We start from the raw sequence: 57,671 nt of genomic DNA, 5'->3' as shown, positions 1-57,671 counted from the left end.
GACCCTCGTTTTGCAGATAATTATAAAGATTCAGATAAATCTAAAAAAGCACAAGCTTACGCTACTTTAATTGAAGGAATTGACAAATCTCTTGGAGACATCTTACAACACGTAAGAGATTTAGGTTTAGGAGAAAACACACTTGTATTATTTTTGGGAGACAATGGTTCTGATGCACCACTTCCAATTGTAAACGGTTACAGCAGTTCGTCTCCTTTAAAAGGAAAAAAAGGAAACCACTGGGAAGGTGGCATGCGTGTTCCGTTTATCGCTTCTTGGGTTACCCCAAATAAAAACACTCCTCTTCAAGAAAAATTACCAATTGCACAAAATAAGGTGCAAGAACAAATAGGATCTATTTTAGATTTTTTCCAACACTGTCTCAAATAACCAATGTAAAATTACCAGAAGATATCGTTTTAGACGGTTTTAATCTTAAAGAGCAACTTAGTGGAAAGCAAAATGGAACTCGTAATGAAGAGTTTCTAAATCATTTTCCACATGGAATGCATCGTTCTAAATATTTTACAAGTCTCGTAAAAGACAATTGGAAAATTATTTACCATTATCCCATTGTAAATGAAGAACCAAAATACGAACTTTTTAACCTAAAAAAAGATCCTTTTGAAGTTGAAAACTTAGCTGAGAAAAATCCTGAAAAATTAAAAGAATTAATGACAACTTTATCCAAGGGAATGAAAAACATGAATGCAAAGTACCCCGAAAAAGATGGAGAGATTTTAAAATTAATGATTCCTGAATAATTAGCAGATAAAATATTTGTATTAAGAATTTACCCGAAAAATTATAAAAAAGAGACTGCCCGAAAAGACAGTCTCTTTTTTTTTGTAATGAATATTTATATTTAAAACTTAAAGTTACCAACGAATAATTACGCTTCCCCAAGTAAATCCACTTCCAAAAGCCGCTAAAACAACCAAATCGTTGTCTTTAATTTTGCCTTTTTCCCAAGCTTCTGTTAAGGCTATAATTACAGATGCAGCTGTGGTGTTTCCATATTTCATAATGTTGTTATAAACTTGATCGTCTGAAAGCTGAAATTTCTTTTGAATAAATTGTGCAATCCGTAAATTTGCTTGATGCGGAATTAACATATCAATATCTTCCTTTTGTAAATTGTTTGCTTGCAAACCTTCTACAATTGCTTCAGAAAAACGAGTTATGGCATGTTTAAATACAAACTGACCATTCATGTAAGGATAGTAAGAAGTATCATCAGGATCATTATTTTCCATAATTTCTGGTACCCACCTTTGTGTAGAAGGCCCTTCTAAAACCAACTCTTTGGCATGCTTTCCTTCCGAATGTAAATGAGAAGACAAAATTCCTTTTCCTTTTTCTTCAGTTCGAGACAATACTGCTGCTCCTGCTCCATCTCCAAAAATAACGGTAACTCCTCTTCCTCTTGTTGATTTTTCTAAACCTCCAGAATGATTTTCTGCACCAATTACCAAAATGTTTTTATACATGCCTGTTTTTATAAATTGATCTGCAACAGACATTGCATAAATAAATCCAGAACATTGGTTACGAACATCTAAAGCACCAATTGTTGGCATGTCTAATAAATCTTGCACTTGCACGCCACCTCCAGGAAAATACATATCTGGACTTAAAGTCGCAAAAATTATAAAATCGATATCGTCTTTGGTTAAACTTGCTCTTTCGATTGCAATTTTAGCTGCTTTAGATCCCATAACTGCGGTTGTATCCTCCGTTTTTGGGTCTATCCAACGTCTTTCTTTAATTCCTGTTCTTTCTTGAATCCATTCATCTGACGTTTCCATAAATTTCTTTAAGTCGTCGTTTGTTACCACATTTTCTGGAACATAATATCCTAAACCAGTTATTTTTGAATTATACATGTAATATCGAAATTTATAGTTAATGTTGTTAGTAATTAGCTAAAATAATGAATTTTATTCGGATAAAAAACTACCAAAAAAGACACCATCCTGTCATCTTGTCATAAAACACTTTTGGTATTTTTTTTGACTATTGTTATTCAACTTGTCATTTTGAGCGAAATGATAATGGAGTCGAAAAATCTTACATTTTTTTTTTGAGATTTCTCCACAAGATCGAAATGACACTTGAAACAAAATAAATTAAAACAAATAATAATTATGGCAAAAGGAAACATTAATGTAGCAGTAGAAAATATTTTTCCGCTGATTAAAAAATTCTTGTATTCTGATCACGAAATCTTTTTACGTGAATTAATTTCAAACGCAACAGATGCGACTACAAAATTAAAACACCTAATTTCTATCGGTGAAGCAAAAACCGAACTGGGTGATGCTAAAATTGAAATTAGCATCGATAAAGACGCAAAAACTTTAACGATAAAAGACCAAGGTTTAGGAATGACAATGGATGAGGTTGAGAAATACATTAACCAAATTGCATTTTCTGGCGCCGAAGAGTTTTTAGAAAAATACAAAGACGATAAAAACGACACTGGTGTAATTGGGCATTTTGGTCTTGGTTTTTATTCTGCTTTTATGGTGGCAGAAAAGGTAGAAATTTTTACCAAATCTTTTAAAGACGAACCTGCAGCTCATTGGTCTTGCGATGGTTCTCCAGAATACACCTTGGTTGAGCACGACAAAAAAGACAGAGGAACAGAAATTGTTTTACACATTGCAGAAGATTCTACAGAGTTTTTAGAAGAAAGTAAAATTAGAGGATTACTAACTAAGTACAACAGATTTAACCAAGTACCTATTAAATTTGGCACAAAAAAAGTAAACGATCCTACTCACGAGCCAAAAACCACCAAAGATAAAGATGGTAAAGAAGTAACAGAACCTCATAGACAAATTGAGGTTGATGATATCATTAATAACACAAACCCTGCTTGGACGAAAGCACCTGCAGATTTAAATGATGAAGATTATAAAAACTTCTACAGAGAATTGTATCCAATGCAGTTTGAAGAATCTTTATTTCATATTCATTTAAATGTAGATTATCCTTTTAACTTAACAGGAATTTTATTTTTCCCTAAGTTGTCTCAAAACTTAGATATGCAAAAAGATAAAATTCAACTATATCAAAACCAAGTTTTTGTAACTGATAATGTAGAAGGAATTGTACCTGACTTTTTACAAATGTTAAAAGGGGTAATTGATTCTCCAGACATTCCATTAAATGTTTCTCGTTCTTATTTACAGGCAGATGGAGCCGTAAAGAAAATTTCTGGATACATTACCAAAAAAGTTGCGGATAAATTAACGTCGTTATTTAAAAAAGATCGTGCAGATTTCGAGAAAAAATGGAACGACATTAAAGTAATTATCGAATACGGAATGTTGTCTGAAGATAAATTCTTCGACAAGGCGAAAAAATTCGCTTTGTACCCAACAGTAGCAGATACTTATTTTACGTTTGACGAATTGATTGAAAAAACAAAAGACACACAAGTAGATAAAGACGGAAACCACGTTATTTTATATGCCGCAAATAAAGATGCACAACACAGTTACATACAAGCTGCAAAAGATAAAGGATATGAAGTATTAATCTTAGATTCTCCTATTATTTCGCATTTAATGCAAAAATTAGAAGGTGGAGATGCAAAAGTGAAATTTACAAGAGTAGATGCAGATCATATAGATAATTTAATTAAAAAAGACGATAACGTAATTTCTAAATTATCGGACGAAGAAAAAGAAAAATTAAAGCCAATTATAGAAAGTGCTGTTCCTAAAGAAACTTACACTGTTCAATTAGAGGCCATGGATTCTAACGCTTCTCCATTTATGATTACTGTACCAGAATTTATGCGTAGAATGAAAGAAATGCAAGCTACTGGAGGTGGTGGAATGATGGGAATGGGTAACTTCCCAGACATGTACAATTTGGTTGTAAACACCAACAGTCCGTTAGTTTCTGAAATTTTAAACACAAAAACAGAAAAGAAACAACAACGTTTAATTTCGCAAGCTTTTGATTTGGCAAAATTATCTCAAAACCTTTTACATGGCGAAGAGTTAACCAACTTTATTAAACGTTCTTACGACTTGATAAAATAAGCGACACAGTTGCTTTAACTATTGTAAACCTCCTTGTAAAAACTGGGAGGTTTTTTTTATGCATAATTTTAAACAAAATCGGTTAAATTATTTTAATTTGCGAACGAAACATAGAAATGTATTATCATTCGTTTTTTACCACTTCAATCAAATGAAAAAAATACTTACCTCACTTTTAATAATTGCTCAAATTACCATTTTTGCACAAGAACGATTAAATGTTGTACCTGCTGTACAAAATTGGCAATATTCAGGGAAAGATGTTCTATTTAACTCGGTATTTGTAAATTGGAGTGAAGGAACCTCATCCAAAGAAAGCCTCTTTTTAAATCGATTTAAAACCGAACTTAAAAGTTTGAATATAAAAGTTCGCAAATCGAATAATAAGAATGCACTTTCGATTTTCTTTGACACAAAATATACTCCTGTAAACAAACATAAAGATTCGTATAAAATAATTTTCGGTCGAAAAACCATTGTACAAGCAAGTTCTTACAAAGCACTTGTTTATGCTTCGAGAACAATACTACAATTAGTTTGTCAAAATAAATATAAACACGCAATTCCAAAAGGTATTATAGAAGATTTTCCTAATTACGAAAAGCGAATGTTATTGATCGATGTTGCTCGAAAATTTGTCACTTTTAACGAATTAAAAGATTTTATTAGAATAATGGCTTGGGTTAAAATGACGGAACTCCACTTACACTTAAGTGATAATTCTTGGGGTGGTTACAGCGCTTATCGTTTAGAAAGTAAATTGTACCCAGAACTTACAGCTAAAGACGGGCATTATTCGTGGAAAGAAATTAGAGAATTGCAAGATTTTGCACATTCTTACGGAATTACCATTACTCCAGAAATAGATTCTCCAGGACATTCTCTCGCTTTTACAAATGTAAGGCCAGATTTAAAAAGTAAATGGCTAGCTCCTAAATATTTAGATATTACAAACCCAGATGTGTATCCATTTATGGAAAAAATATTAGAAGAAGTTATTCCTCATTTCGATGCGCCAGATTTTCATTTAGGAACCGACGAATACAGAATAAATAGTATTAAAAACGATTCTTTAAAATTGCATATTGGAGAAACTTTTAGAAAGTACATCAATCATTTTAATAAAGTCGTAAAAAAGAATCATAAAACAACTCGAATATGGTCTGGTTTTGAGCACATGCCTGGAGATACAGAAATCGATAAAGATATAATTATAGATATGTGGGAAACAAGCGACGCTCAAAATAAATCGAAACGTGGTTATAAATTTATAAATTCTACTCATTTTTACACTTACATCGTTCCTGGTGCGCCTTATTATGGGGTAAATAATAAATTTATTTATGAAAGATGGACTCCTGAAATTTTTAGTAATAAAGATTCTCAAAATTTATCTAAAAACAGCCCTGGACTTTTAGGAAGCAAACTGCATATTTGGAACGATTATGGTCCAACTGGTTTTTCGATATCTGAAATTGCACGATTAAGTACGCCTTCAATTTTAGTTTTTTCAGAAAAAATGTGGGGAACAAAATCAGATTTATCTTTTGAAGATTATAAAAATAAACTTAAAAAGTTAACCAAAATTCCAATGACAACTATATTGGAAAGAAATTTTACTAAAAAAAAGGAAATTTATTCTAAAAAAAGAAGCATTAATTTAGCCAAAAAACAAAGTGTTTTAATAAATAAAAAGATTAAAAATATCGAATATCCTTGGACATTAGAATTAACGGTTTATAAAACAAAAGAAGGCACAAAAGATAACGTTCTTTTTTCATCTAAATTGGCAACGATATATGCTGACTTAGAGTTTGATTTCAAAAAGAAAAAAGAAGTCATTACCAAACGAGGAATTGCAATCGTAAGAGCAAACCAAACAGAAGGCAAATCGCCAATAACCTCTTATAGACCACAAGTTATTGTTTTCGATTATCAAATTCCATTGAATAAAAATGTAAAAATAAAATTAGTAGGAGAACAAGGAAAAACGAGTTTGTATATAAACGATAAACTTATTGGAAGCGAAAATATACAAATGCTTTGCCCTGTTAATTATATTGGTATTTCTAATGGAAATGTTTTTAATGGAACCATTAAAGAGGTAAGTATTATGCAGAATGCACACAATTATAACTACAAATAAAAAATGGTACTAAACCAAAATTTCACTTCATAAACCACCAAAAAATTATTTTAAAATTTATTTGTTTTGAATATAGGCAGAAACCAATACATACCCTTCTTGGTCTTTAAACTCTGCCTCTGGTACATTAATCTTAAAACTATGTTTTCCTTTTTCTAAAGTTCCCAGTTCAATTACACGAATAGGAACTTTATCTCCAGGGCACCAATTATTCCAGCTTTCCCATTCTTTTTTTTCTCCTGTAGAAGAAATTTCCTTTCCATAAATTCCATTTCTTTGAGTGTTTAATTTTCTGAAAGGTTCGCAAGATTTTCCTCCAGGTTTATACTCCAACACAATTTTATGATCCATAGAAATCATATGATTTCTACGAATATATTCTTCTCCACCTCTATTAGCGCCATGGTTGGAAGTTATTAAATAAAGTTTGGCGTTTTTCATTTTTTCATCTAAAGTAAACTCTACTTTTTTTATTGTTTTTCCAACAACATCTGTTCCTTTATAATTGTTCAAATGAAAAGAAGTTAGTAAGGGTTTAAACTGTAATTTTTGGGTTTTATTTTTAGTCGCATCGTAAGTGCTCGAAAACTGCAAACTACCAATAAAAGTATCTATTCTGCCTTTGCATCCTTTAATTTGTTTTTGAGCTGCATAAGGCACGCCAAAAAGATGAAACTGCAACCAAAAATCGTACTTTTTATTCATGTTTTTATTGGAAAGTAATTTACCAATATTATCTAAATCGTACTTATAAACAGTAAGATTTGGAGCTACATTTTTATCCATAAAAGGTGTTATAAAGCGAGCAATTTCTATATTATAAATGGCTTTTTTTACATCAAAATTTAAATTTTTGGGCAACACAAACAACGCAACATTACCTATTCTATCGTAGTTATCACAAGCAGCGTTTACTCTAATTTCTAGTTGCAAACGATTACTTATTTTCTCTAAATCTTTTGTATTTAATTTTGTAACATAAGTCGAGTTGTTTATTCTTTGTACTCCTTTTTGTGTAGGTTTATTTACCGTTTTTGCATAACCATCATAAAATACTACTTCGTTAAAAGGAGAAAAATTATGTGACTCTGTACTTATATTACTAACTGTTTTACAAGAACATAACGTAAAAACAAATACGCTTAAAAGTAAGGGAAAATATTTCATGGAAAAAGATGTATTAATTACAGAAAACAAATTTAGTTAAAATACTGAATAATCAGATACTTAAACATTAATGTTAAACAAACGAAACTTATAAACTAACTCAAACCTCAATTTAACAATCTAAACAAGCCACTTCAAAAACCTATTGATAAAACTAAAATTCAATTAATAATTTTAAAAAATTCCAAAGAAAAAATAATCACACCAAAAACTGAATTAAAAGAAGAAATACTTAAGCTAAAACATCAATTTGATAAAAAGGATTTTACGATGTGCATTTAATGTACAAAAACAAAATTTTGGCAACTTATACTTTTGATGTGAAAAAATAGTTTTCAAAACAATTCAAAAAAAACATTAAATTTAGCCATTTAAATTTAATAAATATTTTTAGTATGAAATGGAAAGACAGAAGAAGGAGTTCTAATGTAGAAGATCGAAGAGGGCAATCTTCTTCTGGCAGAAGAATTGGTGGTGGGTTAGGCACCATGCTTATACCTTTAATATTGAAGTTAATTACCACAAAAAAAGGACTTATTATTGTGGCAATTGTGGCAGCCTTAATGTATTTTACAGGTACAAATCCTTTACATTTTTTAACAGGTGGAGGAAACTCAAACAACCAAATTGTAAATTCTGGTAGCTACAAAGGCACTCCTAAAGAAAATGAATTAGCAGCATTTAGTGCCACAGTTTTGGCCGATACAGAAGATGTTTGGAATAAAATTCTTTCGAATTATAGAGAACCTGTTTTGGTTCTTTTCTCTAGATCTGTTTCTTCTGCTTGTGGTAATGCATCTAGTGCAACTGGCCCTTTTTACTGTCCTGCAGACAACAAACTGTATATCGATTTAAGTTTCTTTGAAGAAATGGAAGTTAAAATGAATGCACCAGGAGATTTTGCGCAGGCCTACGTAATTGCGCACGAAGTTGGGCATCACATCCAGAATATTACAGGAATTAGCGGTAAAGTACAAAGAATGCGTGGTCAAGTTAGTAAAACCGAATACAATAAATATTCTGTAATGTTAGAATTACAAGCCGATTTTTTAGCGGGTGTTTGGGCACATCACTCTCAAAAAATGAACAGAATGATGGAAAAAGGAGATTTAGAGGAAGCTTTAAATGCCGCTTTTGCCATTGGAGACGATCGTTTGCAAAAACAAGCCACAGGAAGGGTTGTTCCAGATTCTTTTACCCATGGAACCTCTGAACAAAGAATGCGTTGGTTTAAAAAAGGTTTCGATACTGGAGACATCAACCAAGGAGATACTTTTAATGCACCTTTTTTGTAACAGATTTCTTTTTTATGCTCTTAATTAGAAAAGCAACTCCAAAAGACATCACTTCTTTGGCTTTAGTGGGTAAAAAAGCATTTGTGACACCCCACAAAGAGGCCATTCCTAGTGAAATTATGACAAATTATTTAAATCGTAGTTTTAGCAAAAAAACGTTGTTAAAAGAAATTACGAACCCAAATTACCAATACAATTTAATTTTTGTTGATGATAATTTAGCCGGATTTTCGAAAGTTGTTTTTAATGAAAAAAACGAAAATATTAAAGAAACAAATGTAACCAAAATGGAACGTTTGTATCTATTAGAAGAGTTTTATGGTTTGGGTTTGGGGAATAAATTATTTCAGTATAATTTAAATTTATCAAAAAATAATCTGCAAAAAGGAATTTGGTTATATGTTTGGATAAAGAACTTTAGAGCCTTAGAATTTTATAAAAAAGCAGGGTTTAAAAAAATTGCCATGTACGATTTTCCTATTTCCGAAACAGCAACAAGACCCAATAATGTTTTGTATTTAGAATTCTAATATCGTTAAATCTTATTGGATTTGAGTTAATAGGAACTTTACTTATCAATTATTTTTGTAGAGAAGATAAAAATTTATGAAAAAAACAGCATTAATTACAGGAGCAAGCAGTGGTATAGGAAAAGAATTTGCAAAAATTCATGCAAAAACTGGTGGTAATTTGGTAATTGTGGCCAGAAGTAAAGACAAATTACTGCAATTAAAAGAAGAGTTAGAAAAAGAATACGGAATTCATGTGAGCGTTATCGAGAAAGATTTAACCGAAAAAAATGCTGCACAAGAAATCTACAACTTTGTAAAATATAGTAAAATCGAAATCGATTATCTAATAAACAATGCCGGTTTTGGCGGTATTGGAAAATTTCACGAAAGAGAGCTAAAAAAAGACATTAACATGATTCAATTAAATGTGGTTGCCTTAACTGCATTAACTCATGTTTTTCTACCAGATTTTGTATCAAGAAATAGTGGTAGAATATTAAATGTATCTTCTACTGCAAGTTTAATGGCTGGTCCAATGCAAGCTGTATATTTTGCTACAAAAGCTTACGTGACTTCTTTTAGTAATGCAATTGCGGAAGAATTAGCAGACACAAATGTAACTGTAACTACATTAATGCCAGGAGCTACAGAAACCGATTTTGGAAAAACTTCTGGAATGGACAAAACAATTTTATTTAAAAATACTGCAGATGCAAAATCTGTCGCAAAAGACGGTTACGATGCGATGTTAAATGGCGATTTAGACGTTATTTCTGGAGTTACTTTCTCTCAAAAAGTTATGATGAAAGCCATCCCTTTTACACCCAAAAAAGTATTGCTAAAACAAGTTAAGAAAATGCAAAACCCAGATAATAATTAATTATTTAAACTTCAGCAAAATATAAAAAATTAATGCTAAGAAACAACATCTAAACTAAACTGTTTGTCATATAAGTTTTTATAGTAACCATTTTCTTTCTCTAATAATTCGGAATGAGTACCTTCTTCGACAATTAAACCTTTGTCCATTACAATAATCTTATCGGCTTGCTTAATCGTTGCTAATCTGTGCGCGATTACAATGGAAGTTCTATCTTTTGTAATGGTTTCTGTTGCATATTGAATCATTTGTTCTGCATGCGTATCTACAGACGAAGTGGCTTCATCTAAAATTAAAATACTTGGTTTACTAACATAGGCTCTTAAAAAGGCTATTAGTTGCCTTTGTCCAGAAGACAACATTGCTCCACGTTCTTTTACTTTGTAATTGTACCCTCCAGGCAGTGTTAAAATAAATTCGTGAATTCCTATTTGCTTGGCTGCTTTTTCTACTTCTTGCAACGTAATTCTATCGTCTTGCAAGGTAATATTATTTAAAATAGATCCCGAAAACAAGAAAACATCCTGTAAAACAATTGCTACTTGATCTCTTAAGCTTTGCAGCTTGTATTGGTCTATAGACGTTCCATCTACAGAAATTACACCACTATCAATTTCATAAAAACGGTTTATTAAATTTATTATAGTCGATTTTCCTGCGCCTGTAGCTCCTACAATTGCAATTGTTTGTCCGCTTTTTACTTCAAAAGAAATCCCTTTTAAAACTTCTTCGTCTTTAATGTAACTAAACCGTACATTTTTAAAGGAAATATTTCCTTCTAAATTTTTAGCAGTGATGGTTCCGTTTTTAGTAATTGAGCTGTTTGTATCTAAAACCTTAAAAACTCTTTCTCCAGAGACAATTCCCATTTGAAGTTGGTTAAATTTATCTGCAATTTGTCTTAAAGGACGAAATAACATTTGTGCCATTTGTACAAAAGCCATTACAGTTCCGGGGCCAGGCACAGCTCCACCAATAATTTGTTTACTACCAAACCAAACGATTAAGCCAATTCCAATAGAAGATAAAATTTCTGCTATCGGAAAAAAGATTGAAAAATACCAAATTGTTTTTATATATGCTTCTTTATGTTTGTTATTAATGTCTTTAAAATTCTTATACTCGATGTTTTCTCTATTAAAAAGTTGTACGATTTTCATTCCTGTAACTCGCTCTTGTACAAAACCGTTTAAATTGGCTACTTGGTTTCTTACTTCTTGGAATGTTGCTTTTATAGCAACTTGAAAAACTTTTGTAGCATAAACTAAAATAGGAAGTACCGCAATTGCAATAAGTGCCAATTTCCAATTTAAAACAAACATTAAAATGGTAATTGCGAACATTTGTAAAACATCACTAACAATCGTAAAAACGCCACTGCTAAAAAAAGCGGCTATCGTTTCGATATCCGAAACTACTCTTGTTACTAATTTTCCAACAGAATTTGTATCGAAATAAGACATTCTAAATTGTAAAATATGCCGAAATGTTTTTGCTCTAATATCTCTAATAATATGTTGGCCTACCCAATTTGCAAAATATATAAATGTAAATCGCAACAAAACCTCCAATACAAGAATGCCCAGCATTAATAATACATTGTTAACAAGACCTTGTGTGTCTTTATCTACAATATAAAAATCTACTGTTTTCTTTAAAAGATACGGATTTAAAAGTGCAACAATTGCCAACAATATGGTGGAACTTGCTGCTATAAAGAAATTAAGCTTGTATCTTTTTGCAAAGCTCATTAATCTTAAAAAGATTTGCATATCGAAAGCATTTCCTGTTTTATCTGCCAAAACTTAATATTTTATTTTTGTTAAAAATAAACCTTTTGCAGGAACTGACAATCCTGCTTTTCCTCGATTCTTACTTTCTATAATTTCTCTAAATTCTGCCACCGTAATTTTACCTAAACCCACATCTACCAATGTACCAACAATGGCTCTTACCATATTTCTTAAAAACCTGTTTGCTGAAATGTAAAAAGTTAACAAAGCGTCTTCTCGTTTCCAAAAAGCTTCTGTTACATCGCAATTAAACGTATAAACCTCTGTTTTTACTTTCGAAAACGTTTGAAAATTTTCGTATTCTAAAAGAATTTTAGCGGCTTCATTCATTAAAGAAACGTTTAAATTCTGTGAATAAATTTGCCAAGAAAAATCTAGTAAAAACGGATTTCTTCCTAACCAAATACGGTATTCGTAGCTTCTGCTTTTTGCATCGAATCTTGCATGTTTTTTATCATCTACCGAAAAAACTTGGTAAACAACAATATCACTTGGCAAAATAGAGTTGAGTTTGTGAACAATATCTCCTTCAATTTTTTTTGAAACATCTAAATGGGCAAACATTTGCGATGCATGCACTCCAGTATCGGTTCTACCAGCCCCAACAACTTCTATTTTTTCTTGCAAAACAGTACTTACTGCATCATTTAATTTTTCTTGTACAGAAACTACGTCTGGTTGAACCTGCCAACCATGATAGTTTTTTCCATTATATGAAAGTTCTATAAAATACCTCAAGAAAATTATTTTTAGAAGATACCAAAATTACGGAATTTATTTTGTTATGCTTACTTTTGAAACTCTAAGAAATCTTAAAATTTTTCTTTTTATTTTTAATGAAAAAAATATTATTACTTTCAGACACACATAGTTTTATCGACAACCAAATTTTAAAATTTGTAAAATTGGCAGACGAAGTTTGGCATGCAGGAGATATTGGAGATTTAAAAGTTACAGATACTATTAAGAAAATAAAGCCTTTACGCGCTGTTTTTGGCAATATAGATGGTAATGAAGCAAGAGTCGAGTTTACTTTAGATGCTAAGTTTAGTGTTGAAAATGTTGCTGTTTGGATGACTCATATTGGGGGTTACCCTAATAAATATAACCCGCGAATTCGAGAAGAAATTAAAGCAAATCCACCAAAAATTTTTATTTCTGGACATTCTCATATTTTAAAAGTTCAGTTCGACAAACAACTAAACTTATTACATTTAAACCCGGGTGCTGCAGGAAACCATGGTTTTCATAAAATTAGAACAATGTTGCGATTTAATTTAGACAAAGGCGAAATAAAAGATTTAGAAATTATAGAATTAGCTACTCGTGGTTAGCGGTTTCTTTTTCTACAATGGGCAATTGAACTCTAATTTCTGTTCCATTGTTTACCGTAGAATTAATCTCTAGGTACCCTTTCATCATTAGAATTCTAGCTTCTATTTGATTGATGCCTAAACCGTCTTTTGTTGAGATAATTGTTTTGTCGAAACCAATACCATCATCAGATATTTCAACGCAAATTTTGTTATTTTCTTCATACATTTTAATCATAGCATTTTTGGCTTTGCTATGTTTTAATATATTATTTAAAAATTCTTGGATGATATTATATACTTTTATCTCGAAGTTTTGATGATATCTACGAAGCGACTGAATGTCTGTTTCGATGTTTAATTGAGAGTTCGAGTATTTACTTGCCAAATCTTTTACGGCATAATTTAACCCGAATTTAAGCAATACAGACGAAACCAATGTGTGCGATAAATCTCTAATTTTCTCTGAAGCTTCTGTGATAATTTGCTGTGTTTTATCTATTTCTGTAGGCACTTTTCCTTTAAAATTAGATTTTGTTGCCATTAAATGCAAATTTGCAGAAGACAGCAATGCGCTTACGCTATCGTGTAATGTTTCTGCAATTTCCTTTCTTTCGGTTTCTTTACCATCTATGGTTGCATTTAAAATTCTTGCTTGCGATTCTGACTTAATTTTTTCTATATTTTGGTTTTGAATAAGTTGTGTTTGAGATAGTTTTAAACTTAAATTTTTTTGTTTTAATTTGTAAAAATTTAACCAATATAAAAGCGATAAAATAATTAGAAAACTAATAGCAGCATACAACCAAAAAGTAATTTGATCTTTCTCTCGCTTGCTTTCGGCTTCTCTTTTTACTGTATTGATGTCGTATTGCATAGAAATTTTTTCTATCATTCTTCTATAATTCTTATCTCGAATTCCATCTTCTATTTCATAAGACATTTCTTGAAAATCATATGCTTTATAGTCTTTTAAATTACGCATTGCCCAAGCCAAATTGTAGTATAAATCGGCTTTTTGTCTTACCGATGTCTGACTATTATCATTCTTAATTAGATTAATGCCTTCTAAATATGTTTTTTTTGCTTCTTCAAAATTTCCTTGTGCTAAATAAATATTACCTAAATTGTTCAAAACCGTAGATTGTCTTAAATTATTTTTAATATCTCTATTGATTTCAATAGATTTATTCGCATATTTAATTGCTTTTTCATACGAAGAATCTAATTCGTATAACCCTGCTAAATTACCGAATGCTACTGCTTTATAGTTTTTTATTTCTACATTTACACTAGGGAATTTCTCTAGTTTATTGTAATAATATTTGGCACTATCTTTTTGAGATTTATTATAATAAGAAGTTCCTATTCTTAGATAAATTTTTGCATAATTATTAATTTTAAAATTTTTATCTGCAGCACTCTTTCCAAAATCTAAGAATTCTTTCTTTTTGAGTATTTCTAAACACTCTCTATAGTACTCAAGTGACCTGTCGTGGTTATTCGTTTTATCATATATATCTGCTATTAGTGATGTAATTGATAATAGATTTATGTTGTTCTCACTCTTTTTTTCTAAATCATATAAAATCAATCCTTTTTTTAATGCATCTACAAACTTACCTTCTTTATATAATTCAAAAACCTCTTTGTATGCTTTTTGGAAAACAGAATCTTGTATAACAAGAAAAACCGAAGATGTTTCTAGCATTAAAACATCTTCAGTGTAATCCAAGCTATTAGGGATAGCTTTTAGTTGATTGCAACTAAATAAAATACAAATAATGTAAATTATTAGTTTTTTTTTCTTTTTCAATTATTCCGTTCTTTTGTTATTTTATATTATGCAGCAACATTTTCTACACTCTCTCCATTACCAACAGAAACTCTAGGTTTTTTTCTAATTGTTTCTTCAATTCCTCTAGCTGAAAAATTAGATGGGTTATGGTTTACAAAATCAATTCTTAAAACTTTTCCTTCTTCTTTAGTTAATGTTCTATTATAAGCTTTGCTTGACGCTTTGCCTGCCTCTAAATGCACTTCATAAACTTCTTCGCTTTCGTTATAAACAAAATCTACAGTTACATTATTGTTTACTTTAAAATCTAAAGAAAATGTACCATCTTCGTTTGAAGCAACACTATATTCTAACAACATTTCTGCATTTTTTCCTTTTGCAAAAGAAATATTATCGTCTTCAATTAAAACGTAAGGGTTATTGTTTGTGTTTGTATCTACGAAACCTACTTTTAACTCGTTTCCTGCTACAAGTAAATCTTGCGATTCTTTTCTGCTTATTCCTTCATCTGAAGAATACAAATAAACTTTACTAGAGTTTTTCTTATCGTTTACAATTTTTTCTGTTCTTACATTGTTAGATAAGTCGTAATCTACAGAGTAAGCTCCTTTTGCATCTCTTTGAATTTTAAAAGATTTTAAAAGGCTTTTAGGTTGAGGTTCTGGTAATAAATTCTCGTTATTAGAGCAAGAAGTAAATACAAATGTTGCTGCTAATACGAAAGCAAATAGTTTTAGAGTTTTCATAATAATAATAAAATTTTAAGTTAAGGTTAAATTCTTTTTTGTTTGAACTTGTTTGTAATTAAAAAAGGAAAAGCAATGTATTTAGTATGTAGTATTGGGGGAAATTGCTTTTAAGTTATTTAGGGGGAAATTTTATTTTTAACTTAAAAAATTGGGGGAGGTAGATTTTATACTACTTTAAATTTTACTGCATACATTGCTAATCCTACTGATGATTTTACATTTAATTTTTTTAATAATTTTCTTCTATGTGTTTCTACTGTGTGATGGCTAAGGTTTAATTGGCTTGCGATTTCACTAGTGCTATATTCTAAGGTTACTAATCTTAATACTTTTATTTCTTTTTCTGTTAATTTTTCGAATAAAAAATCTTCTGGTGCATCTCCTGTTGGAGGCTTTCCTCCTGTAATTTTTTGTAAAAGCAAACTTTGTATATCGTCGCTAAAATATTGCTCTCCATCTGCCACTTTTTTGATTGCTTGAATAATATGTCCGCCAGCATTTCCTTTAGAAATATAACCGCTTGCACCTAATTTTAACACTTCATCTACAATTTTAATATCGTCGTAACTCGATAAAACAATTACTTTTACGTCTATGTTTTGCTCTTTAAAATATTTTAGAACTTCAAAACCATCTAATTCTGGCATTGTAATGTCTAAAACTAACACATCTGCTTCATTCCCTTTCTTATCGAACCAATCTACTACTTGTTTTCCTGTTAAAGAATATCCTTTAATTAAAAACTTTTTTTCGGTTTTTATTACAGCTATAAGACCTTCAATTAATATTTTATGATCGTCTGCTATATGAACGCTTATCTTTTTATTCATTTTACTTTACAAATTTAACTTTCTATTACATACCAAACAATCCCTGAAGACCGTATATTTTTTGCATCCCTGAGCTCAGGGATACCCATCCCTGAGCTCAGGGATGGTAGGTTTTTAAAATATTGATAATCAGATATTTAAAAATGGTGTTTTTTTCAGTTTTTAAAATCCTAAATTTACATTTTTAAAATTTTACTGATGGGAAAATGCGTAAAAATTCTTATAAATAAAAAAACCGAGAAATTTTTCTCGGTTTTTTTTTCGCACTAAATATAACTAAGATGTTAGTTTTATCGTAACCTATCTACAGATTTTACAAGATCTTCATCCTTTTTAATCGCTTTATTTGCTAAAACAATAAGCAAAATAGCTAAAATTGGTATAAACATCCCAATACCTTTCTCTGAAACTGCTGTTTCTCCAGATAAATTTAGAGACAAATAAATCGATAATCCTAATAAAATAAGATTTATCAAAATTGCTAAGCGACCTATTACAAATTGTAATTTTCTATTTTTATATAAGAAAATAGCTACAAAAGTTAAGATAGCTGAAATTAGAAACAATATAGGAATAACTTTTAAGCTAAAAGAATCTGAATTTAATAAATCGAATGCAAAAACTTCTTTTTTTAAATTTTCCCACAAATCAAATACAAATATTAGTCCGCCAGAAATGGCAGAGGCCAACAATAAATATATGGTTTGTATTCTTTGAATCATATCGTAATTTCTAATACCACAAAAGTAGAACATTCTTTTTTAAAAAGAAAATTGAGAACTAAAAAAAAAAGCATATATTTGTAGCTGTATTTAACCGCACAAAAGCTATTTTATAGTACTATATAGGTAGCCAAATTCAAAAAAAACATACAAATCTTATTTACAAATTAAGATTCATTTTAACTTAACATATACATAATGTTCGAAATCTCGGAACTAAAAGCAAAAACTCTTGCTGATTTGCAAGTAATTGCAAAATCTATTGGACTAAAAAAAACAAGTCAACTTAAAAAATTAGATTTAGTGTATCAAATATTAGATACACAAGCTGCAAACCCTACTTCTACGAAAACGGTTGCTACTCCAACAAATAACGATTCAGCAAAAACTGAAAAACCGAAAAGAAAACGAGTTAGTAAAAGACCGCAAGCAGATAATCGTAACACAGAAGCGAAGAGCCCAGAAGTAAAAACTCCAGAAGCCAAAGCCAATGAGGTTAAAAATGCTGAAGTAAAAGTAGAAGAAAAACCTGAAAAGGTAGCGAAACCAAGAGTGAAAGCCGCTGCTAAAAAAGAAAACACTACTGAAGCTAAAAAAGAGAATGTTGTTAAAAGTAATGATTCTCAAGAGAAAAAAACGCCAAACCACCCACCAAAACAACAAAAAAACAATAATCAGAATCAGAATCAGAAAAATAAAAACACCAATCAAACAAGAGATAAAAACAACTCTAACAGAGGTAATGGAAACAAATCTAGTAACAGGTACAGAGACCCAGACTTCGAATTTGATGGAATTATAGAAAGTGAAGGAGTTTTAGAAATGATGCCAGATGGATATGGTTTCTTACGTTCTTCTGACTATAACTATTTATCTTCTCCAGACGATATTTATGTTTCGCAATCTCAAATTAAATTATTTGGTTTAAAAACTGGAGATACTGTAAAAGGAAATGTTCGTCCGCCAAAAGAAGGCGAAAAATATTTTCCATTAATTAGAGTTTCAAAAATTAACGGTTTAAACCCTAATATTGTTAGAGATCGTGTTTCTTTTGAACATTTAACCCCTTTATTTCCTCAAGAAAAATTCAACTTAGCAGAAAGAGGAAGTTCTTTATCTACAAGAATTATCGATTTATTTTCTCCCATAGGAAAAGGACAACGTGGTATGATTGTAGCACAACCTAAGACAGGTAAAACCATGTTATTAAAAGATGTAGCTAAGGCAATTGCTACAAATCATCCAGAAGTATATCAAATTGTTTTATTAATTGATGAGCGTCCAGAAGAAGTTACAGACATGCAAAGAAGTGTTCGCGGAGAAGTTGTGGCTTCTACTTTTGATGAGCCTGCAGATAAACATGTACGTGTGGCAAACATTGTTTTAGAAAAGGCAAAGCGTTTGGTAGAATCTGGGCATGATGTTGTAATTCTTTTAGACTCGATTACACGTTTGGCAAGAGCTTACAATACAGTTGCTCCAGCATCAGGAAAAATACTTTCTGGTGGTATTGATGCAAATGCACTACACAAACCTAAACGTTTCTTTGGTGCTGCTAGAAATATAGAAAATGGTGGTTCTTTAACCATTATCGCAACTGCACTTACAGAAACAGGTTCTAAAATGGACGAGGTTATCTTCGAAGAATTTAAAGGAACAGGTAATATGGAACTTCAATTAGATAGAAACATTTCTAATCGAAGAATTTACCCAGCAATCGATTTAATTAAATCTTCTACAAGAAGAGACGATTTATTATTGGAAGATAAGAATGTGCAAAGAATGTGGATATTGCGTAAATATTTGGCTGACATGAACCCTATTGAAGCTATGGAATTTATAAATGAAAAAATAAAATTCTCTAAAAATAATGAAGAGTTTTTAATTTCTATGAACGGATAACACCTAATACCATTTACCATTTGAAATTATTGTAATAAATCGCTTTTTTTCTTTCTATTTCAGAATAAAAAAAAACCGTAGCTAAGGCTATGCTTTCGTTTTCTTCTTTATATAAAGAAAAAAAATCATCAATTTCTTTTCCAATAATTTCAAACAATAACTGGTATAAACTTATTAAAATACATGAAAACCTTTTTGAGCAATCGAAAAGGTTTTTTTATCTGGTTATTTGGCATCCATCATTACCTTCTAAAAATTGAATGTACATCATTTGAAATTATTGGAAAAGAAAATGATATGATATAATTATTTAACCTCAAAAAAAGAGGCTGTCACAAAAGTAAATTTAACTGTTATTTTGACCTAAAATCAAAATATATTTTGATTGAAAGTAGCTAACGAAGTTATCGAAAAATCTTATTTATTGAATTTCAATAAATCTGAAATTCAATAAATAAGATTTCTCCATTTCAGTCGAAATAACAAATTTTAATACTTTCGAGACAGCTTCTCTTTGATACTTTGATACTCTATAAGAAGTATTATTTCTTAGTTAGAAACATACATATTCGCTCTGTTATCTTCGATATCAGAAGATTCTTTTAAAGCTTCGTACATCTTAAATGTAAGTCTTTTTCTAGCTTCAGCAATTTTCTTTCTGTTTGTATCGTAGTTTGGTAAAGCTGTTGGCAAATTTCTTTGTATAACTTTAAAAGCATACACTCCTCTGCTTCCTGCTACATTATTATATACCTTATTCAATTCTGCATTATACATTGCGCCTACAACTTTGGGTTCTGCTCCAACACCGCTTAAAGTTGGTGTTTTTAAGTTAATGCCACTTGCAGTTCTAACAGTGGTATTGTTTGCTTTGGCAATTTCTTGTAAGTCGGCTCCTTTTAATTTTTCTGAAAGTAAAGCAGCTTTCTTTTCGTTTAGTAAAATAGGTCTTACTTTATTTATAGCTTTATCAACAGGCATTAATCCTTTTTTTATTTTTTCTGTTAGAATTGCAACTACATGACTACCTTCTAAATCGAAACGTTTAAAATCGCCTGTTTCTATGTCTTTGCCAAATGCCCAAGAAACAATTTGTCTTTGATTACCAATACCTGGTACATTTTCATCTAAAACTTTTAAACCAACTGCAGGTCTTAAATTGTAGTTGTTCTCTTTTGCAACTTGTTTGTAATCTTTATTATTAGAAATTGCCAGTGCAAATTGTTCTGCTTTTTGGAATATTTCGTTTTCCGTTTTTTCTGAAGCAACAATTTTTCTACTAAATGTTGCTAATTTTAAAACTTTTTGCTCGTTTTTAGTTTCATCGATTTTTACAATATGGAAACCAAAAGGCGTTTTTACAACATCTATTGTGCCTTTTTTATTTGTAAAAGAAAAGTCTCTAAAAGCAGGTGTCATTCGATTGTAATTAAACCAATCTAACGCTCCACCTTTTTCGGCATTTGACTTGTCTGAAGAAAATTCTTTTGCTAAATCTGCAAATTTACTGGTTCTTCTTTTTACTACTGTAAGAATGCTGTCTGCTAATTTCTTAGCTTCTTCTTCTGTTCTTGTAATGTCTTGCGCTGCTCTTTGGGCCCCTACAAAAGGAATTAAAATATGGCTTGCTTTTACTGAATCTGGCATTTTAGAAATTTCAACAATTTTAGAAATTTTAAAATATCCTTGATCTTTATAAGGTCCAAATACATCTCCTTTATCTCCTGCAAAAATTTCGTTTGCAACAGTTTGGTTAATGTTTACATTGTATTTATAGCTTAAATCTAAAGGAGTTTCAGAGCCATTTTCGTTTAAGAATTCTTTATTATCTGATGTATTTTTAAAGTCTTCGATTAAAGTCGCTAAATCTGCTTTTATTGCTTCTTCGTCTTCTGGAGTTGCCACAATATCGAACTTTACGTACGAAATATCGCGTGTTGCTTCTACCTGAAATTGCGTTTTATGTTCTTTAATATATGCTTCAACTTCAGATTTTTTTATTTTAACCAAACTATCTGCAACACTAGAGTAAGGAACATACACAAATTGAGCATTTATTTTCGTATTCTCAAGCATATACTCGTATTCTCCTTCTTTTAAAGAGGCTCCTAAACCTGCTGTTATTAGTTTGTTGTATGTATTTGTTTCTGCATTGTCTTTAATTTGATTCATGTAATTAGACCAAGCAGACCATAATTGCTCGTTATTCTCTTTCGTATCTGCTAAAAATTGTTTGAATTTTGCTTCGTCAAACAAGCCTGCTTCGTTTTGAAACTGAGGACTATTGCTCACAGAAGGTGAGCTAATGATTTCGTTCCAAACATCTTCTTCGCCAACAGTAATACCAGCTTCTTCTAGTTGATTTTTATAAATCTTTTTTCTAACAATGTTATCCCAAACAGATTTTGCTGCTTGCATTTCAGAAGCTCTACCACCAGTTTGTTGCTTATATGCTTCTAAAGCGGTTGCAAATTCTTGTCTAGAAATTACTTCGCCATTTACTTCTCCAACCTCGTTTACTTTACTAGAGTTAAAAAAGTCTCCTAAAGTAGAAGGGTCTAGTACAAAAGCAAAAAGTGCTAAACCAATAATAATTATTAAGAACATCGAACGTTCTCTAATTTTTGATAAAATTGCCATACTTAATTTAATTTATTTTCAGTTGGCGAATATACGATTTGGGTTTTAATATTGCAACCCATTTTAAACATATTAATGCTAAGACAAATAGGTATTTAAAGGAAAGTTTGTGTCGTGTTTTTTTTAATCGTCTGCCGATTGAATTTTAAGAGAAACTTCATCGATTTTAGCACTGCTTGTTTTTAAGATTCTAATTTCAAAACCTTCGATATCAACTACTTCGTTTTCTTGCGGAATATTTTCTGTATGGTTAATAATAAATCCTCCTAAAGTTTCGTAAGCTTCTGACTTTGGAATGTTTAAACCATATTCTTCATTTAAATAATCTACTTCTAATCGAGCAGAAAAATTAAACGTATTTTCGTTTATTCTTTCTTCTAAAAATTCTTGCGAATCGTGTTCGTCTTCAATTTCTCCAAAGAGTTCTTCTACAATGTCTTCTACTGTTATCATTCCAGAGGTTCCACCATATTCATCTACAACAATTGCAACGCTTTTGCGTTTTTTTATTAAATTACTTAAAATGTTATTAATCATCATAGATTCTGGCGCAAATTCTACAGGAAGCAAAATCGATTTTATGGTTTTTGGCCTTTTAAAGAGTTCGAATGCGTTTACATATCCAATAACATCGTCCATAGACGTTTTGTAAACTAATATTTTAGACAAACCTGTTTCTATAAACATTTTTTTTAGGTTCGAAACTTTTTCGTGAATTTCTACAGCAATCATTTCGGTTCTTGGCACCATAACTTCTCTTGCTTTTACATTGTGAAATTCTAATGCATTTTGGAAAATTTGAATTTCGGAATCCATTTCTTCGTCTTCTGCACCCGTTTCTAATTGTTCTGTAATGTAATTTCCTAATTCTTCTTTACTAAATTCGGTTTGTTGTTCGTCTGGATTTGTTTTAAAGAAAACACGCAATAAAAAGTCGGAGATGATGGTAATAAATTCTGAGAAGTAATGAAATAAAATATAGAATATATAAGCAGGAACTGCAAATATCTTTAATACTTCGTTTGCATAAACTCTAAAAATTGCTTTTGGTAAAAACTCTGCTGTAATTAAGATTACAATTGTAGAAATAATGGTTTGTATTAATAAAATTGTAAACTCGTTATACCCCTCTATAGGAAGAATTCTTATTAAAAAAGAGCCCATGTAATAGCTATAAACCACCAAAGAAATATTATTACCCACTAACATTGTGGTAATAAATTTTGAAGATTTTTGGGTAATTTTATTTAAAATTTTAGGTACAAAACCTTCTCTTTTCTTTTCTAATTCTATATGTAGTTTATTGGCGGAAACAAACGCGATTTCCATTCCCGAAAAAAATGCGGAAAGAATGACGGATAAGAAAATAATGATAAGCTCTATTTCCATTAAGAAACTTATAAACTATTGTGAGTTGTTTTGATTGTTTCTTCTTTCTACTTTTTTTCTAAAGTGCCTTTTAAAGAAAAATACTAAAATAATAAAAATAGCAAAACCAAGAAACAAGTAAGCTCTATCTCTATTTATATTCCACTGCATATATGTTTCTACTAGGCAAATAAAAGCGACCATTAAATAGCCATACTGAAAAAATTTCCAAAGTCTGTTCATAATATTATTCTTTTGTTTCTAATCTTCCTGTTGTTTTTTTAGCCATGTGTTTGGTTAAATCTTCTTTACACTCAAACCCAACTCCAACAACTGTATCTCTAGCTTGATACAGTGTAAAAGGCGCTTCAGAAACAAAATATTTTGTTTTTTGGTCCCAAAAAAGCTGGTCTGTTTCTAATCTCGAGTTATCTGAATGGTTTATAACGACAACATTTCCTTCTATTTCTGAAATTTCGGTTTTCGAATAAGTTAAAGCATAATCTCCAATAACCGTTATCGAATCTTTTCCTTTGTTTTCAAAGTTAATAATTTTTATTCCTTTTGGAAACTCGTTGTATGGATGTTTTTTTCGATTGCTAAAATCTAACAACAAAGGTGTTATTAATTTCGAGGTAATTCTTCCAGAATCTTTATAAACATGATAGGCATCTTTTGCTTTGCCAATTGGAAGGTTTTTCTCTTCTAAGAAATTACGAACTTCTTCTGTCGAGTTAGAACAAGAAAAAAGCATTACTGTAAAAACGAATACAGTAATGCTTTTTAATACTATTTGTTGGTCGTTTTTCACAAAACTATTTCTTTGGTATTGTAACTGTTTCTCCAATCCAACATTTAATGGTGTATTTACCTCCTGGAGTTGCACCTGCTGTAAAAATTACAGACTGGTTAGGTGAGTTTGCCGCATAATTTCTTATATATTTTCCTGCAGCAGAAGAGATACTTGGATCTACAGCTGCAGCTCTTCTTGCCTTATTTAAAGCAGCAACATATACCATTCTTTTTTCGAACTCGTTGCTACCACAATTGTTAACGCTAGAAGTATATAAACTTGCAATAAATAAATATGCTTTCCCAAAATTAGGATTGAAAGACAATGCCTCTCTTGCCAAACTTCTTGCTTTGCTTAACTGACCTCTATCTTTAGCTGCTTGTGCAAACTTTAATTTATACTTCGCCTTTTTTAAAGGATCTGTTTCTAAATTAAAAGATTTTTCTCTCATTGCTACTGCTCCAGCTTCATCGCCATTATCTTCTAAAACGTTTGCTAAGAAAGCATAAGCTTCTGGTGATGGTGATGCTTCTGCATAAGCTCTTACTAATTTTGCATAAAAAGGGTCTGCTTGACAGCCTTTGCTAAACATTCTTGATACTGCTCTTTTTAACCAAGTAGGATTTGCTTTATTTTCATCAAAGTTTCTTGTATATAAAGGAACTAATCTTTCGCAAGTAGATAATTCTTCAATAATATGATCTAAACCACCTTCTACTTGACCTAAAGCTCTAGAATTCACAGAATAAGCGTATATTCTTTTCTTATTAGCAATCGTATCTTTAGATAGTTCTTTTAACTTAGCAGCATAAGCTTCGAGTTTTAAGTTTACATTTTCAATTACATCATCGTAAGTATCGAACACTTTTTGTGGGTTTGTGTCTTTATTTCTATCGGTAACTCCTTGAAAATATAAATACAAATTCTTAACGCCCATTTTTGTAGGATCCATTGCATATGCTTTTTCTAGAAGCGCAAAAACTTCTGCTTCTGAAGCTAACTTGTTCTCTGACAAATACGTTGCATAATCGCTATGTACTTTTGCAGGATTTTCATTAGGGAAATACTGTAAACGTTGTTCGTAAACTCTTTTTGCTAATGCTGGATCTTTTCTAACATCTTCTGCCAAAATCGATCCATACTTATAAATATTTACAGACAAATCTTTACACTCGTCCATTAATTTTATCCAGTTTACATATGCATCGTCATATTTCTTAGATTTGAAGTCACCTAAAAATAGATTGTATTTTTTTGTACATTCCATTTTTGCATCCTGAGCATTTGTTTTTACAGTGTTCAAGAGCAACATTGCTGCTAATAAAAACGTAATTTTCTTCATTTTAATAGTTTTAAATAATTAATCAATTTTTCTCTTTACGAACCAACTTTCAGATAGTGATAAACTCAACCTAAAGTTTACATAATTCTCTTGAATTAAATTGTTAGCTGTAGTACCTCTTTTACCAAATTCGACACCCAAATTAACATTAGAAAGTTGCTTTAGTGGTAAACCTAAACCAAAAGACATGCCAAAGTCGTTAATTGTTGTAAAATTCGAGTTCGTACCAGAACCATCTACAGATAATCCTGTTTTTTCGAACCGAACACCTGCTCTATAAGTAACTCTATCCCAATAACTTGAGATCGAATTTATTTTTGGCAAATAGTAACCTCCTAAAGAGAAGCTATTCGAATCTTCATATCTGTAAGCTGCATTTGTGTTAGAAAGTGTTCCTAAAACTTGTATTGCGTCTTGGTTTTCGTATTCTAAACCAACATACCATTTATCAAATTTCCCGAAACCAACCCCTAAAATACTTTTTAAAGGCATTTTGTATTTTCCACTTAGACTTTCACTAAATAGCGTGTCTCTTGGAATATCGCCACCATTGGCACCTCTGGTAAGAGAATACAAATATTCGTTTCCAGAAACTCTTAAGTCGTTTCCTAATTTAAAAGTGGCACCTGCGTTTAAGTACAAATTCTTTTTTAATATTTTTTGATATTGAGTACCCAATGTAACAGAACCTCCTCTTATCGTATTGTCTTCTTTATATTTTGTGGCCAAACTTACATTTACAATTTGGTTTGTGATGCTGTTTTCTATACTTCCAAAACGATAATCTGCTTCGATTCCGACAGAAAAATCTTTAAAAATTCGCATTCCAAAACTTCCATAAATTCTATTCACACCACCATCACCTTCGTAAAATGTAGCGGCTTGTATATTTCCTGTTAGGTTGTCTAACGAGTTATTTACTAAAGAATATCCAACCGAAGATACTGGCTGTAAACCTAAAGAAAAACCAGCATTTCTACCTATAGGAAACCCTAAAGCAATATAACTTAAACTTGTAGCTGTAGATTTTTGTTTTTCTCCATTACTTTTTATCGTTAAATCGTTGTTTAAAACACCAAAAGCATATGTGGTATATCTTAAATAAGCATTTGCAGCTGGGTTTGTAAAGTTTAAATATTTGTAATGGTTATAAGCTACTCCTATACCTCCCATACTATTCTGCTCCACGGTTTTTGGGCTAAACTCGTCTCCTATTCCAAAGAAAGAATATGGAGAAGAACTTGTTTTTTGTGCCAATAAAGTTGTAGAAGTTATGAGTAAAAATACTACTAAAATCTTTCTAATCATTTGTATCCGTTAAATATCAATATTTCATTTAGTCCTTGAAGGAGCAAATTTTGAGTGGCAAATATGCTACTTTTTAATTGTTTTGACAAGAAATTTGTGTCTCCTCCTGTTAAAAGTACTGTTAAATCCATATATTTATTATTATAATCTGCGATAACGCCATCAATCTCTTTTACAACACCGTTTAAAACTCCAGAAATAATACTTTCTTTTGTGTCTTTCCCTATAAAATTTTCTATTTCAAAGGTATTAATTAAAGGTAAATTCGCTGTAAAACTATGCAAAGCTTTGTATCTTAAATAAATTCCTGGCGAAATTGCGCCTCCTAAATATTCCGATTTTTCATTCACGAAGTCAAATGTAATACAAGTTCCTGCATCAATAATTAAAACGTTTTTATTTGGAAATTGTTTTACAGCTCCAGAAACTAAAGCAATTCTATCGACACCTAAGGTTAGAGGTGTTTTGTATAAATTAATAAAAGGAACTTTTATCTTAGAAGAAACCACTTGAAAATTAAAAATTTCTTGTAGTTTTTTTGTCTTTTTTTCTGAAAGTGTGGCAACATTCGATATTATTCCGTTAGAAATTGAATGTTTTTTTAGAATTTTTTGAATTTCTGAAATTATTTTTTTCTTATCAAAAAAAAAGGTTTCTACGATGTTATTTTGCTCAAAAACAGCAGTTTTAACTCTAGTATTTCCGATATCAATTGTAAGATTCATTTAACGAATTTAGATAAAAGTCAAAAATACAACAGAAATTTTTTAAATTTTCTTTAGTAGATGTAAAAAAACATTTTATATTTGCATCCGCTAAGACAATGGTACCTTAGCTCAGTTGGTAGAGCAAAGGACTGAAAATCCTTGTGTCCCTGGTTCGATTCCTGGAGGTACCACAAATTAACCCTGTAAGCCTTTTGTTTACAGGTTTTTTTGTTTTTAGGGCGCTAAATAGGGTGCTAATAAAATCGTTATTTAGGAAACCTGCATCAAATACTCCTCTACTATCTCCTGGTTAATACCACTATATTCAGAAAATTCTTGTTTAGTAATAAATTGATGTGACTGCTTACCATAATGTTCTTTCATTATATTTATAAGCTTTCTACCATAACGTTCACTTCTACCTGTGATACATTGTATGTCTTTTGGATATATGCAGGATCTTACTAATTTCATAATATTTAATACTCTATCTATGCTTTATGTATAGTGTTAACATACTTTATCGGCACAAATAACTTGAATAGGATTGTTTGCCACCTAATTTTTGTTTTTCACTTTAAAAGTAATGTTTTTTGTTAACATACTAAATTTAAACACTTTAAAATTATGGCAAAACAAACAGGTATTATCAAATTAAAAGGAACTATCGGAGGTATTTCTTTTTACAAAACAACTGACGGACATTTGGCTCGTGAAAAAGGCGGTGTTGACAAAAACAGAATCCAGAATGACCCTGCGTTTCAAAGAACACGTGAAAATGGTTCTGAATTTGGACGCGCTGGAAAAGGTGGCAAGGTATTAAGAAACGCAATTCGTTTGCTTTTACAAAATGCAAAGGATAAAAGAGTCGTTTCTAGGCTAACCAAAACTTTGGTCGCTGTTACCAAAACGGATGTTGTTAACGAAAGAGGTTTAAGAACCTTGCAAGATGGAGATTTAGGACTTTTAGAAGGTTTTGAATTCAATTTGAATGGAAAGTTGGGAGCAACTTTATTCGCTCCGTTTACGAAAGCTTTTGACCGACTTACTGGTGAAGCAACTTTAGATTTGGTTGCTTTTTCTCCAGTGATTAGAATTGCAGCTCCTGCAGGAACAACGCATTTCAAATTGGTTATGGGTATTGCTGAATTGGATTTCGTGAATGAAACCTCAACATTTGAAAACGATGAAACAGCAATTTTGCCTTATACTGCTGCAAATACAGCAGCTATTGCATTATCTGCTACAATTACAGCTAATTCTACATTACCAGTAGTACAGGTTTTAGGTGTAGAGTTTTATCAAGAGGTAAATGGAGAAATGTATGCCCTTAAAAATGGTGCTTATAATGCTTTGTCTGTTGTAATTGTTGATACTCCATAAAATGGAATTAACTATTGAAAGAAGTTATTTTAAAGAGGGCACCAATGGTGTCCTCTTTGTTAACGGTAAGTTTTTAGGGTTTACTATTGAATTGCCCTGGATTGATAATCTAAAAAACAAATCGTGTATACCTGAGGGAAGATATATTTTGAAAGTACGTTTTTCAGAAAAGTTTAAAAATCATTTGGTTTTGGAAAATGTGAACCAGAGAACTCTGATTTTAATTCATTCTGCAAATCATGCAAAAACAGAACTTAGAGGTTGTATTGCTCCTGTAACTTATTTAACAGGTATTGGAAAAGGCATCTATTCCAGAGATACAATGCAGAAATTAATGTCTTTAGTCTATCAAGCACAAAACCGAAAAGAAAAAATAACATTAACGATTAAATCACAGAATTATGAAAATTATAGATCGTTATCAAAAACCAACTCCTAAATTTTTTAGACTCTTAAGAAATATTGGTATTGTATTAGCTTCTACAGGAGGAGCTATTATTGCAGCACCTGTTGCAATACCTGCAACTATTGTAACCATTGCAACCTACATGACTGTTGCAGGAACTGTTGCCACTGCTATTATACCAAAATGAATATTTAAAAAGTCCAATAATTAGAAAAAATATACTCTTGTCTTGTAATTGATTTGACTAATTCTTTAGTAAGATTTTCGGACTTATTGGAGATAAAATCTACAATTTGTGGTATTGATTTATAGATTCTGTTTGTAAAGGCTCTTTTATACCAAGCCCATATTTGTTCTGCAGGGTTTACTTCTGGAGAGTATGGAGGTTGAAATATTAAGACGATATTATCAGGAATTTTAATTTTCTTAGCCTTATGAAAAGCCGCATTGTCCACTACCATGACTTTAAGTTCGGTTGGATTTTCTTTGGATAATTCATTCAAAAACAACTCAAAAATATCGGCATTACAGTTTGGGTATTCCAGTAAAAACTTATCTCCAGTAATTGGAGAAAATGCACCAAAGAGATAGGTCGATTTAAACACCTGTTGAAAAGGGCAAATTGGCTTAACGCCTTTCACTGTTAAAGCGCGCCCATTTTTGGTAAACATCCCAAAACGACTCTCATCTTGAAAATAAAGATGGATGCTTTTGTAAGAATCTCGTTTTTCTTTTACGGCTTGTTGGCAGATACGACCAAAGTTTTTTTAAAAGCATCCACAGCTTTAGCATCCTTTTTGATGTGTGATTTACGAGCTACTTTTATCTTGGTACCAAATTGATTACGACAGAATACCATAAGACTATTATATTTCACTGTTTTTCCAAATTCTTCTTCTACCCAAATCAACAATTCTTTATAACCGCGAATACCTGATTTGGGATCACTTAGCTTAGCATAAATTTTCTCTCGTTCTTGCTTGGTAAACATAAAGGGAGCAGAGGCTGTGGTCTTATGAGCAAGTAATCCTTTTAAACCACCATTAAGATACATTGTTCGCCATCTTTGAATACTGTTATGATTTACCCCAACTAATTTAGCTAAAGCGTTTTTAGATAGTGGCTCTTTATGTTCTTTAATGACTTGTAGCATTCTAAGTCGTGGAATAAATAAAGCTTTGCTCTTTTTTTGTAATGATTTTAATTCTTTAATACTCTCTTTTACTATAATTTGTTTTGGTAATGCCATCTTTTTATAATGAATTAATTAATAGTCTAATTTACGAAAAATAATAATTAAAACCAAATATTAGTCTAAAAAAATATTCATTTTGGTATAAAACTACCTGATAATATTATCTTATTGCCAATCCCACCATACTGCCCAGAACTAAACCCTGCTGAAAAAATATGGCAATATCTAAAAAGCAAAATCGCTATGAAAATCTATGACACTTTAGATATACTTGAATCAAAAATTGAACAACTTGTTAATGATATGAGTCAGAATACGATTAAGTCCATAACTGGTTATGAAATTTATCTAAAACCCTTTTACAGTAGTTTCAATGTTTAAATGGTATAAAATAAAAGTTCCAAGAGATCGCGATGCTACTTTCAATCCAATGCTTATTAAAAAGCGAGAAAGTACTGCAGATGGAGTTGAAAACCTGATTATTTCTTTATATGCCAAAGGAATGAGTACTACAGATATTGAAGAACAAATACGGGAATTGTATAATTTTAACATCTCTAGTTCAGCCATTTCTAGAATCACAGATAAAATTACAGCTGACATTATTGCTTGGAAAAATAGACCTTTAGAAGCTACTTATCTGATTGTATGGATGGATGGCATCGTTTTTAAGGTTCGTGAAAACTCCAAAGTCATCAATAAAACAATTTACATTGCTGTTGGTCTTAGAGTAGATGGTAAAAAAGAAGTTTTAGGACTTTGGTTAGGAAAAAACGAATCTTCCTCTTTTTGGATGAGCGTTTTAACCGACATAAAAGCCAGAGGAACACAAGACATTTTAATTACAGCAACTGATAATTTAAACGGATTTACAGACACCATTAAAACTATTTTTTCCAATTCAGTAACACAAATATGTGTGGTTCATCAAATCAGAAACTCTTGTAAATATGTAGTCTGGAAAGATAAAAAAGCCTTTACAAGAGATATGAAGCAAATCTATACAGCTCCTACAAAAGAAGCAGCAAAAGCAGCCTTAGAAGACTTTAAAGAAAAATGGGAATCCAAATATTCTTATGCCATTAAATCATGGGAAAACAATTGGGATGAACTCACTGTTTTCTTCGATTTCCCATTAGAAATCAGAACCATTATTTATACCACAAATTTGATAGAAAACTTAAATGGGAAAATTAGAAAATACACTAAAAACAAACTCTCATATCCAACAGATGATGCTGTAATTAAATCCGTATTTTTAGCTTTGAGAGAATCAACAAAAAAATGGACATTGCCTATTAGAAATTGGGGTATCATTCTTAACCAATTTTTGGCTATATTTGAAAACAGGATTAAACTATGAAAAATTTAATCCTGTAATTTTTAACTTACACACTTTGTGGGAAAGTGTCAATATCGATTATGGTTGATATAAAACTACCTAAAACCATATTTTTTAATCGTTTTTAAGTTTAAACTCACAAGATATTTGTTTCTATCGGTTAATGATTTTCTACCTTCAATTAAATCTATCATAAACTTAATTTTGTAATTATCAAGCTTCCTTCTAGTTCTGTCCCATTCAATAATTCTCTTTACTAATTCGATTGTAATATCATTTTCGGATTCTTTAAGTTTTTTTTCTTCATTGAAGTAGTCATCCATATCAAAGAATAATTCAGGATTTTCTTCTACTATTAGATTTAGAATTGACTCACCTTGTTTTCTTTCAATACTGGTAATATTTCTGTTATTACGAATTTTACTATTTAAAGTATAAGCTACATCTAACTGATATTGACTAAGTTTACCTGTCTCCCTGCCCCAGTTTTCTATCTTTTTCCAAGTTTTATAATGAACTGACTTTAATCGATTTAAAGAAGCTTCTAATTCAGCTTGAACGGTATCATCTTCTGACAACGTTTTGCGTTTTTCAGACTCCTCATTTTCAAGGTCTTCACTCAATACATCTAAATTGATATTAAAATTTTGACTTTTAACAGCATTCCAGCAATCTTCTTTTTTTGCCCATTCACCATACAACGAGCCAGGAGCTTCAGATTTAATGAAAGCTTCTATCTTAGACATTATTTCGTGAAGCTTAGCTTTCAAAGTATTACTCAGAGTCTGCTGTTTCCAAATTTTATATAAATCAATTTTATACTCTAATTTAAAGCCCAACCACGCTATTGCATATGGTACTATTATATAACGCATGTCACCAATAGCATTAGGTTTCACTCCGTACACTTTTTCACAGGTTGAAAAAAGTATAGCTTTGGCAATCGCGTCTTCAAACCATATATTATCTGGTTTTTTATCAAAATTATAATTTAAAAATTGCGCATAGTTTTTTTGACTACCTCTTACTACTATATGTGGACCAATTACAAGTTTTTTACCATGATAGGATTCTTCATATGTATTAATAAACTTAGCCAGTTTCTCTTTTGTAAACATTTGACTCCTTGGGTTTTGTTTATCAAATTGTTTTCTCTTTGAAGGAGTAATACCATTGCGAACCCTTTCATTTCTGAATTGACCTCTAGAGCGTTCAAAAAACCATCTGGTTTGGTAAGACTCACCAGAAACAGGTGGTGCCCAAATAGTTCTTGAAAGCTTTTCTATTAATACATGATTTTCTCTATTAGAACTTAAATCTGAAGCTGAGACTCTATTTTGTGTATTTGCATATTCTGCTATACGCCCCACTATTTCGGAAAAATTTTCTCTATTTTTTACAATTGTTAATTTTACAGGAACAAAAACATTGCTAATGTCTATTTTATCCTTTTTCCATGTATGATAAATGGATGCTGTTGTTTGACCACCATTAACAATTTGAAAATCTTTCACTTTACCTATTGCCTTTCCTTGATTATCTGGTAAATTTATTATTGTTACTTCTTCTGCTGTAGCTGCAATACCATTATTAAAAGCCATAAACATATGCTGTTCTTTTAGCATCGTATTCCTTATACCTTTATTTATTTTTCCAGTAAATTGTAAAAAAGAACGTACATTTTGTTCTAATAAACGTGCACCATATTGTTCATAAATATTAGCTAAAGCTATTCCCGGAATAATAGCTAACCAAGATTGATAGTCAAGATTTTCAGTTGCATTTACAATACATGGAACGTTATAACCTGAACTATCAAAATCAATTTCAATTGGTATTCTTGATTTATCTGATAAATTAAATAGATAATTAATGTCTATAGTTCTGTAAAAAACTGGATATCCTGCTATTTTATCTGATGTTTTTAAATCTGCTTTAATTTCTCCATTGGTAATTAAAAAAACATTTACTCTAGTTAAATACTCCTTTACATCTGGAACATTTGCTAAGGTTTGAGCTAGATCAAAAATTTCAGAACTTTCTTCTATTTCATTTACATATTCTTTATAAATCGCGTTTCTAAAGAACTTTACTACACGATCAATTGTTTTTTCTGCATCCCCCTTAGTAACACTTTGAACAGTAGTATCGCCATTATAAATAGTTACAAATAAATCTAAAGTTTCATAATTTTCATAAAGTGAATAACCATTAATTTTATGTTCTATTCCTCTTTTACTTATTTTTTCATCAAAGCAAACCCTATAATTCTCTGATTCCCCTGCCTCTGATAAATAAGACAAAGCTAATTCAGTAAAAACTTGTTCTGGGTTTGTACCTTCTTCTTCAGAAATTAGAGTTGTTTTTATTTCTTCTTGAATATCTTCATAGAATTTATTTAGTTCTTTATTTTCCATTGCAATAATTATAAAATTTCATTCAATAATAACGGACTATTGATTCTCCATTCTTCAGATTCCGATAGTACTATAGAGTATTTTACGTCACCAACGCCATTTGGTATTTGACTTTCAGTTAATCGCGGGAAATTACCTGAAACACGATATATATTTTCTTGTCTTATTGTATACCCTATTTCTTCATATAAAGGTTTATGATTAGAATAATAACCATATTCTAATAATTTTAGATTGAATAAATTAAATGCTATTGTACTATCTTCTAATAAGTTTAATACGTTAGTAATAATTGCATTTAAACTTTCGCCATTACCAACCCTAGTATCTAATGAAAGATGATAAAGGAAAATCTTATCGATTATTGAATCATCTAATTGTCTTTCACTATTTATATGTATTTTCTGATGGTTGTTACCATGAGTAGTTTTTACCTCAACAGCCCAATTTGAATATTGAAAATCTTGAATTGATTTCGTAGGACCTAACCATGATTTAATACAATCATTTTTATTTGTTGAATTTGTTAAAAAAAATCGCAGAAAAAAAGCTTCACCATAAAGCCCTCTTTGAGCCTCATCTGACAAACCTTGTTTACCTATTTTTTCAAATAGAGATTGCCATTTTTCTAGACGTTCTAATAATTTTTCTATTAAAACCTCATCATTAGAAACCTTGGATACACCAAAAATTAAGTCTTCGCAGAGTGTTGAAAATATGTCTTTATGTTGTTTATTTAGTAAGAGTATTAATAGAAATTTTTTAGTTTTATCCCTATCATCTGGAATCATTTCAATTTTAATATCTTTTAATTTATTCCATTGATTTTCTTCAAAAGGAAGAGAGTTTTTAATTCTAAAAGCAATACTTCTAAGTCTTTCAGGTGCTTTAACAGCTATAAAAACATCTGGTTTAATTTCAGCAGCATATCTTTTGTATAATAAGCCAGAATAAACTGATGTATCACTTTCTAAATTACTCCATATTTTTTCAATTTTAGTCATCTTCATAGTCTTCAAAATCTTCTTCTACAACATCAAATTTGTCTAACAGCTCTTCATTTACCGCATAAGATACAGGAGCATTAAAATTACTTTTAGGGAAACTTATCGCATAACCCACAAAAGGATTTGTTCCTAATGGTAGCGGATATTTGACAAGGCTTTCTTCTGGATCCAGCAAATAAATGAGAAGTAAAGGTTTTTTAGGATCTCTTAATTCATTTCTGACCACTTGACCATTAGGGTATGAGGCTAGACCTGGTTTTTTTCTACGCAGATTTGTAAGTTCCATTGCCTGTAATTTTTCAATATCAGTGAAATCAATAAACTCATCTGAAGGACTAATGATGTGGGATTTTCTCAGATAATAATAATGTTCGTTTGAATTTTTATCATCTTCTGTTCTTCTCCATTGACCTACTGGAACCTCTGTATTTCCAATTTGAAAAAGTGAATTATTAACTACTTTTGGCTTAGACATTAAAGCTACTCTCCATTTAGTTAGCTCACCATTTCTTAATTGAGCATTTATGAAATGAATTAATTTACGAGGTTCAGCTTTTTTGAGATTTTCAACAGATTGAATCCCTTCAAAGAAATTTAAAATTTGTGCAGCTGGTATATCATACCATACATAGCCATTTGGTTTTATAGTAGAACCATTGGGTAAACTAGAGATAAAATTTTGTGCTGTTTTGAAATTACCATTTATGATAGGAATATCCTTTTTAAATTCATAAGACTCAACTAATCTTCCTGCCCATGAAATTTGCACAGTGATTGCAGAACGCATTTTATTTGTTGCCGAAATTTGTAGAACTCCTGGATGAGTTCTAACCCTTAAAGCATATTGTTCTGGAGTAGAACCGGCGACATCTGACATGTAGTCAAATTCTTCACGAAGTTCCTCAGATGCTTGTGTTATATGACAAAACCATTCATTTAATTCACGGCTGGTAAATAAACGACATAAATCTACATAGCCCCCTCTATAACCAAACCAACGACCCATTTGCATTAATGTATCATACATTTTAGAAGCACGCAAATAGTAACTAACAGTAAGACCTTCTAAAGTTAAACCTCTTGATAATTTGTTACCCCCTACAGCTATTACTGAAAGACCGTTTTTATGATCAAAATAATCTAGAGCTTCACCTGAACCACCATGAATTGACTTTACCTCAATTTTTGAAGCAGCATCATTTAGGTGTATTAAAACATCAGACCATTGATGTACTTGAATTTGTGAGTCTAAATTTCTTAAATCAGAATCTAGAATTTGTTGAGATACTGACACGTAAGATTTGTAGTCTAAATTGTCTTCAAGGAATGTAGATTTTAATTCGTTAATTATTCCTCTATCATTTTGATCAATACCTCTTCTGTAATAAATGAATTGATTACTAACAAGTTCTGTGATATGGTCTTGCCAGCGTACAAACCTAGAAACATGAACCAACATTGAATTATGAACTGTTGTTTGACCTCTTAATCTACGAATGGCACATGTGAGAATAAAGCAACGAATTGCTTTTTTTAACGATTCTGGCAATGCAGAGGGTAATTGATCTGCCATTTTATGCCTATCAGGAACAAAATTGGCGTAATCTCTTATTCTTGTTACTATAGGTAAAACTGTATCAGAAGTTTGATTTTCTACCAATGGACTAAACCCAAATATTTTCTCTGGACCTACGTAGTTTGAAGGAGCTGGTATATTTTTTATAAAGTTTCTAGGAAATAGATTTTGATCATTTAAAGGTATAAAGATATTAGCAAATGGAGTGGCTGTGTAGCCTACATAAGCATTTTTACCAAAAAGATCTAGTATTTGGGTAATCCAACCATTTATAGAACTTTGTCTAGTTGGATCATTAGAAATATTGATTGATGCGTTATCAGCCTCGTCATCTATTAATAAAAGGGATTTACTCCTTATAATTCTTCCTAAAACTGTATCATCTGCTTGTGCAGAAAGCCATTGATAAATCCTTCTTAATACATGAGGATTTTTCTTAATTACAGCAATAATTGGTTCATTCGTATCGAAGTTTAAACCTAAGGCATTTGCTGCTCCTTGCGTAAAATCACCTTTTTCAAGACTTGAAGTTAAAGAATGTGCTACATTAGATTTACCATAACTAGGTTTCCCTACACCAATTTTAATACTTTGTTGATTAAATGCTCTTGTATGTTGTGTATCAAAACCAAGAAAACTTTCATCTATTCTTATTTGAGTTTGACTTCTAAGGTTGTTATGAATACCTGCCATTACAATGATTAAACCAAAACCTGCGTCTGCCCCTTTGCAAATTAATCCTGTGTAATTTGCTGTTTTACCTGATTGAACTTGCCCAACAACCAAACCTTTTTTGTTTACTTTAATTTTTAACGTTGGGTCAAACAAGTTGTCTAATATACTATCTGTTAAAAGATCTAGTTTGTTAACTACTTCAGGAGCAAACCCTTTATCTTCCTCTAGATATTGTCTATAGTTGCCCCAAAAACCGTTTGTAAAATCAATGGAAGCTCTTTTATCACTTAACCAAGGTTCATTTTCTTCTTCTTTAACAATTGAACGCCATTCATCTTGTCTAATAGTAAATAATTCATCTACCTTTCTAATGAGCATTTCTCGTGAATCTGCAATTGGTAAATTCATTTTCAAAAAAACATCTACAGCATTTTCAACTTCTTCCATAGTTACAGAAGATTTACCATTTAAGAGTTGTCGAATTATTTTAATTGGGTCTATATTAATCATGCTTTAAAAATTCTATATATTCTGGGTAAAAGTTAAATGGCTCCATATTCAACAATCTTGCTTTCGCTTTTTCTACGGAAGAACCTGTAAGTAAATAAGAAGAAAAAAGTTTTTGCATTGTATTTTTTATGGCATTGTGGTCAATTCCTTCAAAAGGTTGTCCATGTGGCTTTTCATTTTCACTTTCTTGAAGTGTAATTAAGGGAACAGGTATGGTTTCTTCAATAAACTGAATAACTTTTTCTATTTCCTTTTTCATATCACCAGACTTAGAAAACAATTCATTAAGAAGAGGGTGACTTCTATTTATTTTATAAAAACGCTTTCCATGTCTTGCTCTTTCTTCCCAAAACGGAAAATATTCATCAGTAACTAATTTTCGCTTTAAGACTTTACCCTTATGGCGATATACCTCTACAGCTTGATTTCTAACTTCTTTAGCTATTGCCAAAATCTGCTTACGAAACATTGAAGGAGGTCTTGCAATAGATTTTTTTATATCAATTTGCCAGTCATCATCAAAATTATTAGGCAAATCTATTTGAACTCTACAGAGATCGTAATGAACTTCTCTTTTAAAAAGGTCTAGCCAATCACCAGCAACTAGTAGTCGTTTATTTCTATATACATAAAACCCTTGATGTGCTGTCCAACTATCTTTTGGGCCTTTGCCGTATTGATATTGTTCTGGAGAAAGTTTTGATCTATGTGGTAATACAAATCCTTTAATTCTGATTTTACCGCCCTCTAATCTTGTTTCCGGTTTTGTTTGAATACCTTCAGTTCCAATCATAAATGGATCCCAAGATTCAATTAATCTATCTCTGAAATAAATTTTTAAACCGGCATCCATAAAACGATGAAAAACCATAGATAAATGTTTTTTAACACTATCCATTACTGCAAGAAACTTACTTTTTGCTTCCTGACTTTCTTCACGAGTATCTTTTGTTAACCTATCTAATTCCCACCATATTACACATGTGCCAGTCTTTAGTGTTTCTATTTTTTGAATCCATTTAGATTCATTAGGTACATAACGAATTAACTTCCAAGATTTTTGTTGATTGACGTAGTCTAAATCCCAACTCCAATAAATATGACTATAACTAGCTGCTTTAGATAAAACTGTAAACTTTCTTGATTGCGAAAATGAAGCAGTCTTTAGCCCTAATCCAAACCTACCTAAATCATCTTCACTTCTAGTATCTAATGGATTTTTACTACCTGGTCTCATTGCTTGAATAAGTTGTTCATTATTCATACCTATACCATCATCCAAAATAGAAAGTGTTGTCTTAGCTCCTTTCCAATCGTAATCTACCCAAATATTTTTTGCACCAGCAGTAATGGAATTATCTATAATATCAGCAATTGCAGTTTCTATTGAATAACCAATGGCACGAAAGGTTTCAATCATTGAACTTGCTTCAGGTTCTGCAGATGTGGATTGTAGGTTGGTGTAGTTAATCATTTATGGTTTGTAATTCTGTTTTAGCAACGCTCCATTGTATTTGAACGGTTTTAACAATGTTTTTTTTGGGATTTAATTTTAAATAAGGGTCATTTATAAAAGTTATGTTAGGTATTTCATTAATGTTTGATACAAGGCAAACTGTATAGCTATTTCTTTCTTTTTTCGCCAATTCCCATTCTTTATTAGTAAAGAGTATACCTCCTTCACTATTTGCAAGTCCCTTTACTTCTACAAAATGTCTTTCTTTATATGATTTAATTTCAAAATCATAACCACAACCTAAATCTCTAGTATCTATTAATTCTCCTGATTTCGGTAAACTATTGATTTTATGGTGTTCTATAAAAAATTGCTCCGCTTTTTTCCCTGTTGGCCCTCTAAGCACAAATGCTTTTAATTTTTGTATAGGAGAATCATCATCTGCAATAGTAAGTAATTGATTAAGTCCATCGGAATCATTATTAATTTTGCCAGATAATATATCTTCAACTATCCCTCTGATTTCAGGCTCTTCTAAATTTTCAAAAGCAAGAGCAACATTAGTTCGACTCGGACTCATTGGTCTTTGATACCAACCTGCACGATGTCCAAATAGAGGATCAAATTCATCTCTCCAATTACGGACAGAATGTTTTTTAACATTCAATTTCTCACTAATATCAATAAAACTAGCATCCCAGTTTTTATAATTAAGTTTTTTAAGAGCTAACTTATCAAACCTAGAAAGATAGTAAGCAATATAGAGTGATAGTCTATGATTATTTTCCATCTAAAATAATTAATATTTTATTAGCAATAGCTTTTGCCATTAAAGGTGGAACTGCATTGCCTATTTGTTTAAAAGCAGCAGTTCTATTAGCACCTTCTTTTTCACCTTCAAAATAATAGTCATCCGGAAAAGACTGCAAACGGGCAGCCTCTCTAACCGTTATAGATCTATTTTGCTTTACATCTGGATGGATGTAATAATGACCGTCTTTAGAAATGTGAGCGACAACTGTTTGTGAGTAAGGTAAATCTGCAGCAACAACTTTAAATCTATCTGTAAAAGAAGTTCTATTTTGATGTGTTTTTAATCTCGCTGGTAAATCATTGTAATTTAAACGTTCTTGCTTTCTAGACCATTTGTTTACTGCTATTTTATAAATCTCTTTGTCTTGATCTCTATGAGGTCTTGCAACATGTTGTGTTAAAATATCAATTCCATTGCGTAATGCGTGAGTTTTTAAATATTCTGTTGTTTCTGATTTGTAATTCAAAAACTTATCATTGCCCCCACCTGATTTTATTACAGGCAAATCTTCTAATAAATCTTGAACAACATAATTATTTTCAATCAATATTTCTTCTAAGTTTGGGACATTGAATTTTATATTTTTTCTCCATCCCAAAATGATTACTCGTTTTCTGTTTTGAAGTACACCAAATTTTTTTGCTTCTAGAGTAAATAACTTTATTTGATACCCTTTTTTATCAAACAGCTTTTCCATTTCTGCAAGATAATGGCCTTTTTTTGCAGATTTAAGACCTAGAACATTTTCAAAAACGAACATTTTAGGCTTGTACTTTTTTAAGTACTCTGCATATTGAACAAACAAGAAGTTTCTTGGGTCTCCTTCCATATTTGTTTTAGAGCGAGACCTTCCTACCAATGAATATGCTTGACAAGGTGGTCCTCCAATAATCAAATCGACTTCTTTTTTGGCTAAATATTTGTCAATTATAGCTTGAATGGTTTGATTGTTTTCATCACTGATAGACAAATTAATTACAGAACTTAAAATATTTTTAGGAATGTTTTTATAAAGTTCTGAGCGAGAAATTTCTCCTTTCAGGTATGAGATATAAATATCATATTTATTTTTAGACTTTAAATAATGATGGGCTGACCTTGTTTTTAGTGTATTACAAGCTGACTTCTCAATTTCTACATGTGCAATTGGCTTAAAACCAGCTTGAATAAATCCTTCAGAGAGGCCACCTGCACCAGCAAATAAGTCTATAAAATTGTATTTCATTAGTTTATTTATTATTACGAAAATTCACTTGTTTATCCCTTGATATTAAGAACTGAACTACTTTTAGTTTAGCTAAAATCGCAATATTTAAAAAAAGGAAATCATAGCAAATGAAATTCATTATTTTAAGAATAAGTGATAACCTAAACGAAAAATAATATTTAAATATTTCAAACATAAAAGTATAAAATATTTTGTGACTAAAATACCTATTTCAACTCAATAAAAAAAACGTTATCCCATAAAGGTATATTCATTGATTTCTTTCTAACAGAATAGTAGTTATACTTTTTAACCATCCTTTTTGTTTATTTGTATTAGGTGGTAAAGGATGGTAATAAGCCCAATTAAAGTTTGGTTTTTGAATACCAATAGGATTTGATACTTTGGTTTTTTCGATTGCTTTTAAAGCTAGACTTTTCAACTTTGTATTTACGCCCCATCCAAAAACAACAGTTACATTTTTTACCCAGAGGCTGCTAAAATCATTTTGACGAGCCTCTTGAAAAATGGAATGTGGTATATTTAAGCTTTCCATTTCTTTAATTTTCGGATAAAAAATATTACTCTTAGCTTCTCTAATATCTGATAGGTTTAAGACTCTAGCATATTCTAAATCACCTTTGAGCATTACTTTCATAATCTGACTTTGTGTATTATCTGGCTTCGCTAAGGTTTCTATATTACTATCATCAATTCCATCTAAAGGTTCTGAACTACCAGGATTCATCATTACTACCATCAGATCTGGTGTTTTTAGTTTTGAATTCTTCTTTTTTATATTTAGAACTTTACGAAATTTGAATTCGCCTATTTTATAGTAGATTCCTGTGATATTAAATTGATCTTTCATAGTATTTATTTTTTAAGGTTTCAATTTATTAAAACTAATCATTCAACCAACTTATTAATAAATTTCTCATTCTATTGCTGGGTATATATAAGTTCATTTTTTCATCATTCCTAATGCATCCTCTCCAGATCCATTGAATTAATTCAGATAAAGCCCAATAGTCTTGATTTATTTTTATACCCTTTTCTTTAAAGAAAGACAAGATAGCTGGATTTAAATATCTATTACCTATGTAAGCCATTGATTTTTTATGTGAAAACTCATTTGTTGCTCTTGCATTTATTGGAATAAAACCTTTTGTATACCCTTTGCCAGCATATTTACTCTTAATTTCTTTAAATGTAGTAAATGCACTATGATTGGATCCTGTGCGAAACTCATACCTAAACACATACGAAATCTTATCTTTTATTTTTTTTCTTTCCTGTTTGGACTTTTTTGTAAGATTATTTTTGCTAAATGCTGTTTTAGAGCGTTTATTTTGATTTCTAGAACCTTCATAGATATTTAAATTATTCTTTATTTTAACCTTTATTGATTTTTCATCAAGTTTAGTTAAAAAGCTATAATTACATCCTTTTAATTTAAAGTAGTATGCCATTAAGCTGCTATCAAACAAATACGTTAATATTTCTACTTGCTTACAGGCATTCATTATTTCGATAGGGAAGTGTGAAATAAAAGTATTGTTATTAAGATAGACATTGTCTTGTCTGCAAAAATTTAGTACTTCTTTAAATGAGTTGTCTTTGTATTGCCTGTCTGTTACATTAATTTTATTAGTTCTAACATCTTTAGATATTAATTGTTCATTGAATAAAATTTCTATATCTCTTGCACCGAATTCAAATAAGGTAATTGGATTTATTGCTTCATCGATAATTAGTATATAGTCTTTAAATAAACTTGCATCACCAACACTCAAAGAGCCAAATAAAGAATGTGTTGTTGCGATGTTTTTATTTTGACTTAATAAATCTATATAAGAATCTCGTTTATTTTTATAGCTATACTTTTTAGTTCCAGAACTATAAACGTTTAAGATGTCGAACTCATGTTTAGAAACGGGTGTTTCAATAATAGAATCAAGTTTATCTTGAACTCTGTTAATTTCCTCTAAAAAAGGAGTAACAAAAATAAATTTTTGACCAATTGTTGAATATAGGCGCATACGCTCTATAGCGCTGGTAGTTTTACCAGACCCCATAATAGCGTCATATATCAGAATCTTATTAGGTTCTAATTTACTTTTAATATCTTTAGTTTGTTCTTTTACAGAAAAAGAATGCAATTCGCTGTTTTTCATAATCTTACGATTTAATTCACAACATAAAAAGTGGTATAAGTTATTTTTTATTGTAAATTACTTTTAAAGCTTGGTCTATTTCTTCTCTTTTGTACCTGATAAGATTACCTAATCTATAAGGTTTTAGAACACCTTTTTTGTTCCAGTCAGAAAGAGTAACTAATGATACTTTTAATATGTTAGCAACCTCTTTTCTAGTTAGGTACTCTGGTTGTTTTTTGGGTTGGAAGTTTTCTACTAATATTTTTAACTCAGTTCTAACACCTTTTAAAATGGAGTTATATAATTGATCGGGAGTTGTACTATGTACTTGTGTGATATTGTTTTCTTGCATGATAATTGTTTTAATTACAATGCAAATAGATTAAATAAAAGAAAGTTTTGAGTTGAAAAGGAGGCTGTTAGGGGGCTAAAAAATTAGTTTTCTTTTTCTTTTTTTACTTGATTTGGTTTTTTATATGGGAATTCTAAAATTAATAATCTTTTAGATTTTGTAATATCTTTGTTTCCTTTTGCTGTTAAGACTTCATAAACAGAGTCAGAATTTAAAGGTTTTATTGAATTAGAGTAGGTGAAATTAGCACAAAGCCATTCTTTAATTTCTGAATAATTAGAGTCCAATTTATCATTATATTTTAATCTTCTAAACAACTCTGCTAATTGGCTTTGGTTCTTTAAAAAGCATAATTTATTTTCAAACGATTTTCCTTTTAGAACATTGTATAGTTGTTGATGTTGTTCTTCAATGAAATATAGTTTCAAACTATTATAAACGATATCAATAACATGTGTTTTAAGGTTGATTTCTTTGTTAATTTTTTTCTCAAGAATTGATATTTTTTCATTTAGTAGCTGATTTTGAAGTTTTAATAGCTTCAATTCTGTAAGAGGGTATTTTTCAATATCATAGGTGTTCTGTATAATTTTTAAATTTTTAAACACATTATTCATTACCCAATTATCGTGCTCAATTTTTGAAATACTATGAAATTTGGCAAGTAAGAGTTCATTTTCAAACCTAGTCAGTAATTTGTTTATTTTAAATAAAGCATCCTCAATAAAATTAATAAATGAAATTGATTTTTGATGTTTTATTTTGTGAAACAAAGAGAAATAAACATAGTAATTTTGTAATTCTGGAGGTATTGAAAAATAATCAATTATTAGATTAAATTTAGCATCTGTTTTAATTGTGTTGATGTGATCAAAAACATCAATTTCTAACTGAGAAAAATTTTCGTTAGAAAAACTTTGTTGATTTTTATTAGCCATAGAATTTTTTAATTAATTGTTATTTACCTAAAATCTTATTTTTATTGCAATATAACCCTGGTTGAATTAAATACTAAAGCTTCTTACTTTTTTGGTTTTTAAAAATAATATAAAATTAAACATTAAAGAAACCACTTTTTACAATATGAGCAGCTCTCTCTTGGTCTTTGATACGGATATATTTATAAAATTCTTTCTCTGTTGTATGCCCAGAAAATAGCATGATATCAAAAACACTCATACCTGCTTTGTATTTATTCGTGCAAAAACTTCTTCTTGCTGTGTGGCTTTTAATTAAGTCATATTTTGGTATCATTTCTGAATATTCTATTCCGCCTTTTGTGTACTCACATTTTACTAAGGTGTACCATTCAAGCATCTGCCCCACTTGCTTTATATAATCGTTTAAAATTGCTTCTGCAATCCTTCTTGGTGGTTTTCCATTGTGTCTTTTATCCATAATTTCTTGCATTTCTTTTGTGATAGGACAATTGACAATTCTATGAAATTTTTTATTCTTTTTCTGTTTGATTTCAAAATATCTGTAGCCATCTATTTCAATAATATCATTCTCTGATAAACCATTGTAATCGCTAATTCTCTGACCTGTATAACATCCCATTAGAAAAATATCCCTTGCCAATTCTACCTCTGGATATTTAGATAAATCTTTTTCAAACATTTCTTTTATCTCTGCATCAGTTAAATAGATTTCTGTGGTAATTTCTTTTAATACTTCAAAATCGTTGCTTTTAAACTTTTGGTTATTTGTATAGCCTTCTGCTAATGCATAGTTTAAAAAGGTTTTTAAGTTCTTTATATGCTTACCTATAGTGTTTAAAGCATATTTTTTACTTTCCATAAACGTATTGAACTCATTATAAAAATTCATATTTATATAATCGAACATCAATTTTTTATTGAAGTGCTTTTCATAGCCTTCTAACCTCTTTTTGGTTTGTTTGTAAGACCTAGCTGTAATGATAGAAATACTACCTTCTTTTGCTCTATATATTTATCTATTACATCAAAAAAAGAGAGGTTTGTATCGATTTCTTGATTAGGAATAATCTTACCAGTAAATACATCTAATTTGTATTTTAAAAGTTCATTAGAAACGTTTTTAGAGTCATTTATTAGATTAGAATACTCTTTGTTTAAATGATTTTCTAAATCGCTTAAATCTTCATTTATTCTTTGTCTTCAATACCTACCTTATTCTTAATTCGTTGTTTTTTGAAATCCCAGTCATTAAAACAAGCTTTGTAACCTGTAGAGTATTTAAATCGATTTTTACCGTAACTAAAAAACAAGAAAATTATACTTTGTAAGTTCTTATTTTCTTCTAACTTTTTTTTTGATACTTTAAAAGCAAACCGAATTGTACCTTTTGTTCTTTCAACCTCTTTATTCATAGTGTTTTATTTTTAATAAAGATACGAAAAAAGGATGTTAATTAGGGTGCTAATAAGACTTTTTTGATATAAAATAGCAAATAATTTACCTACCTATAAAAAAGAACAAAACCCTTATATTTAAAGGGTTTTAACAAGTTTTATTATAATTTATAATATATTGATAAAGTAAACAAAAGTACTGGAGGTACCACTTAAAACCCGAACTTTTGTTCGGGTTTTTTTGTGTCTTTTTTTTAAAAATTATAGAAGCCTGAGAAAATCATTTAAAATTAAATTTCCATTCTTTTTATTCCAAATTACAGAAAGTGTTGTTTTTTGCGGAAGCATATCTAGCTCAATAAACTTTATTTTATAGCCTCTTTTTTGGGCTAAAGATTTGGGCACGATTGAAATTCCGAAATTATTTTCTACTAATTTGTAAATAGAATCGGAATGAATCGTGTTGTGAGAAACAATGGGCGTAAAACCACAATCATCAAAAATTTGCATTACTTTTTCGTAATAAGAAGTGCTGTATTTAGAGTTAAAAAGAATAAACGGTGCTTCTTTAAACTGTGCTAAACTTTTAAAATTTTCTTTATTTATTGAATGATTTTCAGGCAAAACCAAACAGAAACACTCTTTTAAAATTGTTTTAATTTCTAATGCTCTTGGTACTCTCTCCAAACGAACAAAACCAACATCTAAAGAAAATGATAATAAATCTTCAATTTGTTTTTGATTATCAAGCTCTTTTAAATCGAATAAAATATTAGGATGTTTTTTTTCAAAATTCAGTAATAAATTCGGAATTACATCTTGCATTGCAGAACCTACATAGCCAATTCTTAATTCTCCTTTTTTTCCTTGATGCAATAATTTAGCATTTGTAAATATGTTAGACAATCCTTTTAATTGCAATGATAATTCTTCCTTTAAATACAAACCTGCCTTGGTTAAACTTACATTTCTATTGTTTCTTTCAAACAAAACCACACCCAGTTCATCTTCTAAATGTTTTATTTGTGTGCTTAATCCTGGTTGCGAAATAAATAATTTTTCAGCCGCTTTTCTAAAGTGTAATTCTTCTGCAACGGCTAAAAAATATTTAATATGTCTTAATTCAATTTGATAACTCATAGTTATTAATTAACTTAATAAATAGTATTATTACTTATCAAAAGTAGCGATAACTTTGTAAAACACAAATTAAATGATAATGATATTTAAATACGGAATAGATTTTCTTACGACAGATAAAGTAATTGCCATTTCTAAAGGAAAATTAAAAGGAATTATAAATGATGAAGCAAAAGAAAGAATCATTTCTTCTAGAAAAAAAGTAGAAATCATTACCAAAAACAACAAAGCTGTTTACGGAATTAATACAGGTTTTGGCCCTTTGTGCGATGTACAGATTTCTGCTGAGGAAACCAACCAGCTTCAAACCAATTTATTAATTACACATGCAGTTGGTGTTGGCGAAAACATCGATAAAAACATCTCTAAAATAATGATGATTTGCAAAGTACACGCTTTATGTCAGGGTTATTCTGGTGTTCGCTTAAAACTAATAGAACGTATTATTTATTTTATTGAAAACGATTTATTGCCAACCGTTCCAAAACAAGGTTCTGTAGGTGCTTCTGGAGATTTAGCACCACTTTCGCATTTATTTTTACCCTTAATTGGTGAAGGCGATTTTTGGATTGATAATAACATTGTTCCCGCAAAAGAAGTCTTAAAAAATCATCATTTAAAACCTTTAAAATTACATGCAAAAGAAGGGTTAGGTTTGATAAACGGAACACAATTTATTTTAGCACACACCATAATAGGACTCAAGAAAATGGAATATTTGTTAGATTTAGCAGATGTTTCTGGCGCAATGAGTATTGAAGGTTATAAAGGCAGTGCATCTCCTTTTAAAGAAGAATTGCATAAAATTCGTCCTTTTAAAGGGAGCTTAAAAGTGGCAGAAAGAATGAGAATGTTGTTTGAAAATTCTCAAAACATTACTTCTCATGAAAATTGCGAACGCGTGCAAGACCCTTATTCGATGCGTTGTATTCCGCAAGTTCATGGTGCAAGCAGAAATGCTTTTTATCATTTGCAAGAACTCGCAGAAATAGAAATGAATTCTGTAACAGACAACCCAATTGTTTTAAGTGAAACTGAAGCAATTTCTGGAGGAAACTTTCACGGACAACCTTTAGCAATGGCGTTAGATTATTGTTCTATTGCAGCATCCGAATTAGGAAATATTGCAGACAGACGTTGTTATTTATTGTTGGAAGGAAAATATGGTTTACCAAGATTACTAACAAAAAGTGGTGGCTTAAATTCTGGTTTTATGATTCCTCAATACACCACTGCTGCATTGGTTACAGAAAATAAATCGTTGTGCTTCCCTCCTTCTGCAGATAGCATTCCAACTTCTTTAGGGCAAGAAGACCATGTTTCTATGGGAAGTATTTCTGGGCGACAATTCAATGAAATTTTAGAAAATGTAGAGAAAATTTTAGCCATTGAATTAATGTATGCTGCACAAGCTTTAGAGTTTAGAAGGCCCAATACCTTTTCTTCAATAATTGAAAAAAATCATGCAATCATTAGAGAAAAAATTGACAAACTAGAAGATGACAGGCTTTTAAAAGACGACATCAATCACATGATTCATTTAGTAAAAACACAAAAATTAATTGTAAAATAGCATTAAGATGACATTTAAAGAACAAATTTTACAAGGAATTCCGACAAAACTTCCAGCTAAAAAAAGCTATCCAAAAGACGCAAATAGAGCGCCCAAAAGAAAAGATATTTTGTCGTTAAAAGAAAAACAATTGGCAATTAAAAATGCGTTGCGTTATTTTCCAAAAGATTGGCACAAAGAATTATCTGTGGAATTTGCGGATGAATTAAAGGAATTGGGAAGAATTTATATGTACAGATTCAAACCCGATTATAAAATGTTTGCGCGAGATATTTCAGAATATCCAGCAAAAACCCAACAAGCAGCAGCAATTATGTTAATGATTCAAAATAACTTGAATCCAGATGTTGCGCAACATCCTGAAGAATTAATTACTTATGGAGGAAATGGCGCCGTTTTTCAAAATTGGGCACAATATCTTTTAGTGATGCAATATTTAGCGGAAATGACAAATGAACAAACTTTGCATTTGTATTCTGGACATCCAATGGGTTTATTTCCATCTTCTAAAAATGCACCAAGAGTAGTGGTTACAAACGGAATGGTAATTCCAAATTACTCGAAATCAAATGATTGGGAAAAAATGAATGCCTTAGGTGTTTCTCAATATGGACAAATGACGGCAGGCTCTTTTATGTATATTGGACCTCAAGGAATTGTGCACGGAACCACCATTACTGTAATGAATGCTTTCAGAAAAATTTTGAAAAAGAATGAAAATCCGAATGGAAAAATATTTTTAACAGCTGGTTTGGGTGGTATGAGTGGTGCACAGCCAAAAGCAGGAAATATTGCTGGTTGTATAACGATTTGTGCGGAAGTTAACCCAAAAGCAGCCATAAAAAGACACGAACAAGGTTGGGTAGATGTTTTAATTGATGATATTGATTTGTTAGTTGAAAGAACTTTAAAAGCACAACAAAATAACGAAGTTGTTTCCATCGCATTTATTGGAAATGTTATTGATGTTTGGGAACGTTTCGACGAAGAAAATATTTTTATTCATATTGGTTCAGACCAAACATCGCTTCACATTCCTTGGACTGGTGGTTATTATCCTGCAGATGTATCTTATGAAGAATCTAATATTTTAATTAAGGAAAATCCAGCACTTTTTAAAGAAAAAGTACAAGCATCTTTACGAAGACATGCAAAATCCATAAACAATCACACCAAAAAAGGAACCTACTTTTTCGATTATGGAAACGCTTTTTTATTGGAAGCTTCCAGAGCTGGAGCAGCTGTAATGGCGGAAAATAATATCGATTTTAAATACCCTTCTTACGTGCAAGATATTTTAGGACCTATGTGTTTCGATTATGGTTTTGGCCCTTTTAGATGGGTTTGTACTTCTGGAAAATCGGAAGATTTAGACAAAACTGATAAAATTGCAGCCAATGTTTTACAAGAAATCATGGAAAATTCTCCTGAGGAAATTCAATTGCAAATGCAAGATAACATTACTTGGATACAAAATGCGAAGGATAATAAAATGGTGGTGGGTTCGCAAGCAAGAATTTTATATGCAGACGCTGAAGGTCGTGTAAAAATAGCCACAGCTTTTAACAATGCCATTAAAAATGGTGAAATTGGCCCAGTAGTTTTAGGAAGAGACCATCATGATGTAAGTGGAACAGATTCTCCTTTTAGAGAAACTTCTAATATTTATGACGGAAGTAAATTCACGGCAGACATGGCAATCCATAATGTTATTGGCGACAGTTTTAGAGGCGCGACTTGGGTTTCCATCCATAATGGTGGTGGCGTTGGCTGGGGAGAAGTAATAAATGGTGGTTTTGGAATGTTGTTAGATGGCACAAACGAAGCTGAAGAAAAACTAAAAAACATGCTTTTTTATGACGTAAATAACGGAATCGCAAGAAGAAGTTGGGCAAGAAACGATGAAGCTATTTTCGCCATTAAAAGAGAAATGGAAAGAACGCCAAATTTAAAAATTACTTTGCCTAACTTAGTAGAAGAAAATCTTTTAAAAGAATTATTTTAATGAACCTCCTTTTTAAAAATATCAAAGAATTAATTCAAGTTAGAGAAAAACATGTCAATTTTCTCTCAGGAACACAAATGCGCATTTTACCAACTATAAAAAACGCTTTTTTATTGGTTGAAAACGGACTGATTTCAGATTTTGGCGACATGAAAGATTGCCCAAAAGTTGATGTAAAAACGGTTGACTCAACAGGAAAAATGATTTTACCTTCTTGGTGCGATTCACATACGCATTTAGTTTTTGCAGGAAATAGAGAAGATGAATTTGTTGATAGAATAAAAGGGCTTTCCTATGAGAAAATTGCCAATAATGGTGGTGGAATTTTAAATTCAGCAAAAAAATTACAACAAACTTCGGAAGAAGGTTTATACAATCAAACTAAAGTTCGTTTGGAAGAAATTATCCAATTAGGAACAGGTGCTGTCGAAATTAAATCGGGTTATGGTTTAACAAAAGACGCTGAATTAAAAATGCTGAGAGTCATTAAAAAACTAAAAGAAAATTACCCGATAGCAATAAAAGCGACTTTTTTAGGCGCACACGCTGTTCCTACAGAATATAAAAACAACAAAAGTGGCTATTTACAAATGCTGATTGGCGATATTCTACCAACTATTCAAAAAGAAAATTTGGCTGACTTTATAGATATTTTTTGTGAAACTGGTTATTTTTCTGTGGAAGACACCCATCAAATTTTAGCAGCTGGTAAAAAGTATGGGCTTACTGGAAAAATTCATGTCAATCAGTTTACAGCGATTGGAGGCGTTCAAGTTGGTGTTGAAAATGAAGCACTTTCTGTAGATCATTTAGAAGAAATGAGAATAGAAGATATTACAGTTTTAAAAAATACCAAAACAATGCCTGTTGCTTTGCCTGCTTGTTCTTATTTTTTGAATATTCCTTATACACCAGCCAGAAAAATGATTGATGCTGGTTTGCCTTTGGCATTGGCAACCGATTACAATCCTGGTTCTTCTCCTTCTGGAAACATGAATTTTGTAGTTGCAACTGCTTGTGTTAAAATGAAAATGACACCAGAAGAAGCCATAAATGCAGCTACAATTAATGGTGCTTATGCTATGAATTATCAAAATGAAGTGGGTTCTATTACCAAAGGGAAATTGGCAAATTTAATATTAACAAAAGAAATAAATTCTTATCATTTTATTCCTTATTCTTTTGGAAATCATCAAATTGAAAAAGTATTTTTAAAAGGAAAAGAAATTTTAAAGTCGTAATTATGAGTTTCTTTAATAATTTAAAAATTGATTATTCTGTTGGAAATCAAAAAGATTGGACTGGTAGAAAAACAGTACTTGAAAATCAATATTGGTATCAAAATATTCAAGTTTCTAATATTGAAAAAGAAAACTTTAATCACAATATACATATTGGATTGGTTGGTTATTCTTGTGAGGAAGGTGTTCGAAGAAATCAAGGTAGAATTGGCGCAAGAAAAGGACCTGCAAGCGTTCGAAATAAATTAGGAAAAATTCCAATTCATTTTAGTGATAAAAATATAGTTGATTTTGGAAACATTATTTGTGTTGATAATCATTTAGAAGATTGCCAAAAAGCACTTTCAAAAAGCATTAGTAAACTAATTTCTAACCACATTTTACCAATTGCCATTGGTGGTGGCCACGATATTGCCTACGCAAATTTTTCAGGAATTAAAGATGCTTTAAAAAATTCTACAAAAAATAAAATCGGAATTATTAATTTTGATGCGCATTTCGATTTAAGAACCGTTGAAGCACAACCAAATTCAGGAACACCTTTCCATCAAATTTTATCGGAATTTAAAAAGGTTTCATATTTTGCAATTGGGATTCAGCAACAATCCAACACCAAAGAATTGTTTGAAATCGCCCATAAAAATAACGTTTCTTATGTGTCTAATTTTGAGTGTGAAACGTTTACTGAAAGTTTAAAAAACAAACTGACTTCTTTTGTCGAAAAAGTAGATTATTTATACATTACTATTGATTTAGATGGTTTTTCATCAGCATATGCAACTGGCGTAAGCGCTCCTTCTCCACTTGGTTTTAGTCCAAATTTTGTTTACAAAACTTTAGCCTTTTTATTCAAAAGTAAAAAAGTAATTTCTTGCGATATTGCAGAGTTAAATCCAGATTTTGACGTAGATAACCATACTGCCAATTTAGCCGCAAAATTGGTGGATTTTATGGTTTTAAACGCGTAAAAAAACCTTTTAGAATATCATTTCTAAAAGGTTTATCAATTTGTAATATTTTAAGTTCTCGGCTTTAGCCTGTCTTGAGCAAAGACGAAAGGCTCGAACAGACATATGTTTCAATTTCGAACTAACCGCAATATAGTTCTCGACTAAGTTCGAAAAGTCAATTATAATATAATTACTTCAACATTTGTAAATTGCTAACTTCTTGGTTCGTTAACTCTCTCCATCTTCCTCTTGGTAAGTTTTTCTTTGTTAATTCCGCAAAAATTACCCGATCTAATTTCTTTACTTTGTAACCAACATGTTCGAAAATTTTACGAACAATTCTGTTTCTACCAGAGTGAATTTCGATTCCAACTTCGCTTTTCGGCTCTCCATCTACATAAGAAATTGCATCGATAAATACTTTTCTTCCTTCGATAATTACGTCTCCTCTAAGTTTTTCTAAATCTTTTAAATCTAATTTTCTATCTAAAGATGCATGGTATAATTTACGAACATTGTGTTTTGGATGGGTTAGCTTTTTTGCCAATTCTCCATCGTTTGTAAACAACAATAAACCTGTTGTATTTCTATCTAAACGCCCAACAGGATAAATTCTTTCTTTAGATGCGTTTGCAACTAATTCCATAACCGTTTTTCTTCCACGATCGTCATCCATTGTGGTTATGTAATTCTTAGGTTTGTTTAAAAGCACATATCTTTTTTGCTCTGGAGTAATGGAGGTTCCATCGAATTTTACAACATCATTTGGTTGTACTTTGTACCCCATTTCTGTGACCAACTTTCCATTTACCTCAACACTTCCATGCTCTATGTACGTATCTGCTTCACGACGTGAGCAAATTCCGGAATTGGCAATGTATTTGTTTAAACGAATTCCTGAAGACTCATTGGATTTTGAGACTTCCTTGATTTTTTTAAACTCTTTTTTCGGAGTTTTCGATTCTTTAGCATCTATGGTCTTTTTTTTTCTTTTGCGACTTAGAGGTGTATTTTTTTTACCTTCTTGTCGTCCTCTCGACGAGTTTTTATTTGATTTCATTATAAAAATTTTTGCAAAGGTAGTTATTTTAGTGAGACTTCATTTTTTAAAATTGCTTTGCAACCCATTTAAACATCAATCTTTTTTTTAATGAAGTCTTATAATTAAATTTGTAAATTGTATTGAAGTAAAACTTAGAGAATAATCGCTAATTCAATCGGTTGATTACTTTTTCTAAAAGCAATGAAGTATCAATAAAAATTAGGCACAAAACACCAATAAATAAAAGTAATTTTAAAGTATTATGAAGAATTCTATATTGATTTTTTGAAACTGATTTCCAAAGATATACACCCACAAAAAGCAGAATAATTAAAGTAAAGTAAAAGTAATACTGCATATAACTTAGGGAAGCGTACTTTAATAAAATAGCAATTGGAAATACCGTTAAAATTAACAATAAAATAGAAAGTTGTTTGGTCTTTTTCTCTCCATAAACTACAGGAAATGTGGCGTAATTATTGACCAATGCTCCTTTTAAATTTTCTAAATCTTTAATTAATTCGCGCACCATAATCACTAAAAATAAAAAGCTTGCGTGCACAAAAATTATTTTCGAAAAGTTTCCAAAATAAACAAATACGGCAAAAAAAGGCAAAACAGTAAGTACAGTTGCAGAAATTACACCAATAAACGGATGTTTTTTTAACTTATGAGAATACAGCCATATCGCAAAAATATACACTGCAAAAAATAATGCTGCTCTCCAAGAAATTAAGGTTCCAAAACCAAAACCCATAAAATTTAGCAAGAAATATAGCCTTAGTTTTGTAGATTGTTTTACATAATTGTCTAAACCTGTTTTTAAAGGTCTGTTAATTTTATCGACCTTTGCGTCGTAAAAATTATTAATAATATAGCCACCAGCAATTACAAAAACACAAGCTAAAACTAGGTATAATAAATGCAAATCGAAAACAACCTCTCTTAGAGATTTTGTTGGCGAAAAAATAAAAATAGCCGCTAAATATTGTGCTAAAACTAAAACTAAAATATTATACCCTCTTACTGCCGAAAATAAACTAAAGAATTTAAGCGTAATTTGTTTTGCTTTTGGGGTGCTCATAAAGCTTTTAGAATCTATAAACTAGTTCTAACTTGTAATTTTTTAAACTTTTTTGAGCTTTTTCGAAATCTTCAGTAAAACCTAAAATATAACCTCCACCACCAGAACCACAAAGTTTTAAATAGTAATCGTTTGTTGCGATTCCGTTTTCCCAAACTTTATGAAAAGCAGTAGGTATCATCGGTTTAAAGTTTTTAAGTACCAATTTAGATAATGATTTTACATTACCAAACAAAGATTTTACGTTTCCGTGTAAAAAATCTTCAATACAAGCATCTGTAGTTGTGGCAAAATCTTCGCTAATCATTTTTCTAAAGCCTTCGTTTTTCATCTTATTCATAAAGATGTTTACCATTGGTTCTGTTTCGCCAATTTGTTCTGAATCTAATAAGAAAACGGCTCCTTTTCCTTCTTTTTGAGATGGAATTCCTGCTGGTTCTATATGTTCTTTAGAATTGATTAAAATAGGTAAGCTTAAGTAACTATTTAAAGGGTCTAAACCAGAACTTTTTCCATGAAAAAAAGATTCCATTAAAGAAAAAATTTGTTTTAATTTTAATAGTTTGTCTCTTGTTAGGTTTTCTAAAACCGTAATTTTATCTGTTGCGTATTTATCGTAAATAGATGCAACTAATGCACCAGAACTTCCTACCCCATAACCTTGTGGAATGGAAGAATCGAAATACATTCCGTTATCGATATCTGTTTTAAATTCCTGTAAATTAAAAGAAACAATATCTGTCTTTAATGCAGCCAAGTATTTATAAAAGCGTTCTAAATTCTCGTTAGAAGTTTTTGCTTTTCCTGTAAGATTTTTAGAAGATTTTAATGCACCTCTGTAGGCGTTAAACGGAATTGCTAAACCTTTAGAATCTTTTATAATTCCATATTCTCCAAACAGAAGAATTTTAGCATAAAATAATGGTCCTTTCATTTTTTCTTTTAAACTAGATGTAGCAAAAGTACAAATTAAAATCTTAACAGTAAATTAGTTAGTTGTTTTTGTAATAAATTTTCCAAACCCCTACTTTTTCGCCTTTTTTATATCGTCCTTTTTCTTTAATTTTTCCGTTTTTATAATACGTTTTCCAAATTCCGTCTTTTAAACCTTCTTCGAATTTTCCAGTTGTTTTTAATTCTCCAGAGTTATAAAATTCAGAATACTTTCCATTTGGCTTACCACTTACGTAGTAAACTTCTTTTACTTTTTTTCCAGAAATATAATAATCTATTACCCATTGTTTCTTACTCTTATCTCTAGAAATAGGCCTGTAATAAACCGCTTTTTCTTTGGTGGTTACATTCCAGTTTGCATCGAACCAAATTTTTTCTTGTGCGGAGAAATCGGTCGTAAAAAAAACAAGTAAAATAAAAAATAAGAGGGGTATAATTCTCATAAACCGATTTTGTAAAATTGATTAAAGTTGTTTTGCTCCAAAACCAACAACGTCATAAATATACTGTTTTTTTTGACAATAATTAGCCAACTCATTCTCAATAAAACAATTAACCGCTTCTTTTTCTGCAAATGGATACAAAACATGCACATTAGCACCAGCATCTAAAGTAAAACAAACATTGCTATTATTTTCTTCGCGATACTTCCAAATTTTGTTGATAATTTTTAGCGTATTGGGTTTCATTAAAATAAAATATGGGTTGCTGGTCATCATCATTGCATGTAACGTTAATGCCTCACTTTCTACCAAATTTACAAAGGCTTTTATATTTCCATTTTGTAGTATTTCTGATAGTTTTCCTAAATTTTCATTTGCTTGCACAAACCTGTTTTCTGCATACGGATGATTTGTCATTAAATTATGCCCAACTGTACTCGAAACCTGCTTTTCTCCTTTATCTACCAACAAAATTGCATCTTGATAGTTTTCGAAAATTGAATGCACTTTGTGTGGAAATTTTATACCAAAGAAATCTGAACTCCCCTTAATTTCTGGATGTTCTCCCCAAACAACCAAAGGACCTTCTACACTTCTACTTGCGCTTCCAGAACCTAAACGCGCTAAAAAAGAAGCTTTTTTATTGATAAATTCTGATTTTAAATTAGGATTTAACTCTTTTTCTAAACTCATTAAACACATGGCAATAGCACTTAAACCACTGGCAGAAGATGCAATTCCACTAGAATGTGGAAAAGAATTTTCTGAATTAATGGTTATCTCGTAATCAAATATATACGGACAATATTGTGCTACTCTTTTAAAAAATTTAGCAATTTTAGGTTTAAATTCTTCCTTTTCTTTGCCTTCAAAAAACAAATTAAAATCTACCAATTTATCAGATTCTAAAACAAGTTCAGAATTTCGCTTGCGCTCAAATTCGATGGTTGTAATTGTATGACAATTGTTTAACGTAAAACTAATAGACGCATTTTTAGGAATTTGCGGATTGCTTTTTCCCCAATATTTTACCAAAGCAATATTACTTGGTGTTTGCCATGTAAAAGTTGCTTTTTCTATTT

At 30.7% G+C, this 57,671-nt stretch carries 51 protein-coding genes, 1 tRNA gene and 1 pseudogene (2 of these 53 running past the window's edge); 18 read left to right on the top strand and 35 right to left on the bottom strand.

From position 1 onward, the window contains the following. A protein-coding gene (locus JL193_RS13540) for a sulfatase-like hydrolase/transferase (RefSeq protein WP_207971303.1) crosses the window boundary here: on the top strand, positions 1 to 390 show its end. The gene continues 774 nt to the left of window position 1, outside the view; only the last 390 of its 1,164 coding nucleotides appear in the window; the start codon falls outside the window, past its left edge; the stop codon is at positions 388 to 390. After that, entirely contained in the window at positions 354 to 764 is a 411-nt protein-coding gene (locus JL193_RS13535) for a sulfatase/phosphatase domain-containing protein (protein WP_207973481.1), read from the top strand. Before JL193_RS13540 ends, JL193_RS13535 begins: the two co-directional genes overlap by 37 nt. 114 nt (positions 765 to 878) lie before the next feature. Here the strand turns inward: JL193_RS13535 and JL193_RS13530 are convergent, their stop codons facing one another. Then, positions 879 to 1,886, bottom strand: coding sequence for a 3-oxoacyl-ACP synthase III family protein (locus JL193_RS13530; RefSeq protein ID WP_207971302.1), 1,008 nt, complete (start codon positions 1,884 to 1,886; stop codon positions 879 to 881). A gap of 261 nt (positions 1,887 to 2,147) precedes the next feature. On the opposite strand from JL193_RS13530, the gene htpG reads away from it, so the two are divergent. Beyond that, positions 2,148 to 4,058 carry a molecular chaperone HtpG gene (gene htpG, locus JL193_RS13525; protein WP_207971301.1) on the top strand — a complete coding sequence of 637 codons (1,911 nt, stop codon included), beginning with the start codon at positions 2,148 to 2,150 and terminating at the stop codon, positions 4,056 to 4,058. 151 nt (positions 4,059 to 4,209) lie between these two features. Further along, on the top strand, positions 4,210 to 6,204 hold the full coding sequence (locus JL193_RS13520; RefSeq protein ID WP_207971300.1) for a beta-N-acetylhexosaminidase: 1,995 nt from the start codon (positions 4,210 to 4,212) through the stop codon (positions 6,202 to 6,204). 57 nt (positions 6,205 to 6,261) lie between these two features. On the opposite strand, the gene JL193_RS13515 is transcribed toward JL193_RS13520, so the two are convergent. Then, entirely contained in the window at positions 6,262 to 7,371 is a 1,110-nt protein-coding gene (locus tag JL193_RS13515; protein ID WP_207971299.1) for a peptide-N-glycosidase F-related protein, read from the bottom strand. 395 nt (positions 7,372 to 7,766) lie between these two features. Here JL193_RS13515 and ypfJ point away from each other — a divergent pair, with 395 nt between their 5' ends. From ypfJ to JL193_RS13500, 3 genes are all read left to right on the top strand, one after another. Continuing rightward, complete coding sequence (gene ypfJ / locus JL193_RS13510; RefSeq protein ID WP_207971298.1) at positions 7,767 to 8,666, top strand: KPN_02809 family neutral zinc metallopeptidase; 900 nt, start codon at positions 7,767 to 7,769, stop codon at positions 8,664 to 8,666. A 14-nt stretch (positions 8,667 to 8,680) separates the two neighbouring features. Beyond that, positions 8,681 to 9,196 carry a GNAT family N-acetyltransferase gene (locus JL193_RS13505; protein WP_207971297.1) on the top strand — a complete coding sequence of 172 codons (516 nt, stop codon included), beginning with the start codon at positions 8,681 to 8,683 and terminating at the stop codon, positions 9,194 to 9,196. A gap of 76 nt (positions 9,197 to 9,272) precedes the next feature. Further along, the gene (locus tag JL193_RS13500; RefSeq protein WP_207971296.1) at positions 9,273 to 10,058 is read left to right on the top strand and encodes an SDR family NAD(P)-dependent oxidoreductase; all 786 of its coding nucleotides are present in this window, start codon (positions 9,273 to 9,275) and stop codon (positions 10,056 to 10,058) included. Positions 10,059 to 10,093: 35 nt separating this feature from the next. Here the strand turns inward: JL193_RS13500 and JL193_RS13495 are convergent, their stop codons facing one another. Next, the gene (locus tag JL193_RS13495) at positions 10,094 to 11,860 is read right to left on the bottom strand and encodes an ABC transporter ATP-binding protein (RefSeq protein ID WP_207971295.1); all 1,767 of its coding nucleotides are present in this window, start codon (positions 11,858 to 11,860) and stop codon (positions 10,094 to 10,096) included. A 3-nt stretch (positions 11,861 to 11,863) separates the two neighbouring features. Next, positions 11,864 to 12,589 carry a tRNA pseudouridine(38-40) synthase TruA gene (gene truA, locus JL193_RS13490; RefSeq protein ID WP_207971294.1) on the bottom strand — a complete coding sequence of 242 codons (726 nt, stop codon included), beginning with the start codon at positions 12,587 to 12,589 and terminating at the stop codon, positions 11,864 to 11,866. A gap of 98 nt (positions 12,590 to 12,687) precedes the next feature. Between truA and JL193_RS13485 the strand changes: the two genes are divergently transcribed. Then, entirely contained in the window at positions 12,688 to 13,185 is a 498-nt protein-coding gene (locus JL193_RS13485) for a metallophosphoesterase family protein (protein WP_207971293.1), read from the top strand. Here the strand turns inward: JL193_RS13485 and JL193_RS13480 are convergent. The 4 genes from JL193_RS13480 to JL193_RS13465 form a co-directional block, all read right to left on the bottom strand. After that, positions 13,172 to 14,980, bottom strand: coding sequence for a tetratricopeptide repeat-containing sensor histidine kinase (locus tag JL193_RS13480; protein WP_243456759.1), 1,809 nt, complete (start codon positions 14,978 to 14,980; stop codon positions 13,172 to 13,174). The two genes, JL193_RS13485 and JL193_RS13480, sit on opposite strands and share 14 nt — an antisense overlap. Before the next feature lie 26 nt (positions 14,981 to 15,006). Further along, positions 15,007 to 15,708, bottom strand: a complete 702-nt coding sequence (locus JL193_RS13475; protein ID WP_207971292.1) for a hypothetical protein — start codon at positions 15,706 to 15,708, stop codon at positions 15,007 to 15,009. A 167-nt stretch (positions 15,709 to 15,875) separates the two neighbouring features. Beyond that, positions 15,876 to 16,541 carry a response regulator gene (locus JL193_RS13470; RefSeq protein ID WP_207971291.1) on the bottom strand — a complete coding sequence of 222 codons (666 nt, stop codon included), beginning with the start codon at positions 16,539 to 16,541 and terminating at the stop codon, positions 15,876 to 15,878. A gap of 290 nt (positions 16,542 to 16,831) precedes the next feature. Beyond that, positions 16,832 to 17,263: a DUF4293 domain-containing protein gene (locus JL193_RS13465; protein ID WP_207971290.1), complete on the bottom strand. Its 432-nt coding sequence runs from the start codon at positions 17,261 to 17,263 to the stop codon at positions 16,832 to 16,834. Between the two features lie 198 nt (positions 17,264 to 17,461). Here JL193_RS13465 and rho point away from each other — a divergent pair, with 198 nt between their 5' ends. Further along, complete coding sequence (gene rho, locus JL193_RS13460; RefSeq protein ID WP_207971289.1) at positions 17,462 to 19,165, top strand: transcription termination factor Rho; 1,704 nt, start codon at positions 17,462 to 17,464, stop codon at positions 19,163 to 19,165. A gap of 549 nt (positions 19,166 to 19,714) precedes the next feature. On the opposite strand, the gene JL193_RS13455 is transcribed toward rho, so the two are convergent. The 7 genes from JL193_RS13455 to JL193_RS13425 all read right to left on the bottom strand — a co-directional run bounded on the left by JL193_RS13455 (position 19,715) and on the right by JL193_RS13425 (position 27,341). Then, positions 19,715 to 21,805: a peptidylprolyl isomerase gene (locus JL193_RS13455; protein ID WP_207971288.1), complete on the bottom strand. Its 2,091-nt coding sequence runs from the start codon at positions 21,803 to 21,805 to the stop codon at positions 19,715 to 19,717. A 123-nt stretch (positions 21,806 to 21,928) separates the two neighbouring features. Then, positions 21,929 to 23,194 (bottom strand): hemolysin family protein, encoded by a 1,266-nt coding sequence (locus JL193_RS13450; RefSeq protein WP_207971287.1) that lies wholly within the window; start codon positions 23,192 to 23,194, stop codon positions 21,929 to 21,931. Between the two features lie 15 nt (positions 23,195 to 23,209). After that, entirely contained in the window at positions 23,210 to 23,416 is a 207-nt protein-coding gene (locus JL193_RS13445) for a hypothetical protein (protein ID WP_207971286.1), read from the bottom strand. Between the two features lie 4 nt (positions 23,417 to 23,420). Then, positions 23,421 to 23,984 (bottom strand): LPS export ABC transporter periplasmic protein LptC, encoded by a 564-nt coding sequence (lptC, locus tag JL193_RS13440; protein ID WP_207971285.1) that lies wholly within the window; start codon positions 23,982 to 23,984, stop codon positions 23,421 to 23,423. A 4-nt stretch (positions 23,985 to 23,988) separates the two neighbouring features. Continuing rightward, positions 23,989 to 25,308: a tetratricopeptide repeat protein gene (locus tag JL193_RS13435; protein WP_207971284.1), complete on the bottom strand. Its 1,320-nt coding sequence runs from the start codon at positions 25,306 to 25,308 to the stop codon at positions 23,989 to 23,991. Positions 25,309 to 25,326: 18 nt separating this feature from the next. Then, positions 25,327 to 26,616: a BamG family beta-barrel-assembly machinery protein gene (bamG, locus tag JL193_RS13430; RefSeq protein WP_207971283.1), complete on the bottom strand. Its 1,290-nt coding sequence runs from the start codon at positions 26,614 to 26,616 to the stop codon at positions 25,327 to 25,329. After that, positions 26,613 to 27,341: a type III pantothenate kinase gene (locus JL193_RS13425; RefSeq protein ID WP_207971282.1), complete on the bottom strand. Its 729-nt coding sequence runs from the start codon at positions 27,339 to 27,341 to the stop codon at positions 26,613 to 26,615. Before JL193_RS13425 ends, bamG begins: the two co-directional genes overlap by 4 nt. 100 nt (positions 27,342 to 27,441) lie before the next feature. Here JL193_RS13425 and JL193_RS13420 point away from each other — a divergent pair. The 4 genes from JL193_RS13420 (at position 27,442) to JL193_RS13405 (ending at position 29,299) form a co-directional block, all read left to right on the top strand. Then, a tRNA-Phe gene (locus tag JL193_RS13420) sits at positions 27,442 to 27,514 on the top strand. A 436-nt stretch (positions 27,515 to 27,950) separates the two neighbouring features. Then, a complete protein-coding gene (locus tag JL193_RS13415) occupies positions 27,951 to 28,706 on the top strand; it encodes a hypothetical protein (RefSeq protein ID WP_207971281.1) in 756 nt (251 codons plus the stop codon). A 1-nt stretch (position 28,707) separates the two neighbouring features. After that, entirely contained in the window at positions 28,708 to 29,145 is a 438-nt protein-coding gene (locus JL193_RS13410) for a DUF5675 family protein (RefSeq protein WP_207971280.1), read from the top strand. Next, positions 29,108 to 29,299 (top strand): hypothetical protein, encoded by a 192-nt coding sequence (locus tag JL193_RS13405; RefSeq protein WP_207971279.1) that lies wholly within the window; start codon positions 29,108 to 29,110, stop codon positions 29,297 to 29,299. The genes JL193_RS13410 and JL193_RS13405 overlap by 38 nt, the downstream gene beginning before the upstream one ends. A 4-nt stretch (positions 29,300 to 29,303) precedes the next feature. On the opposite strand, the gene JL193_RS13400 is transcribed toward JL193_RS13405, so the two are convergent. Together JL193_RS13400 and JL193_RS13395 are read right to left on the bottom strand one after the other, a co-directional pair. Further along, positions 29,304 to 29,819, bottom strand: coding sequence for an IS630 family transposase (locus tag JL193_RS13400; protein WP_243456904.1), 516 nt, complete (start codon positions 29,817 to 29,819; stop codon positions 29,304 to 29,306). Between the two features lie 26 nt (positions 29,820 to 29,845). After that, entirely contained in the window at positions 29,846 to 30,361 is a 516-nt protein-coding gene (locus JL193_RS13395) for a helix-turn-helix domain-containing protein (RefSeq protein WP_207971278.1), read from the bottom strand. 334 nt (positions 30,362 to 30,695) lie between these two features. Between JL193_RS13395 and JL193_RS13385 the strand changes: the two are divergent. Continuing rightward, positions 30,696 to 31,670 (top strand): annotated as a pseudogene (locus JL193_RS13385) (IS256 family transposase); the annotation flags it as partial. A 74-nt stretch (positions 31,671 to 31,744) separates the two neighbouring features. On the opposite strand, the gene JL193_RS13380 reads toward JL193_RS13385, so the two are convergent. From JL193_RS13380 to JL193_RS13320, 13 genes are all read right to left on the bottom strand, one after another. Next, positions 31,745 to 34,066, bottom strand: a complete 2,322-nt coding sequence (locus JL193_RS13380; protein WP_207971276.1) for an AIPR family protein — start codon at positions 34,064 to 34,066, stop codon at positions 31,745 to 31,747. Positions 34,067 to 34,074: 8 nt separating this feature from the next. Next, entirely contained in the window at positions 34,075 to 35,070 is a 996-nt protein-coding gene (locus JL193_RS13375) for a PD-(D/E)XK motif protein (RefSeq protein ID WP_207971275.1), read from the bottom strand. Continuing rightward, a complete protein-coding gene (locus JL193_RS13370) occupies positions 35,063 to 37,834 on the bottom strand; it encodes a Z1 domain-containing protein (protein ID WP_207971274.1) in 2,772 nt (923 codons plus the stop codon). The genes JL193_RS13375 and JL193_RS13370 overlap by 8 nt, the downstream gene beginning before the upstream one ends. Continuing rightward, a complete protein-coding gene (locus JL193_RS13365; protein ID WP_207971273.1) occupies positions 37,827 to 39,308 on the bottom strand; it encodes an ATP-binding protein in 1,482 nt (493 codons plus the stop codon). The genes JL193_RS13370 and JL193_RS13365 overlap by 8 nt, the downstream gene beginning before the upstream one ends. Beyond that, on the bottom strand, positions 39,301 to 40,080 hold the full coding sequence (locus JL193_RS13360) for a protein NO VEIN domain-containing protein (RefSeq protein WP_207971272.1): 780 nt from the start codon (positions 40,078 to 40,080) through the stop codon (positions 39,301 to 39,303). Before JL193_RS13360 ends, JL193_RS13365 begins: the two co-directional genes overlap by 8 nt. After that, on the bottom strand, positions 40,070 to 41,329 hold the full coding sequence (locus JL193_RS13355) for a DNA cytosine methyltransferase (protein ID WP_207971271.1): 1,260 nt from the start codon (positions 41,327 to 41,329) through the stop codon (positions 40,070 to 40,072). Before JL193_RS13355 ends, JL193_RS13360 begins: the two co-directional genes overlap by 11 nt. A 253-nt stretch (positions 41,330 to 41,582) precedes the next feature. Continuing rightward, complete coding sequence (locus JL193_RS13350) at positions 41,583 to 42,182, bottom strand: hypothetical protein (RefSeq protein ID WP_207971270.1); 600 nt, start codon at positions 42,180 to 42,182, stop codon at positions 41,583 to 41,585. Between the two features lie 34 nt (positions 42,183 to 42,216). After that, positions 42,217 to 43,488, bottom strand: a complete 1,272-nt coding sequence (locus JL193_RS13345) for a DEAD/DEAH box helicase family protein (RefSeq protein ID WP_207971269.1) — start codon at positions 43,486 to 43,488, stop codon at positions 42,217 to 42,219. A gap of 40 nt (positions 43,489 to 43,528) precedes the next feature. Next, positions 43,529 to 43,822, bottom strand: coding sequence for a helix-turn-helix domain-containing protein (locus tag JL193_RS13340; RefSeq protein ID WP_207971268.1), 294 nt, complete (start codon positions 43,820 to 43,822; stop codon positions 43,529 to 43,531). Between the two features lie 83 nt (positions 43,823 to 43,905). After that, positions 43,906 to 44,760, bottom strand: coding sequence for a hypothetical protein (locus JL193_RS13335; RefSeq protein ID WP_207971267.1), 855 nt, complete (start codon positions 44,758 to 44,760; stop codon positions 43,906 to 43,908). A 115-nt stretch (positions 44,761 to 44,875) separates the two neighbouring features. Further along, the gene (locus tag JL193_RS13330; protein WP_496559628.1) at positions 44,876 to 45,751 is read right to left on the bottom strand and encodes a tyrosine-type recombinase/integrase; all 876 of its coding nucleotides are present in this window, start codon (positions 45,749 to 45,751) and stop codon (positions 44,876 to 44,878) included. Between the two features lie 199 nt (positions 45,752 to 45,950). Next, positions 45,951 to 46,175: a hypothetical protein gene (locus JL193_RS13325; RefSeq protein ID WP_207971265.1), complete on the bottom strand. Its 225-nt coding sequence runs from the start codon at positions 46,173 to 46,175 to the stop codon at positions 45,951 to 45,953. A gap of 243 nt (positions 46,176 to 46,418) precedes the next feature. Next, positions 46,419 to 47,297, bottom strand: a complete 879-nt coding sequence (locus JL193_RS13320) for a LysR family transcriptional regulator (RefSeq protein ID WP_207971264.1) — start codon at positions 47,295 to 47,297, stop codon at positions 46,419 to 46,421. A 79-nt stretch (positions 47,298 to 47,376) separates the two neighbouring features. Here JL193_RS13320 and hutH point away from each other — a divergent pair, with 79 nt between their 5' ends. From hutH to hutG, 4 genes are read left to right on the top strand one after another with little or no spacing between them, the layout of a single operon-like run. Next, the gene (hutH, locus tag JL193_RS13315; RefSeq protein ID WP_207973478.1) at positions 47,377 to 48,870 is read left to right on the top strand and encodes a histidine ammonia-lyase; all 1,494 of its coding nucleotides are present in this window, start codon (positions 47,377 to 47,379) and stop codon (positions 48,868 to 48,870) included. Between the two features lie 7 nt (positions 48,871 to 48,877). Continuing rightward, a complete protein-coding gene (gene hutU, locus JL193_RS13310) occupies positions 48,878 to 50,875 on the top strand; it encodes a urocanate hydratase (protein ID WP_207971263.1) in 1,998 nt (665 codons plus the stop codon). Then, positions 50,875 to 52,116: an imidazolonepropionase gene (hutI, locus tag JL193_RS13305; protein WP_207971262.1), complete on the top strand. Its 1,242-nt coding sequence runs from the start codon at positions 50,875 to 50,877 to the stop codon at positions 52,114 to 52,116. Before hutU ends, hutI begins: the two co-directional genes overlap by 1 nt. 2 nt (positions 52,117 to 52,118) lie before the next feature. Then, positions 52,119 to 53,084, top strand: a complete 966-nt coding sequence (hutG, locus tag JL193_RS13300; protein ID WP_207971261.1) for a formimidoylglutamase — start codon at positions 52,119 to 52,121, stop codon at positions 53,082 to 53,084. A gap of 172 nt (positions 53,085 to 53,256) precedes the next feature. On the opposite strand, the gene JL193_RS13295 is transcribed toward hutG, so the two are convergent. From JL193_RS13295 to JL193_RS13275, 5 genes are all read right to left on the bottom strand, one after another. Further along, on the bottom strand, positions 53,257 to 54,126 hold the full coding sequence (locus JL193_RS13295) for a pseudouridine synthase (RefSeq protein WP_207971260.1): 870 nt from the start codon (positions 54,124 to 54,126) through the stop codon (positions 53,257 to 53,259). A gap of 148 nt (positions 54,127 to 54,274) precedes the next feature. Continuing rightward, the gene (locus JL193_RS13290) at positions 54,275 to 55,192 is read right to left on the bottom strand and encodes a geranylgeranylglycerol-phosphate geranylgeranyltransferase (RefSeq protein WP_207971259.1); all 918 of its coding nucleotides are present in this window, start codon (positions 55,190 to 55,192) and stop codon (positions 54,275 to 54,277) included. Positions 55,193 to 55,199: 7 nt separating this feature from the next. Further along, positions 55,200 to 56,126 carry a mevalonate kinase family protein gene (locus tag JL193_RS13285; protein ID WP_207971258.1) on the bottom strand — a complete coding sequence of 309 codons (927 nt, stop codon included), beginning with the start codon at positions 56,124 to 56,126 and terminating at the stop codon, positions 55,200 to 55,202. Between the two features lie 58 nt (positions 56,127 to 56,184). Beyond that, on the bottom strand, positions 56,185 to 56,589 hold the full coding sequence (locus tag JL193_RS13280) for a toxin-antitoxin system YwqK family antitoxin (protein ID WP_207971257.1): 405 nt from the start codon (positions 56,587 to 56,589) through the stop codon (positions 56,185 to 56,187). A 21-nt stretch (positions 56,590 to 56,610) separates the two neighbouring features. After that, positions 56,611 to 57,671 carry the 3' portion of a diphosphomevalonate decarboxylase gene (locus JL193_RS13275; protein ID WP_207971256.1) on the bottom strand. The gene runs 40 nt beyond the window's last position, so the window shows 1,061 of its 1,101 coding nt (coding positions 41-1,101); its start codon lies beyond the right edge, outside the window; its stop codon occupies positions 56,611 to 56,613.

It is taken from the genome of Polaribacter batillariae (assembly GCF_017498485.1).
Lineage (GTDB): Bacteria > Bacteroidota > Bacteroidia > Flavobacteriales > Flavobacteriaceae > Polaribacter > Polaribacter batillariae.
The sequence above is the reverse complement of the archived record's forward strand: the minus strand, read 5'-3'. Positions and strand labels throughout refer to the sequence as shown.

Excerpts from the sequence above, each read along its gene's own strand:
- hutI (WP_207971262.1), top strand. The coding sequence starts at position 50,875 with ATGAACCTCCTTTTTAAAAATATCAAAGAATTAATTCAAGTTAGAGAA.
- JL193_RS13355 (WP_207971271.1), bottom strand. The coding sequence starts at position 41,329 with ATGAAATACAATTTTATAGACTTATTTGCTGGTGCAGGTGGCCTCTCT.
- JL193_RS13500 (WP_207971296.1), top strand. The coding sequence starts at position 9,273 with ATGAAAAAAACAGCATTAATTACAGGAGCAAGCAGTGGTATAGGAAAA.
- JL193_RS13370 (WP_207971274.1), bottom strand. The coding sequence starts at position 37,834 with ATGATTAATATAGACCCAATTAAAATAATTCGACAACTCTTAAATGGT.
- JL193_RS13295 (WP_207971260.1), bottom strand. The coding sequence starts at position 54,126 with ATGAAATCAAATAAAAACTCGTCGAGAGGACGACAAGAAGGTAAAAAA.
- JL193_RS13395 (WP_207971278.1), bottom strand. The coding sequence starts at position 30,361 with ATGGCATTACCAAAACAAATTATAGTAAAAGAGAGTATTAAAGAATTA.
- JL193_RS13285 (WP_207971258.1), bottom strand. The coding sequence starts at position 56,126 with ATGAAAGGACCATTATTTTATGCTAAAATTCTTCTGTTTGGAGAATAT.
- bamG (WP_207971283.1), bottom strand. The coding sequence starts at position 26,616 with ATGATTAGAAAGATTTTAGTAGTATTTTTACTCATAACTTCTACAACT.
- JL193_RS13405 (WP_207971279.1), top strand. The coding sequence starts at position 29,108 with ATGAAAATTATAGATCGTTATCAAAAACCAACTCCTAAATTTTTTAGA.
- htpG (WP_207971301.1), top strand. The coding sequence starts at position 2,148 with ATGGCAAAAGGAAACATTAATGTAGCAGTAGAAAATATTTTTCCGCTG.
- JL193_RS13340 (WP_207971268.1), bottom strand. The coding sequence starts at position 43,822 with ATGCAAGAAAACAATATCACACAAGTACATAGTACAACTCCCGATCAA.
- JL193_RS13410 (WP_207971280.1), top strand. The coding sequence starts at position 28,708 with ATGGAATTAACTATTGAAAGAAGTTATTTTAAAGAGGGCACCAATGGT.
- JL193_RS13435 (WP_207971284.1), bottom strand. The coding sequence starts at position 25,308 with ATGAAGAAAATTACGTTTTTATTAGCAGCAATGTTGCTCTTGAACACT.
- JL193_RS13485 (WP_207971293.1), top strand. The coding sequence starts at position 12,688 with ATGAAAAAAATATTATTACTTTCAGACACACATAGTTTTATCGACAAC.
- JL193_RS13290 (WP_207971259.1), bottom strand. The coding sequence starts at position 55,192 with ATGAGCACCCCAAAAGCAAAACAAATTACGCTTAAATTCTTTAGTTTA.
- JL193_RS13425 (WP_207971282.1), bottom strand. The coding sequence starts at position 27,341 with ATGAATCTTACAATTGATATCGGAAATACTAGAGTTAAAACTGCTGTT.
- JL193_RS13455 (WP_207971288.1), bottom strand. The coding sequence starts at position 21,805 with ATGGCAATTTTATCAAAAATTAGAGAACGTTCGATGTTCTTAATAATT.
- JL193_RS13375 (WP_207971275.1), bottom strand. The coding sequence starts at position 35,070 with ATGACTAAAATTGAAAAAATATGGAGTAATTTAGAAAGTGATACATCA.
- JL193_RS13520 (WP_207971300.1), top strand. The coding sequence starts at position 4,210 with ATGAAAAAAATACTTACCTCACTTTTAATAATTGCTCAAATTACCATT.
- JL193_RS13475 (WP_207971292.1), bottom strand. The coding sequence starts at position 15,708 with ATGAAAACTCTAAAACTATTTGCTTTCGTATTAGCAGCAACATTTGTA.
- JL193_RS13470 (WP_207971291.1), bottom strand. The coding sequence starts at position 16,541 with ATGAATAAAAAGATAAGCGTTCATATAGCAGACGATCATAAAATATTA.
- JL193_RS13360 (WP_207971272.1), bottom strand. The coding sequence starts at position 40,080 with ATGGAAAATAATCATAGACTATCACTCTATATTGCTTACTATCTTTCT.
- hutG (WP_207971261.1), top strand. The coding sequence starts at position 52,119 with ATGAGTTTCTTTAATAATTTAAAAATTGATTATTCTGTTGGAAATCAA.
- hutU (WP_207971263.1), top strand. The coding sequence starts at position 48,878 with ATGACATTTAAAGAACAAATTTTACAAGGAATTCCGACAAAACTTCCA.
- JL193_RS13530 (WP_207971302.1), bottom strand. The coding sequence starts at position 1,886 with ATGTATAATTCAAAAATAACTGGTTTAGGATATTATGTTCCAGAAAAT.
- JL193_RS13320 (WP_207971264.1), bottom strand. The coding sequence starts at position 47,297 with ATGAGTTATCAAATTGAATTAAGACATATTAAATATTTTTTAGCCGTT.
- JL193_RS13335 (WP_207971267.1), bottom strand. The coding sequence starts at position 44,760 with ATGGCTAATAAAAATCAACAAAGTTTTTCTAACGAAAATTTTTCTCAG.
- JL193_RS13445 (WP_207971286.1), bottom strand. The coding sequence starts at position 23,416 with ATGAACAGACTTTGGAAATTTTTTCAGTATGGCTATTTAATGGTCGCT.
- JL193_RS13380 (WP_207971276.1), bottom strand. The coding sequence starts at position 34,066 with ATGGAAAATAAAGAACTAAATAAATTCTATGAAGATATTCAAGAAGAA.
- JL193_RS13465 (WP_207971290.1), bottom strand. The coding sequence starts at position 17,263 with ATGATTCAAAGAATACAAACCATATATTTATTGTTGGCCTCTGCCATT.
- JL193_RS13365 (WP_207971273.1), bottom strand. The coding sequence starts at position 39,308 with ATGATTAACTACACCAACCTACAATCCACATCTGCAGAACCTGAAGCA.
- JL193_RS13450 (WP_207971287.1), bottom strand. The coding sequence starts at position 23,194 with ATGGAAATAGAGCTTATCATTATTTTCTTATCCGTCATTCTTTCCGCA.
- JL193_RS13515 (WP_207971299.1), bottom strand. The coding sequence starts at position 7,371 with ATGAAATATTTTCCCTTACTTTTAAGCGTATTTGTTTTTACGTTATGT.
- JL193_RS13415 (WP_207971281.1), top strand. The coding sequence starts at position 27,951 with ATGGCAAAACAAACAGGTATTATCAAATTAAAAGGAACTATCGGAGGT.
- JL193_RS13350 (WP_207971270.1), bottom strand. The coding sequence starts at position 42,182 with ATGAAAGATCAATTTAATATCACAGGAATCTACTATAAAATAGGCGAA.
- JL193_RS13280 (WP_207971257.1), bottom strand. The coding sequence starts at position 56,589 with ATGAGAATTATACCCCTCTTATTTTTTATTTTACTTGTTTTTTTTACG.
- hutH (WP_207973478.1), top strand. The coding sequence starts at position 47,377 with ATGATATTTAAATACGGAATAGATTTTCTTACGACAGATAAAGTAATT.
- ypfJ (WP_207971298.1), top strand. The coding sequence starts at position 7,767 with ATGAAATGGAAAGACAGAAGAAGGAGTTCTAATGTAGAAGATCGAAGA.
- JL193_RS13505 (WP_207971297.1), top strand. The coding sequence starts at position 8,681 with ATGCTCTTAATTAGAAAAGCAACTCCAAAAGACATCACTTCTTTGGCT.
- rho (WP_207971289.1), top strand. The coding sequence starts at position 17,462 with ATGTTCGAAATCTCGGAACTAAAAGCAAAAACTCTTGCTGATTTGCAA.
- JL193_RS13325 (WP_207971265.1), bottom strand. The coding sequence starts at position 46,175 with ATGAATAAAGAGGTTGAAAGAACAAAAGGTACAATTCGGTTTGCTTTT.
- JL193_RS13345 (WP_207971269.1), bottom strand. The coding sequence starts at position 43,488 with ATGAAAAACAGCGAATTGCATTCTTTTTCTGTAAAAGAACAAACTAAA.